Source organism: Streptomyces sp. T39, from assembly GCF_008042045.1.
Lineage (GTDB): Bacteria > Actinomycetota > Actinomycetes > Streptomycetales > Streptomycetaceae > Streptomyces.
On record NZ_RDBP01000012.1, the window covers coordinates 1,324,144 to 1,365,628 of the forward strand.

37 protein-coding genes and 1 tRNA gene are annotated in these 41,485 nt (G+C 73.6%); 23 read left to right on the forward strand and 15 right to left on the reverse strand.

Annotation, left to right across the window (positions count from 1 at the left end; genetic code table 11):
- Together EAO77_RS06890 and EAO77_RS38485 are read left to right on the forward strand one after the other, a co-directional pair.
- Nucleotides 1–273: primase alpha helix C-terminal domain-containing protein (locus tag EAO77_RS06890; RefSeq protein ID WP_222723647.1), on the forward strand; the 273-nt coding region annotated here is incomplete at its 5' end.
- 247 nt (nt 274–520) lie between these two features.
- On the forward strand, nt 521–1,783 hold the full coding sequence (locus EAO77_RS38485; RefSeq protein WP_261993828.1) for a hypothetical protein: 1,263 nt from the start codon (nt 521–523) through the stop codon (nt 1,781–1,783).
- 220 nt (nt 1,784–2,003) lie between these two features.
- On the opposite strand, the gene EAO77_RS06900 is transcribed toward EAO77_RS38485, so the two are convergent.
- The 3 genes from EAO77_RS06900 to EAO77_RS06910 form a co-directional block, all read right to left on the reverse strand.
- Nucleotides 2,004–2,255 (reverse strand): hypothetical protein, encoded by a 252-nt coding sequence (locus EAO77_RS06900; RefSeq protein WP_147987169.1) that lies wholly within the window; start codon nt 2,253–2,255, stop codon nt 2,004–2,006.
- Nucleotides 2,256–2,492: 237 nt separating this feature from the next.
- Nucleotides 2,493–2,577: transfer RNA gene (locus tag EAO77_RS06905), tRNA-Ser, on the reverse strand.
- Nucleotides 2,578–2,682: 105 nt separating this feature from the next.
- Complete coding sequence (locus EAO77_RS06910; protein WP_147987170.1) at nt 2,683–3,621, reverse strand: NADP-dependent oxidoreductase; 939 nt, start codon at nt 3,619–3,621, stop codon at nt 2,683–2,685.
- A 93-nt stretch (nt 3,622–3,714) separates the two neighbouring features.
- Between EAO77_RS06910 and EAO77_RS06915 the strand changes: the two genes are divergently transcribed.
- Entirely contained in the window at nt 3,715–4,128 is a 414-nt protein-coding gene (locus tag EAO77_RS06915) for a winged helix-turn-helix transcriptional regulator (protein ID WP_147987171.1), read from the forward strand.
- 142 nt (nt 4,129–4,270) lie between these two features.
- On the opposite strand, the gene EAO77_RS06920 is transcribed toward EAO77_RS06915, so the two are convergent.
- Nucleotides 4,271–5,635: a S1C family serine protease gene (locus tag EAO77_RS06920; RefSeq protein ID WP_261993829.1), complete on the reverse strand. Its 1,365-nt coding sequence runs from the start codon at nt 5,633–5,635 to the stop codon at nt 4,271–4,273.
- Between the two features lie 392 nt (nt 5,636–6,027).
- Here EAO77_RS06920 and EAO77_RS06925 point away from each other — a divergent pair, with 392 nt between their 5' ends.
- The 3 genes from EAO77_RS06925 to EAO77_RS06935 all read left to right on the forward strand — a co-directional run bounded on the left by EAO77_RS06925 (nt 6,028) and on the right by EAO77_RS06935 (nt 8,671).
- Nucleotides 6,028–6,837, forward strand: a complete 810-nt coding sequence (locus EAO77_RS06925; protein ID WP_187283140.1) for a glycerophosphodiester phosphodiesterase — start codon at nt 6,028–6,030, stop codon at nt 6,835–6,837.
- A gap of 53 nt (nt 6,838–6,890) precedes the next feature.
- Nucleotides 6,891–7,499, forward strand: a complete 609-nt coding sequence (locus EAO77_RS06930) for an ATP-binding protein (protein ID WP_147987173.1) — start codon at nt 6,891–6,893, stop codon at nt 7,497–7,499.
- A 161-nt stretch (nt 7,500–7,660) separates the two neighbouring features.
- Nucleotides 7,661–8,671 carry a DUF5926 family protein gene (locus EAO77_RS06935; protein WP_147987174.1) on the forward strand — a complete coding sequence of 337 codons (1,011 nt, stop codon included), beginning with the start codon at nt 7,661–7,663 and terminating at the stop codon, nt 8,669–8,671.
- A gap of 193 nt (nt 8,672–8,864) precedes the next feature.
- Here the strand turns inward: EAO77_RS06935 and EAO77_RS06940 are convergent, their stop codons facing one another.
- Both EAO77_RS06940 and EAO77_RS06945 read right to left on the reverse strand, forming a co-directional pair.
- Entirely contained in the window at nt 8,865–9,461 is a 597-nt protein-coding gene (locus tag EAO77_RS06940; protein ID WP_147987175.1) for a hypothetical protein, read from the reverse strand.
- Between the two features lie 175 nt (nt 9,462–9,636).
- The gene (locus tag EAO77_RS06945; RefSeq protein ID WP_147987176.1) at nt 9,637–10,368 is read right to left on the reverse strand and encodes a bifunctional DNA primase/polymerase; all 732 of its coding nucleotides are present in this window, start codon (nt 10,366–10,368) and stop codon (nt 9,637–9,639) included.
- A gap of 498 nt (nt 10,369–10,866) precedes the next feature.
- Here EAO77_RS06945 and EAO77_RS06950 point away from each other — a divergent pair, with 498 nt between their 5' ends.
- Both EAO77_RS06950 and EAO77_RS06955 read left to right on the forward strand, forming a co-directional pair.
- Complete coding sequence (locus tag EAO77_RS06950; protein WP_187283141.1) at nt 10,867–12,408, forward strand: PP2C family protein-serine/threonine phosphatase; 1,542 nt, start codon at nt 10,867–10,869, stop codon at nt 12,406–12,408.
- A 135-nt stretch (nt 12,409–12,543) separates the two neighbouring features.
- Entirely contained in the window at nt 12,544–13,998 is a 1,455-nt protein-coding gene (locus tag EAO77_RS06955) for an aminopeptidase P family protein (RefSeq protein ID WP_147987177.1), read from the forward strand.
- 81 nt (nt 13,999–14,079) lie between these two features.
- Here EAO77_RS06955 and EAO77_RS06960 read toward each other — a convergent pair whose 3' ends face one another.
- Complete coding sequence (locus EAO77_RS06960; RefSeq protein WP_147987178.1) at nt 14,080–14,547, reverse strand: ATP-binding protein; 468 nt, start codon at nt 14,545–14,547, stop codon at nt 14,080–14,082.
- A gap of 236 nt (nt 14,548–14,783) precedes the next feature.
- Between EAO77_RS06960 and EAO77_RS06965 the strand changes: the two genes are divergently transcribed.
- From EAO77_RS06965 to EAO77_RS07005, 9 genes are all read left to right on the forward strand, one after another.
- Nucleotides 14,784–15,560 (forward strand): hypothetical protein, encoded by a 777-nt coding sequence (locus tag EAO77_RS06965; RefSeq protein WP_147987179.1) that lies wholly within the window; start codon nt 14,784–14,786, stop codon nt 15,558–15,560.
- Nucleotides 15,561–15,655: 95 nt separating this feature from the next.
- Complete coding sequence (locus tag EAO77_RS06970) at nt 15,656–16,390, forward strand: YcnI family protein (RefSeq protein WP_147987180.1); 735 nt, start codon at nt 15,656–15,658, stop codon at nt 16,388–16,390.
- A 35-nt stretch (nt 16,391–16,425) separates the two neighbouring features.
- Nucleotides 16,426–17,082, forward strand: coding sequence for an SCO family protein (locus tag EAO77_RS06975; protein ID WP_147987181.1), 657 nt, complete (start codon nt 16,426–16,428; stop codon nt 17,080–17,082).
- Nucleotides 17,082–17,525 (forward strand): copper chaperone PCu(A)C, encoded by a 444-nt coding sequence (locus tag EAO77_RS06980; RefSeq protein WP_147989002.1) that lies wholly within the window; start codon nt 17,082–17,084, stop codon nt 17,523–17,525. Before EAO77_RS06975 ends, EAO77_RS06980 begins: the two co-directional genes overlap by 1 nt.
- Nucleotides 17,526–17,544: 19 nt before the next feature.
- Nucleotides 17,545–19,488 carry a copper resistance protein CopC gene (locus tag EAO77_RS06985; protein ID WP_147987182.1) on the forward strand — a complete coding sequence of 648 codons (1,944 nt, stop codon included), beginning with the start codon at nt 17,545–17,547 and terminating at the stop codon, nt 19,486–19,488.
- Between the two features lie 7 nt (nt 19,489–19,495).
- The gene (gene efeB / locus EAO77_RS06990) at nt 19,496–20,728 is read left to right on the forward strand and encodes an iron uptake transporter deferrochelatase/peroxidase subunit (protein WP_147987183.1); all 1,233 of its coding nucleotides are present in this window, start codon (nt 19,496–19,498) and stop codon (nt 20,726–20,728) included.
- Between the two features lie 49 nt (nt 20,729–20,777).
- Nucleotides 20,778–21,719 carry a prephenate dehydratase gene (gene pheA, locus EAO77_RS06995; protein WP_147987184.1) on the forward strand — a complete coding sequence of 314 codons (942 nt, stop codon included), beginning with the start codon at nt 20,778–20,780 and terminating at the stop codon, nt 21,717–21,719.
- Nucleotides 21,720–22,301: 582 nt separating this feature from the next.
- Complete coding sequence (serS, locus tag EAO77_RS07000) at nt 22,302–23,579, forward strand: serine--tRNA ligase (RefSeq protein WP_147987185.1); 1,278 nt, start codon at nt 22,302–22,304, stop codon at nt 23,577–23,579.
- Nucleotides 23,576–24,388 (forward strand): HAD family hydrolase, encoded by an 813-nt coding sequence (locus EAO77_RS07005; protein WP_147987186.1) that lies wholly within the window; start codon nt 23,576–23,578, stop codon nt 24,386–24,388. The genes serS and EAO77_RS07005 overlap by 4 nt, the downstream gene beginning before the upstream one ends.
- Nucleotides 24,389–24,771: 383 nt before the next feature.
- Here the strand turns inward: EAO77_RS07005 and EAO77_RS07010 are convergent, their stop codons facing one another.
- Complete coding sequence (locus EAO77_RS07010) at nt 24,772–25,383, reverse strand: NADPH-dependent F420 reductase (protein ID WP_147987187.1); 612 nt, start codon at nt 25,381–25,383, stop codon at nt 24,772–24,774.
- A 163-nt stretch (nt 25,384–25,546) separates the two neighbouring features.
- Between EAO77_RS07010 and EAO77_RS07015 the strand changes: the two genes are divergently transcribed.
- Together EAO77_RS07015 and EAO77_RS07020 are read left to right on the forward strand one after the other, a co-directional pair.
- Nucleotides 25,547–26,233 (forward strand): FadR/GntR family transcriptional regulator, encoded by a 687-nt coding sequence (locus EAO77_RS07015; RefSeq protein ID WP_147987188.1) that lies wholly within the window; start codon nt 25,547–25,549, stop codon nt 26,231–26,233.
- Between the two features lie 95 nt (nt 26,234–26,328).
- On the forward strand, nt 26,329–27,603 hold the full coding sequence (locus EAO77_RS07020; RefSeq protein WP_147987189.1) for a CynX/NimT family MFS transporter: 1,275 nt from the start codon (nt 26,329–26,331) through the stop codon (nt 27,601–27,603).
- Between the two features lie 105 nt (nt 27,604–27,708).
- On the opposite strand, the gene EAO77_RS07025 is transcribed toward EAO77_RS07020, so the two are convergent.
- From EAO77_RS07025 to EAO77_RS07040, 4 genes are read right to left on the reverse strand one after another with little or no spacing between them, the layout of a single operon-like run.
- Nucleotides 27,709–28,428, reverse strand: coding sequence for an ABC transporter permease (locus EAO77_RS07025; protein ID WP_147987190.1), 720 nt, complete (start codon nt 28,426–28,428; stop codon nt 27,709–27,711).
- A gap of 17 nt (nt 28,429–28,445) precedes the next feature.
- Nucleotides 28,446–29,357, reverse strand: coding sequence for an ABC transporter ATP-binding protein (locus tag EAO77_RS07030; protein WP_147987191.1), 912 nt, complete (start codon nt 29,355–29,357; stop codon nt 28,446–28,448).
- Entirely contained in the window at nt 29,354–30,256 is a 903-nt protein-coding gene (locus EAO77_RS07035) for an ABC transporter permease (protein WP_147987192.1), read from the reverse strand. The genes EAO77_RS07030 and EAO77_RS07035 overlap by 4 nt, the downstream gene beginning before the upstream one ends.
- Nucleotides 30,253–31,293, reverse strand: a complete 1,041-nt coding sequence (locus EAO77_RS07040; RefSeq protein ID WP_147989003.1) for an ABC transporter ATP-binding protein — start codon at nt 31,291–31,293, stop codon at nt 30,253–30,255. Before EAO77_RS07040 ends, EAO77_RS07035 begins: the two co-directional genes overlap by 4 nt.
- A 231-nt stretch (nt 31,294–31,524) precedes the next feature.
- On the opposite strand from EAO77_RS07040, the gene EAO77_RS07045 reads away from it, so the two are divergent.
- From EAO77_RS07045 to EAO77_RS07060, 4 genes are all read left to right on the forward strand, one after another.
- Entirely contained in the window at nt 31,525–33,303 is a 1,779-nt protein-coding gene (locus EAO77_RS07045; protein ID WP_147987193.1) for an SDR family oxidoreductase, read from the forward strand.
- Between the two features lie 298 nt (nt 33,304–33,601).
- Nucleotides 33,602–34,174, forward strand: a complete 573-nt coding sequence (locus EAO77_RS07050) for an RNA 2'-phosphotransferase (protein ID WP_147987194.1) — start codon at nt 33,602–33,604, stop codon at nt 34,172–34,174.
- Nucleotides 34,175–34,238: 64 nt separating this feature from the next.
- Nucleotides 34,239–35,141, forward strand: a complete 903-nt coding sequence (locus EAO77_RS07055; RefSeq protein ID WP_147987195.1) for an LLM class flavin-dependent oxidoreductase — start codon at nt 34,239–34,241, stop codon at nt 35,139–35,141.
- Between the two features lie 114 nt (nt 35,142–35,255).
- Nucleotides 35,256–36,119 carry an HAD hydrolase family protein gene (locus EAO77_RS07060; RefSeq protein WP_147987196.1) on the forward strand — a complete coding sequence of 288 codons (864 nt, stop codon included), beginning with the start codon at nt 35,256–35,258 and terminating at the stop codon, nt 36,117–36,119.
- A gap of 104 nt (nt 36,120–36,223) precedes the next feature.
- On the opposite strand, the gene EAO77_RS07065 is transcribed toward EAO77_RS07060, so the two are convergent.
- The 3 genes from EAO77_RS07065 to cydC all read right to left on the reverse strand — a co-directional run.
- A complete protein-coding gene (locus tag EAO77_RS07065) occupies nt 36,224–37,627 on the reverse strand; it encodes a M23 family metallopeptidase (protein ID WP_315986080.1) in 1,404 nt (467 codons plus the stop codon).
- A 310-nt stretch (nt 37,628–37,937) separates the two neighbouring features.
- Nucleotides 37,938–39,647, reverse strand: coding sequence for a GAF domain-containing sensor histidine kinase (locus EAO77_RS07070; protein WP_147987197.1), 1,710 nt, complete (start codon nt 39,645–39,647; stop codon nt 37,938–37,940).
- A 9-nt stretch (nt 39,648–39,656) separates the two neighbouring features.
- The coding region (gene cydC / locus EAO77_RS07075; protein ID WP_147989005.1) for a thiol reductant ABC exporter subunit CydC at nt 39,657–41,485 on the reverse strand (1,829 nt) is incomplete at its 5' end.

Consider the following 41,485-nt stretch of genomic DNA (forward strand, 5'->3'; position numbering starts at 1 on the left):
CACCCCCGCCACGCCGCCCCGCGACCGGGCGCCGGACACCCGCCGCAGACGGCCGCCCAGGGGCAGGGCCTCGTCCAGTTCGTCCTCGCCGCCCGGGCCGGGCAGCGCAACACCCGGCTTTTCTGGGCCGCTTGCCGCGCCTACGAGCACGGCTTCGGCGACGCGCTCGCCGACGCGCTGACCCGTGCCGCGGTGGGGGCCGGACTCCCCGAGCACGAGGCCCGGGCCACCATCGCGTCGGCCGCACGGCTCACCTCCCGCCCCCGGGCATGACATGGATCACAAAAGCGATCTCCCCGTCAGAGGCAACTGCCCCTGATCATCCGGTTCGTCCACCCCCCGTCCCCGGCCGTCGCCGCCGGGGGCGGGACAACCTCCTTCCTCCCCCCGCATAACCGGTCATACGATCACCCGGCAGCCATGCGTGAGTTGACGCCGCATCGACTGCTCTCCGGACGCCCGACCAGCTCCGGATCCGTACCGCGCTGCTGATCTGTGCCCGGACCCAGAAGGTGCCTTCGTGAAACTCCGCCGCATCCTCGCCACCGCCGTCGTCACCGCGGTGACCACCCCCGCCGTCCTGTTCGCCGCCGGCACGGCGCTCGCCGAGACCGGCCCCGGCGACCTCCGCACCACCGTCCGGGAGTCGGCGACGGCCGCGGACACCGACGACGACAGCCCCACCATCGACAAGCTGCGCAAGGCCGCCGAGGAGGCGCAGAAGGCGTACGACGCGGCCCTCGCGCGCAAGTCCGCCGCGGCCGCGCTCCTCGACGCACTCTCCGAGGACGACCACCCGCTCGTCGTGGCAGCCGCCACCGCGCGCACGGAGGCGGAGGCCGCCAAGGAGGCCGTGACGGCCGCCGGCACCGCGCTCGCCGACGCCGAGAAGGCACTGCGGGAGCTGCCCGGGACGGCCACCGAGGAGGAGAGGGCCGCCGCCCAGGCCAAGGTCACCGAGGCCGCGAAGACCTTGGCGGATGCCGGAACGGCCTCCAACACCGCCCAGGAGAAGGCGAAGGCCGCCTCCAAGGCCGTGGACGACGCCCGCGTCGCGGCCTCCACCGAACTCCACCTGGCCACCGTCGCGGTGAAGGACGCCCGGGAGGCCAAGGAGGCCGCCGACGAGGCGCTCGCCGACGCCCTCGCCGACCAGGAATGCGTCGTGGACAACGACCTGACCTCCGTCGCCAAGGGCCTCCCCGCCAAGATCACCGCGGGCACCACGGTCGACTTCACCGTCACCGTCACCAACGGCACCGCCGGCACCCTCGACGACGTCAACCCGTTCGTCTTCTTCCACGCCACCACGGGCGACGACTACGACATCGTCGACGAGCACTTCACGCTCGAGTGGGCCCCCGAGGGCTCCACCGAGTGGGAGGACGTCACCGAGGGCACCTACGCCGGTTCCGTCGGCCCGCTGAAGCCCGGCGCCACCGAGGACGTCAAGCTCCGCCTCACCGTCGACGCCAAGGCCCCGGCCGCCGACGGCATCGCCTACGTCGCCGCCGACTACGACAACGAGGACGGCTCCTGCGGCGGGAACGACATGACCGAGTACGACTTCGACCTGCTCGCCGCCGCCGGTCCCGCCCCGACGCCGTCGCCCACCGGCGGCACCACCCCGCAGACGAACACCGTCACCCCGCAGGGCACCACCAACGGCACGCTGGCGGCCACCGGTTCGTCCGCCACCCTCCAGCTGAGCGCCGCCGCGGCCACCGCCGTCGCACTCGGCGCCGGGGCCGTCCTCGTCGCCCGCCGCCGCAGGACGGTCTGACCTCCGCGGAACACCGGACACGGTGGCCACCCGCCTCTCGGCGGCCCCACCGTGCGGCGCCCGCCGACGCGGCCACCGGTCCTGATCCGGGCCCGCGGGCACCGGGTCGGCGCCATCCGCATGCAAGACGCCGAAGGGCGGGTCTCCGTATCGGAGACCCGCCCTTCGACGGTGTGCAAGGGCGGCCCCGACGGCCGCCTTCGAGACGCACACCGCGCCGTCAGGGTGACTCGGAGGCGGTCTCCTCGTGGTCGTTCGCCGCCGGAGGTGACGCCGCGGTCCGGCCTCGGATCGTCACCAGGCGGTACAGGAAGCGGACGGTCATGGCGAGCGCGAAGAGAGTGGACAGCCCGAAGAGGACCAGGACGATCATGTCGTCCATGTCCGCGTGGTATCGATGAGGGGCGGCCCTGACCCCCATCAGCAGCCGGCACCCCCACCCCAGGGCCAGTGCCTTTGCTTCGCCCTTCACGCCCTTCCCCCTCCTGCGGCTGAGCCGACACGTCGTGCCACACGTGACCGCATCCGTCGGCACAGCGCGCGGCTCCCGGCCGTGCGCCGATCCATTCTCCGAGAGGCTTCCGGCCCAGTCGACCACCTCGGCCGCCGGCCGGAGACCCTGTGCGAACAGGGAGCACCGGGCGATCACGGCGACCGGGCAAGCAGACGGCCCCTGACCGTCGATCGTGGTCAGAGGCCGCTTCACCTGCGGTGGGTGTGGGATTTGAACCCACGGTGACTCGCGCCACGACGGTTTTCAAGACCGTTCCCTTAGGCCGCTCGGGCAACCCACCCGGGCCCCGCCTCACCTGCTGCGGAGCGGCTACAGCCTACCGGCCCGCGGGAGGGCGCGGGGGCCGTGGACGGGACCGGGGGATGCCGGGCGGGGCCGGGGGTGGTCAGGGGGCGAGGACGATCTTGCCGGTGGTGCGCTTCCGTTCGATCGCGCGGTGGGCCTCGGCGGCCTCGGACAGGGGATAGGTGCGGCCGACCTCGATGTGCAGCCGGCCCGCCTCGATGCGGTCGGTGATCTTCTCCAGCACCTCGCCGGAGGGTTCGGCCGTGACCCAGACGTAGCGCAGTCCGCGGGCCGCCGCCTCGTCCTCGTCCGTGCCCGGGTCGATCGAGGCGCCGATGAGCAGGCCGCCGGGCCGGAGCACGTCGAGGGAGCGGCGGCCGTAGTCGCCGCCGACGAGGTCCAGCACGGCGTCGACCGGCTCGACGGCGGTGCGGAAGTCGGTGGTGGTGTGGTCGACGAGCTCGTCTGCGCCCAGACCGCGCAGGAAGTCGTGATGGGCCGGCCGCGCGGTGCCGATCACCAGTGCCCCCGCTTCCCTGGCCAGTTGCACGGCCACGTGCCCGACGCCGCCCGCCGCGGCGTGGATCAGCACCCGGTCGCCGGGCCCGACGCGGGCCAGCACGGCCAGCGCCTGCCAGGCCGTGGAGGCGACGAGGGGGACGGCCCCGGCGTGCACGAGGCCGAGGCCGACCGGCACCCGGGCCAGCGCGGCTGCCGGTGCCGCCGTGTACTCGGCGTACGCCCCGCGCCCGGACACCGGGAGCATGCCGTACACCGTGTCGCCCGGCGCGAAGCGGGTCACGCCCTCGCCGACCCGTTCGACGGTCCCGGAGACGTCGTTGCCCGGCGTCCACGGCAGGGAGACCAACTCCGGCACCCGGCCCGCCCGCAGCACGGCGTCACCGGGGTTGACCCCCGCGCCGGCGACCCGCAGCAGCACCTCGCCGGGGCCCGGCTCCGGCACGTCGGTCTCGGTGTGAACGAGCTTCTCCGGTCCGCCGAAGGCGGTCTGGACGATGGCGTGCATACGCGGGGGCATCGGGTCTCCTCGACGGCGGGCGGCGGTGCGTCCATGGTCGGACCCGCCGAAGGCCCGGCGGAAGAAGGCACTTGTCTGATATCGAGGTTCCTCATGGATACCGGCTTCGACCTGAGGAAACACGGTGGCGTGGACGTCTTCCTCCGCGACTGCCCGACCCGTGCCGTGCTGGAGCTGATCGCGGGCAAGTGGACCATGCTGGTGCTGGTGGCGCTGGAAGACGGCCGGCCCATGCGCTTCGCCGAACTGCGCAGACGCCTCGACGGCGTGACCGCGAAGGTCCTCACGCAGACCCTGCGGGCGCTGGAACGGGAGGGACTGCTGACGCGCACCGTCTATCCGACCGTGCCGCCCCGCGTGGAGTACCGGCTCACCGGGCTCGGGCAGGAGGCGGGCGGCCTGCTGCAGCGCATCACCGACTGGTCCCAGGCGAACGTCGCCGCCATCGAGGCCGCCAGAGCGGAGTTCGACGAGCGGGCCGCCCGTCCCCCCGCCGCCGCCGGATAGGGCCGCCGCGCCCTGCCGCGGTGGACAGGGCGGACGGCAGAGCCGAGGACAGGCGGAGGACAGCCGACGACAGGCGGAGGACCGGCGACCGTGTGCGCGGGCACATGGTCGCCGGTCCTCACGGGAGCGGGGAGAGCGGGGGTCAGCTGTCGCCCTTGCGTTCGCCGAGGGTCAGCTCCGCCGTCTGCTCCTTGCCGTCGCGCTCGTACGTCAGCTTGACCTTGTCGCCGGGCTCGTGGGTCCAGATCTCGCTGATGAGGGTCGGTCCGCTGTCGATCTCCTTGCCGTCGAAGCCGGTGATCACGTCACCGGACTTCAGGCCGGCCCGGCCCGCGGGGCTGTCCGGCGGGACGGCCTCGCTGCCGCCCGCACCCTCGGAGGCGATCTTCGCGCCGCCGCCCTGACCCGACATGTCGACGGTGGCGCCGATGACCGGGTAGACCGGGGTGCCGGTCCTGATCAGCTGTTCGGCGACGGTCTTCGCCTGGTTGATCGGGATCGCGAAGCCCAGGCCGATGGAGCCCGCCTGGGTCTGTCCCATGCCGCTTCCCGCGGACTGGATGGCGGAGTTGATGCCGATCACCGCGCCGCCCGAGTCGAGCAGCGGGCCGCCGGAGTTGCCCGGGTTGATGGAGGCGTCGGTCTGGAGCGCGCTCATGTAGGAGTTCTTGCCGCTGGAGCCGTCACCGGAGGCGACGGGACGGTTCTTGGCGCTGATGATGCCGGTGGTGACCGTGTTGGAGAGACCGAACGGGGCGCCGATGGCGATGGTGGAGTCGCCGACCGCGACCTTGTCCGAGTTGCCGAGCGGCAGCGGCGCGAGCCCGCCGGGGGCGTCCTTGAGCTTGAGGACGGCCACGTCGTAGCCCTGGGCGCGGCCGACGACCTCGGCGTCGTAGGTCTTGCCGTCGGAGAAGGTCGCCGACAGGGTGCCGCCCTCGGCGGCCGACTCCACCACGTGGTTGTTGGTGAGGATGTGGCCCTCGCGGTCGTACACGAAGCCGGTGCCCGTGCCGCCCTCGCCGCCTTCGCCGCCTTCGCCGCCGATGCCGCCGCCGCCCGACTTCGCCTCGATGGTGACGACGCCCGGCAGCGCCTTGCCGGCGACCGCCGCCACGGTGCCCGGCTCCCGCTTGAGGTCCTGCGGCGCGGCCGCGGAGACCGTCGTCGAGCCGGTGCCGTCGTCGTTGCGCTCGGCGGCCCAGTAGCCGATGCCGCCGCCGACCCCGCCGGCGACGAGTGCCGCCACCAGGACGGCGGCGACGAGCCCGCCGGAACGGCGCCGCCGCGGCTCGCCGGGGGGAGCGTGCTGCGAGCCGGGGTCGCCCCAGACGGGGCCGCCGCCGTGCGAGCCGCCGCCGTAGGCGGGGAGCGCGGGCGGGGCGGGCGGCCAGGCGGGGCCGGAGCCCTGCGGGGCGGGCGCCTGGTGGGCGGCCGTCGCGTGCCCGGCGAAGGGGTCCTGGGAGCGTGGAACCCGTGGAACCTGAGGAGACAGAGCTGTGAGCACCGAGAACGAGGGCAACGCGGTTCCTGCCGCCCCGTCCGTACCGCCTCGGCCGGGCCCTCGGGAGCGGTGTCCGGCCGAGGCGGTACGGACGGGGCGGCAGGAACCGCGTTGCCCTCGTTCTCGGTGCTCACAGCTCTGTCTCCTCAGGTTCCACGGGTTCCACAGGTCCACTTCGGGTTCGGGCACGAGTCGGCGTGACTCCGGGGCGTTCGCTGTGCGAGTGTCCGCGGTCAGCTTTTCCCACCGCACGTCAGGCCACTGTAAGCAGGACCTGTGTGTATTCCGGCAATCCTTTACTTACGACAAATGGGGCGCATCTTCAAAGCCCCCGGACGGCCGGACCACCAGCGCTCCGCCGCCCTCTCCCCCGTCTGCCCCGTCACGGTGACACCATGACGCGCGTGACTTCAGCACCAGCGCACAGCATCCAGGTCGTGGCCCACCGAGGCTCGTCGGAGGACGCCCCCGAACACACCCTGGCCGCGTACCGCAAGGCGATCGAGGACGGCGCCGACGCTCTCGAGTGCGACGTACGGCTCACCGCGGACGGCCATCTGGTCTGCGTCCACGACCGCCGGGTGAACCGCACGTCCAACGGCCGGGGCGCCGTCTCCGCGCTGGAGCTCGCGGATCTCGCGGCGCTCGACTTCGGGTCGTGGAAGGACGCGGCCGAGAGCCCCGACTGGAAGGACCCGTCGCTGACCTCGGTCCTGACGCTGGAGCGGCTGCTGGAGCTGGTCGCCGACGCCGGGCGCCGGGTGGAGCTCGCCGTCGAGACCAAGCACCCCACCCGGTGGGCCGGCCAGGTGGAGGAGCGGCTGCTCTCCCTGCTCGGACGGTTCGGCCTGGCCGCACCGGCCTCTCCCGAGGAGTCGCCGGTGCGCGTCATGAGCTTCTCCGCCAGGTCGCTGCACCGGATCGCGGACGCCGCCCCGACGATCCCGACGGTGTACCTGACGCAGTTCGCGACCCGGCGGGTGCGCGAGGGCAGGCTGCCGGCCGGCGCTCGTGCCGCCGGCCCCGGGATCCGGATCGTACGCAGCCACCCCGGGCTCGTGGAGCGGCTGCACGCGGCGGGCCACCAGGTGCACGTCTGGACCGTCGACGATCCCGGGGACGTGGAGCTGTGCATGCGGCTCGGCGTCGAGGCGATCATCACCAACCGCCCGGGTCAGGTCCTGTCCCAGCTGGGACGCCGGTAACTCCGTCACCCTGGGTCACAGGGTGTGCCCCGGCGCATTCACTGCGTAGCCACATGTGTCGAGTGCGTCACTGCCGCGTGGTTGGCCGGTTTCCGGTCCAGTCCAGAAGGGCATTCACACCGTGGCGTGGGGCGAAGGAGGTCTCGGGGGTGGCGTTTGTGGTGGCACAGGAGGTGCCCACGTCGTCGAGCATGGCCGTACCCCATGGCCCTGCGGGCGTGGGTGAGGCGCGGCACCGGATGCGTGCGCAGCTGAGGGACGGGGGCGTGTCCGAGACGGTCGTCGACGACGCGGTGCTGATCCTTTCCGAGCTGCTCAGCAACGCGTACCGCCACGGCAGGCCGCTGGGCCGTTCCGACGTGGGCGACGGCGACGTGCGGGCGGCCTGGCGGGTCGACGGCTCGGGGCGGCTGACGGTCGAGGTGACGGACGGCGGCGGGCCGACCCGCCCGGTTCCGGCCACGCCCTCGGTGACCGCGCGCGGCGGCCGGGGGCTGAACATCATCTCCGCGCTCGCCCAGGACTGGGGCGTGCGCGACGAGGTGGCCGGAGAGGTCACGGTGTGGGTGCTCGTCACCGAAGGACACCGGCGCGAGGACTTCGCCACCCGGGTCGGTGGCCCGTCCTTCGACTTCGCCGACGCCTTCGACGATCTGGACTGACCCCGGCGCCGGACCGGCGTGCGCCTGCCGGCCGGCCGTGCCGCGGGCCCCCGGGTGTCACCCGGTTCCGCGAGTGGGGGGCCGATGCTCCACGCGGGCCGCGGCATACGGCTAGGCTCGCGCCCGACACAGCACCGCCGCGATCGGGAGAAAGCCTCACCATGGCCAAGAAGCGCCCCCAGACGAAGGCGACGAAGCCTCAGACCAGGACCGGGGCAGGCGCCGCAGGCGCGAACGAGCCCGTGCCGGTGGTGGGTGCCCGCGAGCCCTGCCCCTGCGGTTCGGGCCGCCGGTACAAGGCGTGTCACGGCCGGGCGGCCGCGCACGCCGTGACCGAGCTGGTCCAGCGCCCGTTCGAGGGCCTCGCGGGCGAGCCCGACTGGGTCGCCCTGCGCGAGCTGGTGCCCGCGGCGACGGTCGCGCTGACGCTGAAGGACGGTCTCCCCGAGGGCGTTCCGTCGGTGACGCTGGCGACCGTGCTGCCGATGGCGTGGCCCGCGCTGCGCCGCGACGACGGCTCCGTCCTGCTGGGCCTCCAGAACGACACCCCCTCCGGCGACCTCAGCCGCGACCTGGCCACCACCCTGCGCAAGGCGCTCGTCGCCGAGCCGGGCACGCCGGTGACGGCGGGCGGTGCGGACGCGGCCGACGCGGCGGACGCCGGGCCCGTGCGTCTCCAGGACCTGCTCGACCCCGACGCCGCCTTCGAGCCGGCCGTCCACCCGGGCTTCGAGTTCTGGGTGCCGGACTCGAAGGAGCAGGCCTCGCCGGACGTCGCGGCCTCCCTGGAGCGCGCCAACGCCGCCGCCATCCCGACCGTGAAGCTCGCGGGTGTGGACGCCGCCTACTGGTGCGAGACGCCGGAGAAGAACCACCTGCGCTGGGTCATGCCGCACGCCGAGGAGCGCCTGCTGGACGCCCTGGCCCGGCTGCACGTGGCCGGTTCGTCCTCGCTCGGCGAGGGGACCCGCCTCGTCGGCTCGTTCCGTGCCCACGGCCTGATGGTCCCGGTGTGGGACCTGCCCACCGGCATGGGCGCCGAGGAGTGCGAGAAGCCCGCCGCCGAATTCGCCGAGCGGCTCGCAGGCGCCCTCGCCGACGACGCCCCGCTGACGCCGGAGGAGCGCCGGGCGCGGGGCGGCCTCACCAACCGCCAAGTCACCCTCAGCTGAGAGTGACGAATGCCGTGCGGTATCGGGTGACTCCAGTCACAACTCGCTCTACCGGCCGGTAAATCGCTGTCCGAATAACAGAGATCGAATTTGCGAACCGCAGATCTCTTGTTACCGTTCTAGAAGCCCGGTCGCTGGTGCATCCCCCGTCGCCAGCGATCGGGCGTTTCCATTTCCCGGCGGCCCCGCCGCCTCAACGCCCCTCGGCCGCAACGGAGTTGCTCCCGGCCCGGAGCAGCAGCGGCCCGTCGCCGCCGGCCGCTCGTGCGGCGAACTCGGCAACGGCCATGTAGGCGGACGGCGCTCCCAGGGAATGCGCCCGAGGTGTTTCACAGGTACCCGGCTCATCGCCCTCATGTGGCAAGCAGTTTGCCTGCCAGGCACGTCCGCCCGGTGCCATGAGAGACAGTACGGCCGTCAATTCCTCACCGGTGGCATTGCGGTAATAGGCACGCGCCCAGGTTTCGCCGCCTTCGGCCATGACACAGGTCTGCGCCTCCACGCCATCGGGGGAGGCGAGTTCCGGCCCACATCGCTCGATCGGACGTGGTGGGAAGGGAGAGCCGCCTCCGGTACCATCCGCGGCCGCCCGGGCCTCGTCGCGCTCCACAAGCCCGCCGGGCGGCTCCGGGGCCCCGTCGGCGGGCCGTGCGGAGAGGAACGGCAGGGCCCCGGCGGGAGTCCTGCCGTCACCGGCACCCGGGGTGCCGGCCGTCCCCGCGAAGGCGGCGAGCGGCAGCAGTACGGCGGCGGCCGTGGCGGCCGCCAGCCCGATCACACGGAGATTCATGGGCAACCTGACGACTGCGGGGAAGTGCGCGGTGGTCGCCCGAAGATAGCCGCTGCCCCCGGGGGCGCCGTGGCCCGCGCGCCCGTTTCCCCGCAACTCGCCCCGCCTCCAACCCGTACGAGTGACCGGGCGGTCCCGGCGGGCGCCGCCCCGCTCGCACGGGGCGGCCGCGCCGTCAGTAGGTGAGCCGGGTGCCGTCGCCGGACTCGGGGGGGTGCAGCCCGGTGCGGGGCGCGGCTGCCGCGCTCGCCTCGACCAGCGCGTCGACGACCGCCTCCACGTCCGGCAGCCAGGGCGTGGCGGAGCCGGCCAGCGGGGCCCGCTCCCAGCGCACCTGCCCGCCGCCGGTGTCCGACGGGGGCAGGACGAGATAGCCGCCGTCGCCGTGGAAGCGCAGCGAACTGGGCACGCTGTCCTTGACGAACAGCAGCTCGCCGAGTTGCTCCAGTCCGTACGGCGCGACCAGCAGCGACCACCGGGTGGGGGTCGCGACGACGGGGCCGAGGCGCATGCCCCGCTCGTCCAGCACCGCCAGGGCGCGGGCGGCGGCCACCGCGGGCAGGCTCACGGCGCAGGGCGCGCGGCCGCCGGTGGCCAGCACCACCGGCGCGGTGGGCCGGTTGCCCCACCACCAGCGGAGCATCCGCTCGTCGGTGGTGGCCGCGAGCAGGCCGGGGTCGAAGGGGTGGGCGCCGGGGACGACGCACTCCGGGTCCGGGCAGGCGCATTCCTGCCCGTCGCTCCTGCCGGATCTGCCCGGGGAGTTGCCCCCCGCGGTCCTGCGCCCCACACCGGGCAGTACGGGCCAGCCCCAGGCGACGGCCGCGGTGAGCGCGGCGTCGAGCTGGTCAGGGCCTTTTCGCCGCCGGTACCGAAGCCTGCGTCGCCTTCCGAGGATCTCGCGCATGAGCGCTCGTTCCTTTCCGTTGAACGCCGGGGTCCACATCACAACACGTGCAGACAACTTCACTGTGCGTAAAAATGCGTACGGGTCGGCGCGTCACCGCCCCTGCCAGTGGCATGGGCGTCCCCCCACGGTGCCGGCGGCCGAATTCGCCGCCCGGGGGCCGATCGTCGGCTGTGGTCCATTAAACGTGTGGCGCGGGGTGGCGCGGGTCTGGCGCTTGCTGTCCCGCGATACTTTCCCCGCCACTTCGAGGATGGGGGGCGCGGCCTTCGAGCGTAGGACGCCCGGACCCGCCGCCAGGTTCCGGGGCACTGCAACTGCCCCTGACCATCACCGTCTACGTACACGTACCCAGCACGCCTGCAATGACGCTATCCCCGGAGCGTGAACCCCTGGGTCCCCCTGCCGAACGCCCTCAGTCGACCGCAGACCTCCCCCATCGGGTGCTTTTTCCAGCCAAGTTCACGAGCAGCTGACACCACTCATCCCACCGGGACAATGCTGGACATCACCTCACGTCTGCGTGTAGATGTGGATGCATGGGTAGCGGCGCAGATGGACATGGGGGTTTGCGATGCTATTGAGCGAAACGCGCCTGCCGGAAAGCCGGTGACCATGAGCGCCCCACACCTGCCGAAAGTGGCCGGAATCGATCCCACATTTCCGACCCCCGCACAAACTTCCGCCGCCGCGCACCCGATGCCGGCCCTCTCTCCCCCCCCCGGGGCGGTCATCCAGGACAGGCTGGCCGGCTGGGTCTCCGACCTCACCACGCTCCATGAACTCACCGAACGGCTCGCCAGGACCGGCACGCTCGACGACGCCCTCGACGAACTGCTGAACGCGGGCGCGGCCCTGGTCGGCGCACGGCGCGGAATGGTCGTCCTGGAGCCCCCGCACGATCCGGCGCACGACGCGGTGTTCGCGGGCGCACCGGCGGGCGCGCTCCCCTCGCGCACCAGGGGCCTCGGCCTCAGCCGCGCCGACCTCGGACACATCGAGACCGTGCCGCGCGAGGTCACCGCCTTCGGCTCGATGCTGCGCGACCGCCGCCCCGGCGGCGCCGCGCCCCCGCCCGTCGCCCGTCCCGACCTCCTCGCCGAGGACCTCCACCCGCTCCACCGCGAGGTCGTCGTCCGGCTCGGCTGCGCCGCGACCTACACCTGCCCGTTGGCCGCCGGCGGATCGGGCGCGCTCGGCGCCGCCGTCTGGATGTACGACGAGCCGGCCGAACCCGTCGAACGCCAGACCCACCTCGTCGGGCTCTACATGCGCTACGCCACCGAGCATCTGACGCGGCTGCTGGAACTGGAACGCGCCCGCGCCGTGGTGGCCACCGTCGCCGAGGAACTGCTCCCCCACCGGCTGCCCCGCGTCCCCGGCGTCACCCTCGCCGTCCGCCACCGCACCGGCGAGCGGGGCGGCGGGGACTTCTACGACGCGCTGCCGCTGCCGGACGGCGCGCTGGGCCTCGCCGTCGGTTCGGTCGGCGGATCGGGGCCGGGCGCGCTCGCCGCGATGGGCCGGCTCCGCGCTTCCCTGCGCGCGTACGCGGTGATGGAGGGCGAGGACCCGGTCGCGGTGCTCTCCGATCTGGAGCTGCTGCTGCGGCTGACCGAGCCCGCACGCACCGCGACGGCGCTCTTCGCGTACGCCGAACCGGCCGCCCGCAGGATCGTTCTCGCGGGGGCGGGGCACACCCCGCCGCTGGTGATCGGCGAGCGGCGGACCGAGTTCGCCGAGACGTCGCTGTCGGCCCCGCTGGGCATGCTCGCCTGCTGGGAGGCGCCCAGCGTGGAACTGACCCCGGCGCCGGGAGAAACGGTGCTGCTGTACACCGACGGGCTGCTCAGGCGCACCGGCGACGCCATGGACCGGGCGTTCGCACGACTGCACTCGGCGGCGGCCACCGTGCCGAGGTCCGCGCGCAGCGACCCGTCCGCCGTCGCCGGCCATGTGCTGCGCACGATGCTGCCCGACGGCCTGGACCGGACGGACGGCGCCGAGGACGTGGTCCTGCTCGCCGCCCGCTTTGACTGATTCCTCACAATCTCCCGGTCCGTCCGGGGCCGCCTTCCCCTCGCACATACGATGGAGTCGCCCCTCCTGTGAGCAGACACGCACCCAGGAGGGTCCCGAGTCGTATCGAGTGGCCGAAAGGCCCAGGAGGCAGACGTGGCGGAGGAGCTCACCCCGGAGACCCCGGAAGAGGAGCAGCCGATCAAGCAGCGCAAGAACGGCCTGTACCCGGGCGTGTCCGACGAGCTGGCCGAGAACATGACCACGGGGTGGGCCGACACCGAGCTGCACGGTCTCGAGGCGCTCCCCCAGGCCGCGCACACGGCGGCCCGCCGTGCCGCGCTGTCGGCGCGCTTCCCCGGCGAGCGCCTGGTGATCCCGGCGGGCAACCTGAAGACCCGCTCCAACGACACCGAGTACAGCTTCCGCGCCGCCACCGAGTACGCGTACCTGACCGGCGACCAGACCGAGGACGGCGTGCTCGTCCTGGAGCCGAAGGGCGACGGGCACGTGGCCACCGTGCACCTGCTGCCGCGCTCCGACCGCGCGAACGGCGAGTTCTGGCTCTCCGGCCAGGGCGAGCTCTGGGTCGGCCGGCGCCACTCGCTGGCCGAGGCCGAGCAGATCCTCGGCATCCCGGCCCGCGACGTGCGCGAGCTGGCCGACACGCTGCGCGAGGCGACGGGCCCGGTCCGCGTGGTGCGCGGCCACGACGCCGGCATCGAGGCCGCCCTGACGGACAAGGTCACCGCCGAGCGCGACGACGAGCTGCGGGTGTACCTCTCCGAGGCGCGTGCCGTGAAGGACGAGTTCGAGATCGGCGAGCTCCAGAAGGCGTGCGACTCGACCGCCCGCGGCTTCGAGGACGTCGTCAAGGTCCTCGACAAGGCGCAGGCCACCAGCGAGCGCTACATCGAGGGCACCTTCTTCCTGCGCGCCCGCGTCGAGGGCAACGACGTCGGCTACGGCTCCATCTGCGCCGCCGGCCCGCACGCCACCACCCTCCACTGGGTGCGCAACGACGGACCGGTCCGCTCCGGCGACCTGCTGCTGCTCGACGCCGGTGTGGAGACCACCACCCTCTACACCGCCGACGTCACCCGCACCCTGCCGATCAGCGGCCGCTACACGGAGATCCAGCGCAAGATCTACGACGCGGTGTACGACGCCCAGGAGGCGGGCATCGCCGCCGTGAAGCCCGGCGCCAAGTACCGCGACTTCCACGACGCCTCGCAGCGCGTCCTCGCCGAGCGGCTGGTCGAGTGGGGCCTCGTCGAGGGCCCGGTGGAGCGGGTGCTGGAGCTGGGCCTCCAGCGCCGCTGGACGCTGCACGGCACCGGCCACATGCTCGGCATGGACGTCCACGACTGCGCCGCCGCCCGCACCGAGGCGTACGTCGACGGGACGCTGGAGCCCGGGATGTGCCTGACCGTCGAGCCCGGTCTGTACTTCCAGGCCGACGACCTCACCGTGCCCGAGGAGTACCGCGGCATCGGCGTCCGGATCGAGGACGACATCCTCGTCACCGAGGACGGCAACCGGAACCTCAGCGCCTCGCTGCCGCGTCAGGCGGACGAGGTCGAGGCGTGGATGGCCGCGCTGACGGACTGAGCCTCGGGACGGACGGGGCAAGGGCCCCTCGTGCGGGGCGGACCGGCCCGGTCCGCGCGAGGGGCCCCGGGGGCGTGCCGCTCAGGAGACACCGAGCAGCGCGCCCTCGCGCCATTTGAGGATCTTGTCGAAGCTGACCACCGCGCCCAGCCCCGGCCTGCTGCGCACATGGACATGGTCGGCGAGCTGCTCGATGAGACAGAGCCCCCGGCCGCTCTCCGCCGTCGCCGGCACGTCGAGGGGTCCGTCGCGGTGCGGGGCGGGGCCGCGGTCGAATCCGGGCCCCGAGTCGGAGACCTCGATACGGCACTTCTCGCCGTCCAGATACGCCGTCACCCGGTACTCGGCCGCCGGATCGCCCGCCGTTCCGGCGGCCGGGCCCCCGCCGTGCTCCACGGCGTTGGCGCACGCCTCGGTGAGCGCCACCGACAGGTCGTAGGAGATGTCCGGATCGACGCCGGCGGTCTCCATGGTGCCGAGCAGCAGCCGGCGGGCCAGGGGGACGCTGGCGGCATCGCGCCGCAGACGGAGTGACCACCAGATGCTCATGCTCCAGCCTCCTGGCCCCGGCTTGACATACCGATACGTATTGCCCGTCACCCCCATCGGTAAGCCCCCGCCGGCGGTGACGGCCTCATTCGGCGGATGCGCGGCCGCGATCCGCGGTGTATGCCGGGGCGTTCGCGGCACCCCCGTGACCCCGGCGGGAGCCCGCCGGTCGGCAAACGGGATCTTCCGGACCTGCCGTACGGAGGCCGCGGGGGCAGTGGGATGATGACCCGGCCATGTCGTCCCCACGCCACGCACACGCCGGAGCCGGTCTGCGGCTGCTGAGGGCCGCGGTGTTCACCGCGGTCTGCGTCGTGCTGTCCGGGACCGGACATGTGCTGGCCGCATGCGAGGCCGTGCCGCTGTGGTCGCTGGGCCTCGGGTGCGCCGTGGTGTTCGCGCTGGTCGTGCCGTTCACGGGGCGGCAGCGCTCGCTGCCCGCCATCGCGGCGGTGCTCGCCGGCGGACAGCTCGCGCTGCACGCCCTGTTCGGTCTCGCCCAGACCAGGCTGCAGCTCGCCCGGAGCGCGGACGACGCGCTGATCCGGGTGGCCGCGAAGCTGGTGTGCGGGGCGGGCCCCGCGTCCATCGGCCCCGCCGACGCCCGGCGCATCGTGACGACCGCCGGCATCGACCCGGCCGCCGCGGTGCACGGCGCCCACGCGCACCCGGCCGCGGGCGCGGACCTCCCCTCGCTCGCCATGGTGCTCGGGCATCTCGCCGCGGCCGCCGTGACCGGACTGCTGATGCGGCGCGGCGACATGGCGCTGCTGCGGCTGACGCAGCTCTCGGCCGGATCCGCCCACGAGGTCGCCGACGGCGCCCTGCTGCGCGCCCTGCGCGCGGCCCTCGCCCTGGTGCGGGCGCTGCGGGCCGGACTGCCCGGCACACCCGCGGGCGTCCTCGGCCGCCCGGCCGCACAGGCCGGGCCTCCTCCGCCGGTCGCCGGTGAGGCACTTCAGCACACGGTGATCAGGCGCGGGCCGCCGCCCGTATACGTCATCGCTGCCTGACGCGGCTCGCTCGACGGGAGCGGAGCCGCTGTGCCCCCGCGCGTCCGTGCCCGGGCACATCCCTCGCCTCTCCTCACCGTGGAGTGTGTTTCCGCATGAACGTCTCCCGCGTCGCCGCCGCTGCCGCCGTCGCCGCCGCCTCCGTCGTGGCCCTCTCCGGCACCGCCTTCGCCCACGTCAGCGTCCAGCCGCAGGGCGAGGCCGCCAAGGGCGGCTACGCCACCGTCAACTTCAAGGTCCCGAACGAGCGCGACGACGCCTCCACCGTCAAGCTCGAGGTCTCCATGCCCGCCGATCACCCGCTGGCGTCCGTGATGCCGCAGGACGTGCCCGGCTGGAAGGCCGAGGTCACCCGCTCGAAGCTCGACAAGCCGCTCGAGGTCCACGGCAAGCAGATCACCGAGGCCGTCACCAAGGTGACCTGGACCGCGGACGGTTCGAAGATCGCGCCCGGCCGCTTCCAGCAGTTCCCCGTCTCCCTGGGCCAGCTGCCCGAGGACGCGGACCAGCTGGTCTTCAAGGCCCTCCAGACGTACGACAACGACGAGGTCGTGCGCTGGATCGAGGAGCCGCAGGAGGGTGGCGAGGAGCCCGAGTCCCCGGCCCCCGTGCTGAAGCTCTCCGCCGCGTCGGCCGACCACCACGGCGGGGCCGCCGACACCGCCGCCGACGACAAGAACGCCGGCCACGACGACGAAGCCGCGCACACCGGGACCGCCGCCTCCTCCGGCGGCAGCGACACCACCGCCCGGGTCCTCGGCGGCGTCGGCATCGCCGTCGGCGCCGCGGGCGTGGCCTTCGGCGTCCTGGCCGGCCGCCGCCGCGCCTGATCACCACCCGACAGACACGTCTGGACATCAGCTCTATGCGCAAGAAGACCGGGCTCGCGGCCGCCCTCGTGGTGGCCGCCGGGCTCTCCCTCTCCGCCTGTTCCTCCGGCGACGACACCTCCGCCTCGTCCGGCTTCGAGGTCTCGGCCCAGCCGAGGACCGAGGCCGCGACCGTCCTCGACCGGCCCTTCGCCAAGCCGGACCTGGTCCTGACCGACACCCGCGGCGAGACGTTCGACCTCCGGGAGCGGACCAAGGGCAGGCCGACGCTGATCTACTTCGGCTACACGCACTGCCCCGACGTCTGCCCCCTGACGATGAGCAACCTCGCCATCGCGAAGAAGCAGCTCCCGAAGGCCGACCAGGACAAGCTCCAGGTCGTCTTCGTCACCACCGACCCGGAGCGCGACACCTCCGCCGAGCTGGCCTCCTGGCTGCCGAGCGCGGGCGATCCGTCGTTCATCGGCCTGACCGGCGACTTCACGGCCATCCAGGCCGGCGCCAAGTCGATCGGCATCGGCATCGACCCGCCGAAGAAGGAGAAGGACGGCACCGTCGTGTCCATGCACGGCGCCCAGGTCGTCGCCTTCTCGCCGAGGACCGACGAGGGCTACGTCCTGTACGGCGAGGACACCACCGCCGACGACTGGGCGAAGGACCTGCCGAAGCTGATCGCGGGGGAGAAGCCGTGATCCGCGGGCGCACCCCCGTCCTGCTGGCGGCGGCCCTGGCGTCCTCGCTGGCGCTCGCCGGCTGCTCGTCCGCCGGGGAGCCCGAACTGCGGGTCGACGGTGCCTTCATGCCCCAGCCGGTGAGCGACATGGCCGCCGGCTTCCTGACCGTCGTCAACGACGGCGGACAGGCGGACAGGCTCACCTCGGTCACCAGCGACATCTCGGACGACGTCACGATCCACGAGACGAAGGACCAGAAGATGCGCGAGGTGGCGTCGTTCGACATCCCCGCCGACGGCGCCCTCGATCTCGAACGCGGCGGCAACCACATCATGTTCATGTCGCTCAAGCAGCGTCCCCGGCAGGGCGACACGGTCTCCCTGGAGCTGCACTTCGAGAAGTCGGAACCGATCACCGTGGACGTCCCCGTCAAGGAGACGACCTACAACCCGCAGCACTGAGCAGTGAGGGACTGATCGCATGACGACCACCACCGCCCCGCGCCTCGGTGCGTCCCCCGTACGGCTGCTGTCGGCCCTCGGCGTGCTGCTCGGCACGCTCCTCGGCCTGCTGCTGGCCGCCGCGGGCCCGGCGTCGGCACACGCCGCGCTCATCGCGAGCAACCCGAAGGACGGGGCGGTGGTGGCCACCGCGCCCCAGGAGGTCACCCTCACCTTCTCCGAGCAGATCGCCATGGGCGACGACTCCATCCGCGTCCTCGAACCGAGCGGCAAGCGCGCCGACACCGCGCAGATACGCGACCTCGGCAGCGGCGGCACGGTGAGGTACGGCGTCACCCTGCACAGCGGGCTGCCGGACGGCACCTACACCGTGGCCTGGCAGGCCGTGTCCGCGGACAGCCACCCGGTCTCGGGCGCCTTCACCTTCTCGATCGGCGCACCGTCCGCCTCGGCGGTCACCCTGCCCGACCAGCAGGCCGGCGGCGGTGCCGTCGGGGTGCTCTACGGGATCGCGCGGTACGCCGCGTACGCGGGCTTCGTCCTGCTCGCCGGCGGCGCCGCGTTCGTGCTGCTGTGCTGGCGGCGGGGCGCCACGGTCCGGCCGGTGCAGCGCCTCGTCGTCCAGGGCTGGCTCACGCTCACCGCGGCCACCCTGGCGATGCTGCTGCTGCGGGCCCCGTACACCGCGTCCGGCGGGCTGGCCGACGTCGCCGATCTCGGGGCGCTCGGCGACGTGCTGGAGACGAAGACCGGTGCGGCGCTCGTCTCCCGGCTGCTGCTGCTCGGCGCGGCGGCGCTGTTCGTCGCCGTGCTGTTCGGGGCGTACGCCCGCAGGGACGACTCCGCGCAGGAGAAGCGGGACCTCGCTTTCGGGCTCGGTCTGGGCGGCTCCGTGGTCGCGGCGGGCATCGCCGCCACCTGGGCGCTGTCCGAGCACGCCTCCACGGGCGTCCAGCCCGGCATCGCGATGCCGGTCGACGTGCTCCATCTGCTGGCCGTGGCCCTCTGGCTGGGCGGCCTCGCCGCCCTGCTGGTCGCGCTGTACCGGGTGCCGGACGTGGAGCGGGCGGCGGTGCAGCGGTTCTCGCGGGTCGCGTTCGCGTCCGTCGTCGTGCTCGCCGCGACCGGGATCTACCAGTCCTGGCGGCAGGTCGGCTCCTGGTCGGCGCTCACCGGCACCCGGTACGGGCAGCTGCTGCTGGTCAAGGTCGGTCTCGTCGTGGTGCTGGTGGCGGTGGCCTGGCTGTCCCGCCGGTGGACGCGGCGCCTGACCGAGGTGACCGCCGCCGCCCCGCAGGAGCAGGACGCGCGGGACGCGCAGGAGGAGGCCGCCGGCGCCCCGCAGGAGACGGAGAGCGGCACGTCCGGCGACGCCGCGCCCGCCGACCCCGAGCGGGCGGCGCAGCTCGCCCGCCAGCGGGCCGCGGTGGCGACCGCCGAGCGCCGGCGGACCAGGGACGCGGACGGCGAACGGGCCGGTCTGCGGCGCTCGGTGCTCGTCGAGGCCGCCGTCGCGGTGGTCCTGCTCGCGGTGACGACCGTGCTCACCTCGACCGAGCCGGGGCGCACCGAGGAGGAGGCGCGCGATGCCGGCGAGCGGGCCGCGGCGACCGCGCCGGCCGGGCCGAGCGAGATCTCGCTGCCCTTCGACACCGGCGGCGAGAACGGCAGGGGCACGGTCAGGCTGAGCCTCGACCCGGCGCAGCCCGGCGGCAACGAGATGCACATCTGGGCCGAGACGCCCGGCGGCACCCCGCTGGACGCCCCCGAGCTGAAGGTGTCCTTCACCCTCACCGCCAAGGAGATCGGGCCGCTGCCGATCACCCCCGACCGGGTGGCCCCGGGACACTGGAGCGCGAGCGCCGTCCAGATCCCGATGCCGGGCGAATGGCAGGTCAAGGTGACCGTGCGGACCTCCGACTTCGACCAGACGACCGTCGACGAGACCATCAGGATCGGCTGAACCACCCGTGAGCGACAACCACATCTCCAGGCGGCGGCTGCTCGGCACCGCGGGCGCGGCCGGTGCGACCGGGCTCGTCCTCGGCGCGGCGGGCGGGGCCGCCGGGTACGCGGCGGCGGCCGACGCCCCGCCGACGCCGCTGACGGCGGTCGGCGCCACCTCCGCCGCCTTCCACGGCACCCACCAGGCGGGCATCACCGACCCCCAGCAGTCCCACGGCCATCTCGTCGCGTTCGACCTGCGTCCGGGCGCGGGCCGCCGGGAGGCGGCGGCGCTGATGCGGCGCTGGTCGGAGCTGGCGTCGCGGCTGATGGCCGGCGAGCCCACGGGCGAGGACGACACGGGTGTCGCCCTCGACGCCGGACCGTCGTCCCTGACCGTCACCTTCGGCTTCGGCCGGACCTTCTTCGACCGCACGTCCCTGACCGCGGCGCGGCCCGTGCAGCTCGATCCGCTGCCCGCCTTCTCGGCCGACCGTCTCGACGCCGGGCGGTCGGAGGGCGATCTGTGGGTGCAGATCGGCGCCGACGACGCCCTGGTCGCCTTCCACGCCCTGCGCACGCTGCAGAAGGCGGCGGGCGACGCCGCGCGGGTGCGCTGGCAGATGAACGGCTTCAACCGCTCCCCGGGCGCCACGGCGAAGCCGATGACGGCCCGCAACTTGATGGGCCAGGTCGACGGCACGGGCAATCCCCAGCCCTCCGAACCCGACTTCCGGCAGCGGGTGTTCGTGCCGGCCGACACGGAACACGCCTGGATGGCCCAGGGTTCGTACGCGGTCGTGCGGCGCATCCGGATGCTGCTCGACGACTGGGAGAAGCTCCCCCTCGACCGGCAGGAGCGGGTCATCGGCCGGCGCAAGTCCGACGGGGCGCCGCTCACCGGCGGCACGGAGACGACGGAGCCCGACCTCGACGCGGCCGGTCCGGACGGCAGGCCGGTGATCGCCGCCGACGCCCACGCCCGGATCTCGGCACCCGAGCAGAACGGCGGTGCGGCGATGCTGCGGCGGCCGTTCTCCTTCCATGACGGGATGCGGGCGGACGGGACGCCGGACGCGGGGCTCCTCTTCGTCTGCTGGCAGGCGGACCCCCTGCGCGGATTCGTGCCGGTGCAGCGCAAGCTCGACCGGGGCGACGCGCTGTCGCCGTTCATCCGGCACGAGGCGAGCGGACTCTTCGCGGTGCCCGGCGGGCCGGGGAAGGGCGAGTACGTGGGTCAGGCGCTGCTGGAGGGGTGAGGGCCCGATCCGCGCCGCCCGCGGGCCGCGGGCCATTAGGGTGACGAGTATGTCCGCCACGCGCTTCACGTATCTCGGCCCCGAGGGCACCTTCACCGAGGCCGCCCTGCGCACGCTCCCGGAGGCAGCGACCCGCGAACTCGTCCCGATGGTCTCCGTCCCCGCGGCGCTGGACGCCGTGCGGGCCGGGGAGGCCGCCGCGGCCCTGGTGCCGATCGAGAACTCCGTGGAGGGCGGTGTCACCGCCACGCTCGACGAACTGGCCGCGGGCGAACCGCTGATGATCTACCGCGAGGTGCTGCTGCCGATCGCGTTCGCGCTGCTGGTGCGGCCCGGCACGACGCTCGCCGGCATCAAGACGGTGACGGGCCACCCGGTCGCCCAGCCCCAGGTGCGCAACTGGCTGCGGGCGAATCTGCCGGACGCGCTGTGGGAATCGGCCGCCTCCAACGCGGACGGCGCGCGGCTGGTGCAGGAGGGGCGGTACGACGCGGCCTTCGCCGGCGAGTTCGCGGCGGCGACCTACGGGCTGGAGCCGCTGGTCACCGACATCCACGACGCGCAGAACGCGGAGACCCGCTTCGTCCTCGTGGGCCGCCCGGCGCGTCCGTCGGCGCCGACCGGTGCGGACAAGACGTCGGTGGTCATCTGGATGGGGGAGGACCAGCCGGGCGCCCTGCTGGAGCTGCTCCAGGAGTTCGCGGTGCGCGGCGTCAACCTGATGCTGATCCAGTCCCGTCCGACAGGTGCCGGCATCGGGAACTACTGCTTCGCGGTCGACGCGGAGGGTCATATCGCCGACCGCCGGGTGGGCGAGGCGCTGATGGGGCTGAAGCGGATCTGCCCCAAGGTGCGGTTCCTCGGCTCGTACCCGCGGGCGGGGATGGCCCGGCAGGATGTGCGGCCGCTGCGCGCGGGGACCTCGGACGCGGAGTTCACCGCCGCGTCGGACTGGCTGGTTCGCTGCCAGGACGGCCGTACGGACCTCTGAGCCGTACGGACCGCTGAGCCGCCGTCTCACGTGGCCGGGTCTCCGGTCCTACCTGCAGATTTTCGTTGTCCACAAAAGTTATCCACAGGCTCGCTTCTCGACCTGGGGACAAGTCGACAACGCATCACCGCACAGTCGACAAATCCCCCAGTCTCCCCAGTTCCATCCACAGAGGCACAGGTCAGACCGTGTCACCCGAATTCCGCCGATCAACTCGTCAGAGCGATGAATTCCCACCCGAATGAGTGTGTGGGTGGGGTTTAAAGCAGGAATCCCGGGACGTCGAGATGCCATTCGGAATGATCAATTCCGAAATCCACAGAGAACTCGCACAACCTGTGGATAACTCTTCGGGAGGGCGGCTCCCTGTGGACAGAGGTCCCACGATCCGGACGGAACCGCACGGCCCGGAGACCCGCCCGGCGCCGGTGCCGCAAAGGATCTTGCCGAACCGGCCGCCGCATCCCCATTCGCACGCCCAGACGGGCACTGCAGTTTTTATCAATTCTCGCAATTCGGGCAAAGCGACACGCATGGTTTATCCGGTGGGGTGGCCGGAGTCGGCACCGGTAGCCTGGTGGGGTGATTGACCTTCGTCTGCTCCGTGAGGACCCCGACCGAGTCCGCGCCTCCCAGCGCGCCCGTGGAGAGGACGTCGACCTCGTCGACGCCCTGCTCTTGGCCGACGAGCGGCGACGGTCCTCCGGCCTCCGCTTCGACGAGCTGCGCTCCGAGCAGAGGTCGCTCGGCAAGCTCATCCCCCGGGCCACCCCGGAGGAGCGCGCCGAGCTCCTCCGGAAGGCCGAGCAGCTCAAGACCGACGTCAAGTCCGCCGAGGCCGCGCAGAACGAGGCCGACGACGAGGCCCGGCAGCTGCTGCTGAAGATGGGCAACCTCGTCCACGAGGACGTCCCGGTCGGCGGCGAGGAGGACTTCGTCGTCCTGGAGACGCACGGGACCATCCGCGACTTCGGGGCCGAGGGCTTCGAGCCCAGGGACCACCTGGAGCTCGGCGAGGCCCTGGGCGCCATCGACGTCGAGCGCGGTGCCAAGGTCTCCGGCTCGCGCTTCTACTACCTGACGGGTGTCGGCGCGCTGCTGGAGCTGGCCCTGGTCAACGCGGCCATCGCCCAGGCCACCGAGGCGGGCTTCGTGCCGATGCTCACCCCGGCGCTGGTCCGCCCCCGGGCCATGGAGGGCACCGGCTTCCTCGGCCAGGCCGCGGAGAACGTCTACCACCTGGAGCGGGACGACTACTACCTGGTCGGCACCTCCGAGGTCCCGCTCGCCGCGTACCACATGGACGAGATCATCGAGGCGGACAAGCTGCCGCTGCGCTACGCCGGATTCTCGCCCTGCTTCCGCCGTGAGGCCGGCACGTACGGCAAGGACACCCGGGGCATCTTCCGGGTCCACCAGTTCGACAAGGTGGAGATGTTCTCGTACGTGGCCCCGGAGGACGCCGAGGCGGAGCACAAGCGCCTCCTGGAGTGGGAGAAGCAGTGGCTCACCGGCCTGGAGCTGCCCTTCCAGGTGATCGACGTGGCCTCCGGCGACCTCGGCGCCTCGGCGTCGCGCAAGTACGACTGCGAGGCGTGGATCCCGACCCAGGGCAAGTACCGCGAGCTGACCTCCGCGTCGAACTGCGACTCCTTCCAGGCCCGCCGGCTGTCGGTGCGCATGCGTGACGGCAAGAAGGTCCAGCCGCTGGCGACGCTGAACGGCACCCTGTGCGCCGTCCCGCGCACGATCGTGGCGATCCTGGAGAACCACCAGCTGGCCGACGGTTCGGTCCGGGTCCCCGAGGTGCTCCGTCCCTACCTGGGCGGCCGCGAGGTGCTGGAGCCGATCGCCACGTGAGCACCGCCCCGTTCCCGTACAAGCTCGTCGCCACGGATCTCGACGGCACGCTGCTGCAGAGCGACGGCACCGTCGCGCAGCGCACCCGGGACGCTCTCGCCGCGGTCACCGCGGCGGGAGCGGCGCACATCGTCGTGACGGGACGCGCCGTCCCGTGGACGCGGCACATCCTCGACGACCTCGGCTACGACGGTCTCGCGGTGTGCGGCCAGGGCGCGCAGGTCTACCACGCCGGTGAGCACCGGCTGCTGACCTCCCTCACGCTGGACCGGCAGCTGGCGGGCCTGGCCCTGTCCAAGATCGAGGCGGAGGTCGGGCCGCTGGCCCTCGCCGCGAGCCGGGACGGCCTGGACGGCGAGGTGCTGATCGCGCCCGGCTACCGGGCGCAGGGCGGGCCGCTGCCGTACACGCCGATGAAGGACCCGTCCGAGCTGTGGGCGGCGCCGCTGAACAAGCTCTACATCCAGCACCCCGAGCTGGGCGACGACGAGCTGACCCGGGCCGCCAGGGCGACGGTCGGCAGCCTGGTGGACGTGGTGATGGCGGGCCCGGGGATAGTCGAGATCCTGCCGCTCGGGCTGAGCAAGGCGACCGGGCTCTCGCTGGCCGCCCGCCGGCTGGGCGTCCGCGGCGCGGACACCATCGCGTTCGGCGACATGCCCAACGACATCCCGATGTTCGGCTGGGCCGCGCACGGCGTGGCGATGGCGAACGCGCACGACGAGCTCAAGGCCGTGGCCCACGAGATCACCGCGTCCAACGACGCGGACGGCATCGCGGTGGTGCTGGAGCAGCTGCTCGCGGCCTGAGCGGTCCTCCCTCCGGGCACCGCGGGGTTCGCCCGATCCGGGCGGAGACCTCGCACGAGGGGCCGGGAGGGGGCGGCCCGCGCGGATGCGCGCTCGAAGCGGCCGCCCCCTGGGCAGTGACACCGGACGGCGCGCGGCGGCGGCTCCACCCCGCTGCTGCCTGCCCGGTCCTGCCCGGAAGAGAGCCCTGCGGACGGGGACTCGAACTCCGCGTCGTCGCCGTGCTCTTTTCCCGGTCCGTGCCGCCGGTCTCGCACGTGTGTGCGGTGCCGGCAGGACAACTCTGCCGCGCCCGCCGTCCCGGTGCCACCGGATTTCCGCCCGGCCGCGGGCGTACGCCGACGCACGGGGGACGGCACGGCCCACTCGGCGGTGACGCGGCCTCAGCGCACCACGCGGATCCCGAAGGTGTACGTTCCGATCGACTCGGCGATGCCCATGAACAGCAGCGCGAAGTGCTCCTGCCCACGGGCGGTCCGCAGCTCCCCCAGGTCCATCACGGAGTCCGCCGGCCAGCCGAGGTCGTGCAGCAGCGACTCGACGCTGCGCTTCGCCGCCTCGTCGTCACCGGAGACGAACACCGTGCCGGGACCGGACAGTTCGCCGGGCGCGGTCATCGCCGTGGAGTCCATGGTGGACAGGCTCTTGACCACCCGGGTGTCCGGGAGGGCCCGCTGGATCTCCTCCGAGACGCTGGAGTTGGGGTGGGCGAGCCCCGACTCGGCGGTGAGGCCCACCGCGATGTCCAGCAGCACCTTGCCCGCCAGCGGCCCGGCCAGTGGGGCGAGCAGCGCCACGGAGTCGGTCCCCGGTGTGGCGTTGACGACGATCTCCCCCTGCGCGGCCGCCTCGGCGACCGTCACCACCGGGTGGTCGAGGTCCGTTCTGGCGTCCGGCTCACGGGAGCCGAACAGCACCTCGTGGCCGGCCTTCGCGAAGGCCGGGGCGAGGGCCCGACCCACATGTCCTGTGCCGATGAGCGCGATTTTCGTCATGATCCGACGCTAGGCCGCACCGGCCGGGCGCCGTATCGGGCCGTGGGCCCGGCCGCGCTCCGGCGCGAGCCCTAGGACGCACGGACCCACCGCGCAATGGTTTCATCATGCATCCATCCGGTTGTAGGATGACCGGGCAACCACCCCGGGCAGGAGGATCCCCGTGACCGCTCTGCGGACCGCCGGACGCACGTCCCTCGTCGACACCGTCGTCGAGGCGCTCCGTGCCGAGCTGGCCCGAGGCGAATGGTCCGTCGGCGACCGCATCCCCACCGAACACGAACTCGCGGACCAGCTCGGCGTCGGGCGCAACACCGTGCGCGAGGCCGTGCGGGTCCTCGTCCACGCCGGACTGCTGGAGTCCCGTCAGGGCAACGGCACCTTCGTGCGGTCCACCGCCGACCCGGCCGCCGTCCTGCGCCACATGCGCCGTGCCGACGCCCTGGAGGTGCTCGAACTGCGCGTCGCCCTGGAGGCCGAGGCCGCGCGGCTGGCCGCCGAGCGGCACACCGCGACGGACCTGCAGCGGCTGCGGGACGCCCTGGCGACCGTGGTGGCCGAGGGGGACCGGGACGCGGACGCCGACGTGGCGTTCCACCTCGCGGTCGTCGAGGCCACCCACAACTCCGCCTTCGTCGAGGTGTACCGCTTCTTCTCCGCCCAGGTGCACGAGGTGCTGGTCCACGCACTCGGCGACCACGAGATGCCGCCGGTCGACATCGCCGCGCACACCGCCCTCGTCGACGCCGTCGAGAGCGGCGACCCGGCCGCCGCCGAGCGGGCCGCCCGCGACCTCCTCGGGGTCCCCATCGACACCGTGCGCGCGCTGACCGCCCGCCGGGCGACCTGACCGGCCTCCGCGCCCCTCCCTCCCCTCCATCGCCGGAAGGCCCTCGCCCCGCCCGAGGCCCGCACCCGACGGTCACCACCAGAAAGGTGTTCGCCTTGGCACGCCCGGAATCCGGACCGCACCCCCTCCTCCTGCCCCCCGACGCCGAGGCCGACGTCCGGCCGTCGGCCGAGGGCAGGGCCGCCCGGCGGGCCCTGCTCGCCCGGCCCGCTGTGCTGCTCACCGGTGTCGTCCTCGCCTCGCTCAACATGCGCGCGGCCCTGGCGAGCGTGTCACCGCTGGCCGGCGAGATCGGCGGGGCCTTCGGGCTGTCGTCGGCCGCGACCAGCCTGGTGACCTCGGTTCCGGTGCTCTTCCTCGGCGCCGGCGCCCTGGTCGCCCCCCGGCTCGGCCGCCGCTTCGGCACCGAACGGGTGCTGTTCGCCGCGCTGCTGCTCCTGGCGGCCGGCATCTCCGTGCGCGTCCTGCCCTCGGTCGTCGCGCTGTACGGCGGCGGTGTGCTGGTCGGGACGGCGATCGCCCTGCTCAACGTCCTGATGCCGGGCCTGATCAAGCGCGACTTCCCGGACCGGGCGGCGTCGATGACCTCCCTCTACACGGGCGCGATGATCGCCGGGGCGACCCTGGCCGCGGCCGCGTCCGTGCCGCTGGAGCGGGCGTTCGGCGGCAGCTGGCAGGCGTCACTGGCGTCCTGGTCGCTGCTCGCGGCGGTCGCGGCGCTGGCCTGGCTGCCCCAGGTGCTCGTCGCCCGGGGCCGTACCGGACACGGGGTCCGCGCTGCGCCCGTCCCCGGCCCGGCGCGGAGCGTGTGGCGGTCCGCCCTCGCGTGGCAGGTCACCCTCTTCATGGGGCTGCAGTCGCTGTGGTCCTACGTGCTGATCGCCTGGATGCCCACGATCCTCACCGACCACGGGACGGAGGCCTCCACCGCCGGCCTGGTCTTCGCCTTCAACAACCTCGTCCAGGTGGCGAGCGCGTTCGTGGTGCCGCTCCTGGCCGGACGGATGCGCGACCAGCGGCCCCTGGTCGTGGCCGTCACCTCGCTGGTGGCGGCGGGCTTCGCCGGACTGATGGCCGATCCGGCGGGCGGTGCGTGGCTGTGGTCGGCGGTCCTCGGCATCGGGCAGGGCGGTGCGCTCGCCCTCGCCCTGACGCTCATCGTGCTGCGCACCGGCACGGCGGCCACGGCCGCCCGGCTGTCCGGGATGACACAGGCGGTCGGCTATCTGCTCGCCGCCCTGGGGCCGGCGGCCGCCGGCACGGTGCACGAGGCGACCGGCGGCTGGACCGTGCCGCTGGCGATGATGCTGGGGGTCTGTGCGGTGGCCGCGGCGGTGGGGCTGGCGGCCGCCCGCGACCGCACGGTCTGACGCCCCGCCCGCCCGGCACACAGGCCCGCGGGGCGGGAGCGCACCGGCTCCCGCCCCGCGGCGACCTCTCGCCCCGGCCACCGGGGCGCGTGCTCCCGGTAGGTCCTACTCCTCGCCGGCGAGAGTGAGGGTGCGCAGCTTCTGCCCCGCGTACCAGGTCGCGGCCACGGTCACCCCGGCGAGCAGCGCCACCGCCGCCGGCAGGCCGACGTCCGAGCCGACCAGGCCGTCACCGGCGATGCGTTCGGCGAGCGACAGCGCCCACTGCTGGACGCTGAGCGTCCGCGCGCCGGGCACCAGGCTGCCGAAGAGCGTCTCCCACACCAGGGCGTAGACGAGGCCGATGACGACCGCGTGCCGGCTGACCGTGCCGAGCAGCAGGAACAGCGCGCTGTAGGCGATCGAGGAGACCAGCGCGGCGACCGTGTAGGCGACGGCGACCTGCTGGCCGTTGCCGTTCAGGATCAGGCCCGCGACGAAGGTGGGCACCGCCGAGAAGGCCATGGTCACGGCGATCGCGACGATCAGCTTGGTGAAGACGATCGTCGGCCGCTTCACCGGCTTGGAGAGCAGATAGACGATCGATCCGTCGTCGATCTCGGGACTGATCGCCCCGGTGCCGGCGATCACGCCGATCAGCGGGACCATCGTGGCCAGCGCGAAGCCGCCGAGGACGTCGGCGGCCACCTGGTCGTCGACACCGTTCAGCATCCGCACCGCGACCGCGATCAGCAGCAGCAGGGCGGGCAGTACGAAGAGGATCGCGGCGCGCCGCCGTCCGAGGACGGCCTTGTAGGTGAGCCGGGCGACTGTGGGGTGGTACATGTGCGTCACAGCTCCTTTCAGGCCGCTACGAGGTAGGAGAAGACCGATTCGAGGGACTCGTCGGACGGCGAGACCGTCAGCAGCCGGATCGAGTGCTCACGGGCGACCCTCGGCAGCAGTTCGGTGAACCGGCCGAAGTCGACGGCCTGGATGCGCAGCGCCCCCTCGGTGACGTCGACCTCGATGCCGGCCGTCGACGGGTCCGCGATCAGCGCGGCCGCGAGCGCCCGGTCGTCGCTGGAGCGCACCAGATAGCGGTGCGGGCGGTCGGTCATCAGCCGCCGGATCCGGCGGAAGTCGCCGCTGGCCGCATGGCGGCCGGCGACGATCACCTCGATGTGGGAGGCGAGCTGCTCGACCTCCTCCAGGATGTGGGAGGAGAAGAGCACGGTCCGGCCCTCTGCTCCCATGCGGCGCAGCAGGTCCATCAGCTGCATCCGCTGACGCGGATCCATACCGTTGAACGGCTCGTCGAGCAGCAGCACCGCCGGGTCGTGGACCAGCGCGGACGCCATCTTCACGCGCTGGCGCATGCCCTTGCTGTACGTCGAGATCTTGCGGTCCTGGGCGTACTCCATCTCGACCGTGGCGAGCGCCCGCTGCGCCGCGCGGGCGTCGAGCCCGTGCAGTTCGGCGTTGGCGACGACGAAGTCGCGGCCGGTGAGGAAGTCGTACATCGCCTCCCGCTCGGGGACGACGCCGATCTGCCGGTACACCGACTCGTTGCGCCAGATCGGCTGCCCGTCGAGGGTGACCGTGCCGGTGGAGGGGGCGAGGAAGCCGCCCATCATGTTGATGAGCGTGGACTTGCCCGCGCCGTTCGGGCCGAGCAGGCCGGTCACACCGGGGCCGATGTCCATGGTCACGTCGTTGACGGCGACCACGTTGCCGAACCAGCGCGAGGCGTGCTCGATGCTGACTGAGGTCACAGCCCCACCTTCCGATAGCGGCGCATCAGCACGGCGTAGCAGCCGGCGATCAGCGCGAGGACGACGAGCAGATAGACCGCGCCGGCGCCGGCGCCCGGCCCGGAACCGCCGGGGAAGGCCGATTCGGCGCCCAGGAAGGCGGTCTGCACCCCGTCGACGAGCGTGACCGGCGAGAACAGGCCGAGCCACTGGATCGCGCCGGACGACCCGGTCTCCCAGGCGATCGCCTGCACGGTGGAGACCGCTCCGTACGTGATGGTCAGCGTCGCGATCACGGCGGCGACACCGAAGCCGCGCCGGGGGGTGAGGGCGGCGAGCACCAGGCCGATCCCGCCGAAGAGGACGGACAGGAGTGCCACGGAGACCATGCCCTGCGCGAAGCCCTTCGTCTGGTCGGTGAAGTCGAACTTCGCCAGCATCGCGCCCAGGTAGAGGATCACCAGCGGCGTGCCCGTGAGGACGAACAGCGCCGAGGCCATGGCGGCGAACTTGGCGACCACGTAGTCCACCCGCTCGATCGGGCGGGAGAAGTACAGCGGGACGGACTTGAACCGCAGGTCCCGGGAGACCGACTGCGGGGCCTGCGCCGCGAGGAACAGGCCGATGAGCGCCTGCATCACGATCGCGTAGCGGGTGTACTCCACCGGCAGCTCGGTCGTGTTGGGCACCGCGACGGCGACCGCGACCATGATGGCCGCGACCAGGCACATGATGCCCATGAGGATCATCGGCAGGACCTTCGACTTGGCCGACCGGCCGAGTCCGAAGGAGCCGCGCAGGGACTGCGAGTAGAGCGAGCGGCGCGCGTAGGCGCGGCCGAGGCGGGGGCCGTCGTAGTTGCGGTATCCGATGTTGTGGATCCGCGTGGCATCGGGCGCCCCGGGGGTGTGGGTGCTCACCGGGCCTGCACCTCCCTGCCGGCCGGCGTCGCCGTGCCGGTCTCGTCGTCCCTGCCGTCGCCGGCCCGTGTGCCGTCGTGTCCGCCGTCGTCCGCGGCGCCGGCCGCGGCGGGACGGAAGACCTCGGCGATGTGGTGGCGGCGCTGTTCCATCCGTACGAGCCCGAGGCCGAGGTCGGCGACGGTGTCCCGGACGGTGTCGTACGTCTCCTCGCCGGCCGCCTCCAGCAGCAGGATGTGGCCCGCGCCCGGCAGGCCCTCCTCCGTGCCCTCGTGGATCCGGACCCCGGCGGCGCTGAGCGCCGTCCGCAGGGCCGCGGTGCCGTCCGGGTGGGTGTCGGAGTCGGTGACCTCGACCGCGAGGGTCGCGGTGGCCTGGGTGAAGTCCTTGGTGGAGCTGGAGCGCAGCAGGCTGCCGCCGTCGATGACGACGACGTGGTCGCAGGTGCGCTCCAGCTCGCCCAGCAGGTGGGAGGTGACGAGGACCGAGATGCCGAAGTCCGTGTGGATCCGGCGGATCAGGCCCAGCATCTCGTCGCGGCCGACCGGGTCGAGGCCGTTCGTCGGCTCGTCCAGCAGCACCAGCTGCGGGTCGTGGACGAGGGCCTGCGCGAGCTTCACGCGCTGCTTCATACCGGTCGAGTAGCCGCCGATGGGCCGGTAGCGCTCCTCGTACAGGCCCACATGGCGAAGCGTGTCGGCGGTGCGCTCGCGGGCCGCGGTCGGCGGCAGGCCCGACATGCGCGCCATGTGGACGACGAACTCGGTGGCCGAGACGTCGGGCGGCAGGCAGTCGTGCTCGGGCATGTAGCCGACGCGCTCACGGATCTCGGCGCCGCTCGTGGCCACGTCGAGGCCGAGCACGGCGGCGCGGCCCTCGGAGGCGGGGGACAGACCCAGCAGGATCTTGATCAACGTGGACTTGCCGGCTCCGTTGGCGCCCACCAGGCCGGTCACACCGGGGCCGATGTCCAACGAGAGCCGGTCAAGCGCGGTCACCCTGGGGAACCGCTTGCTCAGGCTTTCGGTCACGATCACAGTCACACCTCGACCGTAGTGGCGCGCACCACATCCGACGTCACTCTCGCGGCCCGACCTTCTCCGACTCCAGAGGTACGGCACCCCGAGGGGGCATGCGACCTGAGTGGGGGTTTCCCCCGTCGGGGCCGCCCGGCACCGCCGGGGGGCGGGCGCCCTTGACGCGGCCGCGGGCCATGGTCAGATTCGTCGGGTGGCATCGTGCGGGACCGGACAGGGAGGGGCGCACCGGTGGGCGTCGAAGGTCTGCAGGGGGCGCGCGAGCGCCGGGTCCGGACGGGCGGGGTCGACCTGTGCGTCGCCGAGCTCGGCGACGCCGGCCGCCCGACGGTGGTGCTGGTCCACGGCTATCCGGACAGCAAGGAGGTCTGGGCCGAGGTCGCGTCGCGTCTGGCGGACCGCTTCCACGTGGTGCTGTACGACGTCCGGGGCCATGGCCGCTCCTCCGCGCCGAAGCCGCTGCGGGGCGGGTTCACGCTGGAGAAGCTGACGGACGACTTCCTGGCCGTCGCCGACGCCGTGAGCCCGGACCGGCCGGTCCACCTCGTCGGGCACGACTGGGGTTCGGTGCAGGGGTGGGAGTTCGTCACCGTCGCCCGGACCGAGGGGCGCATCGCCTCCTTCACCTCCATGTCGGGCCCGTCGCTGGACCATTTCGGGCACTGGATCAAGCGGCGGACGAGCCGCCCGACCCCGCGCCGCGTCGGCCAACTGCTGGGCCAGGGAGCCAAGTCCTGGTACGTCTACCTCCTCCACACCCCTGTGCTCCCCGAACTGGCCTGGCGGGGACCGCTGGGCAGGCAGTGGCCGAGGATGCTGGAGCGGGCCGAGGGCGTGCCGTCCGGGGACTACCCGACGGCCTCGCTGCCCCGGGACGCCGCCCACGGCGCCTGGCTCTACCGCGACAACATCCGTGCCCGGCTGCGGCGTCCGCGCCCCGACGCGCACGCGCACACCCCGGTCCAGCTGATCACGCCGACCGGTGACGCCTTCCTCTCCGAGCGGCTCTACGACGACCTGGACGCCTGGGTGCCCCGGCTCACCCGGCGCACCCTGCCGGCGAAGCACTGGATCCCCCGCACCCGGCCCGACCATCTCGCGTCCTGGATCGCCGAGTTCGTCACCCTGAACGAAGGCGGGGCACCGGACGCCACGGCGTCCGCGGCACCCCGCCAGGACGCGTACGGGCAGCGGTTCGGAGGGCAGCTCGTCCTGGTCACGGGTGCGGCGAGCGGTATCGGGCGGGCCACGGCGCTCGCCTTCGCCGGTGCCGGGGCCCGGGTGGTCGTGGTGGACCGGGACGCCGAAGGGGCCGCCCGCACAGCCGAGTCGGCACGGGCGGCGGGGGCGGCCGGGGCGTGGGCGGAGGCGGTGGACGTCGCCGACGAGCAGGCGATGGAGAAGCTGGCGGAGAGGGTCACGGCCGAGCACGGTGTGGTGGACGTGCTGGTCAACAACGCCGGTGTCGGGCTTGCCGGTTCGTTCCTCGACACCGGGACGGAGGACTGGAGGCAGGTCCTGGACGTGAACCTCTGGGGAGTCATCCACGGCTGCCGTCTCTTCGGCCGCCGGATGGCCGAGCGCGGCCAGGGCGGGCACATCGTCAACACCGCCTCCGCCGCGGCGTTCCTGCCCTCTCGGACCCTGCCCGCCTACAGCACCTCGAAGGCCTCGGTGCTCATGCTCAGCGAGTGCCTGCGCGCCGAACTGGCGGGCCGGGGCATCGGCGTGTCGGCGATCTGCCCGGGCATCGTCGACACGGGCATCACGTCCACCGCGCGCTTCACCGGCGTCGACGCGGCGGAACAGCAGCGTCTGAGGAAGCGGTCCGCGCGGCTGTACGGGATGCGCAACTACCCTGCGGAGAAGGTGGCGGACGCGATTCTGCGCGCCGTGCTGACGAACCGCGCCGTGGTCCCCGTGACCCCCGAGGCGCGCCTCGCCCATCTGCTGTCCCGCCTCGCGCCGAAGCTGCTGCGGGCGACGGCGAGGATCAAGCCTCCGCTGTGAAGTCGGCGCGAACCTCGGTGGAGGGACGCGGTGTTGTACGGAGACTTGGCGTCCGGCGTTGCTGCTGCGGGGTGTTGACGTGGGGATGCCGAACAGCGTGGAACCGTGAGGGTTTTGAGTCGATTTGTCACAATTGCCGCACAAGGCAGGCTTGTTGCTCACAACGGTTGCCACGCACGGGTGTTGTCCACAGAATCGTCAAATTACCTGTGGATAAGTCGAGTTGGCTGTGGATCAAACATCCGGTTCCCAGAAATTCGAGTGGCGTCCACGACATCCCGAGAGGCACCCTGCCGATATGACCACAGGACCAGCCGATGAGCCACCGGACGACCGGCGCACCGTGAAGGTGTCGAAGTACCTCTCGAAACACCTGCGCCACCAGCCGGAACGCATCGGCCTCACCCTCGACGCCAACGGCTGGGTGCCCGTGGACGAGCTGATCCGCGCGGCGGAGGCCCACGGCTTCCCGTTCACCCGGGCCGAGCTCGACCACGTGGTGGCGGCCAACGACAAGCAGCGCTTCACGATCGACGGCGGGCGGATCCGCGCCAACCAGGGGCACACCGTCGAGGTCGACCTCGGGCTCGCGCCGTCCGAGCCGCCGGAGTACCTGTACCACGGCACCGTCGCCCGCAATCTGGACGCGATCCGCTCGGAGGGCCTGCGGCCCATGGACCGCCACGACGTCCACCTCTCGCCCGACCGGGAGACCGCCACCCGGGTCGGGGCCCGCCGCGGCCGCCCGGTCGTCCTGCCGGTGCACGCCGGCGCCCTCCACCGCGCCGGCCATGTCTTCCGCGTCAGCGCCAACGGGGTGTGGCTCACCTCGTCCGTCCCGGCGCGGTACATCCGCTTCCCCGGCGGCTGACACCCCGGCCCGGCGACACCCGGCGGCATCACGGGCGGCGCCGGGGCGCACGTAGGCTCGGGGCATGACTCTGCGCCTGAGCACCGTGATCCTCCCCGTCGACCGCTGGCACGAGGGGGGCCGCGCGACGTGGCAGCGCGCCGAGGAGCTCGGCTTCCACGCCGCGTACACCTACGACCACCTGTCCTGGCGCTCCTTCCGTGACAGCCCCTGGTTCGGCGCCCTGCCCACGCTCACCGCCGCCGCCACCGCCACCGGGCGGATCCGCCTGGGCACCCTCGTCACCTCGCCGAACTTCCGGCACCCCGTGACCCTCGCCAAGGAGCTGATCTCGCTCGACGACGTCTCCGGCGGCCGCGTCACCCTCGGCATCGGCGCGGGCGGCAACGGCTTCGACGCCACCGCCCTGGGTCAGGAGCCGTGGACCCCGCGCGAACGCGCCGACCGGTTCGCCGAGTTCGTGGCGCTGCTGGACGGGCTGCTGACCCAGGACGCCCTCTCGCAGCGCGGCGACTTCTACTCCGCCGAGGAGGCCAGGAACGTCCCCGGCTGCCTCCAGCGGCCCCGCCTTCCCTTCGCCGTGGCGGCGACCGGGCCCCGGGGGCTGCGGCTGGCCGCGGCGTACGGTCGGGCGTGGGTGACCACGGGCGACCCGAAGCTGTACGAGGCGGGCACGCCCGAGCAGTCCGTCGAGGCGCTGCGCGGCCAGATCGCCAGGCTCGGCGCGGCCTGTGCCGAGACGGGCCGGGACGTGGCGGACCTGGACAAGATCCTGCTGACCGGCTTCACCCCGGACCGCACCCGCCCGCTGGACTCGGTCGACGCCTTCGTGGACTTCGCCGGCCGCCATCGCGACCTCGGCTTCACCGATATCGTGGTCCACTGGCCGATCGCCGGCTCGGACTTCGCCGCCGACCAGGGCGTCTTCGAGAAGATCGCCACCGAGGCGCCCGCCCAGCTGGCCTGAGCGCGGCACGGACGTGTGCGGAGGGGATCCGGCCGGACACCCCCCGCACATGATCGATCACTCAGATGTGCGACCTCTCGCACGCCCGTGCACCTCGTGAGCGAGAATGACCCGGTGACGACTGATATCGATCCCCGGCCCCTGCCCGCTGTCCCCCGGCTGATCGCCACCGACCTGGACGGCACGCTCCTGCGTGACGACAAGTCCGTGTCGGATCGGACGATCGCCGCCCTCGCGGCCGCCGAGGAGGCCGGCATCGAGGTCTTCTTCGTCACCGGCCGTCCCGCCCGCTGGATGGACGTCGTCAGCGACCATGTGCACGGGCACGGGCTCGCCATCTGCGGCAACGGCGCCGCCGTGGTGGACCTGCACTCCGGCGGCACGCTGGTCCGCGTCCGGGATCTGCCGCGGCCGACCGCGCTCGATGTCGTGCGCACCCTGCGGGAGGCCGCGCCCGGCACCTCCTTCGCGGTCGAACTGGCCACCGGCATCCACTACGAGCCCGCGTACCCGCCGTTCCACCTGGATCCGGGCGCGACCGTCGCCTCCGCCGAGAAGCTGCTCCACGAGGCGCGGCCGGGCGAGGGCGCCCCCGTGCTGAAGCTGCTGGCGCACCACACGGAGCTGACCCCCGACGGCTTCCTCGCCCTCGCCCGCACGGTGGCCGGCGACCGGGCGTCGATCACCCGCTCCAGTCCCACCGCCCTCCTGGAGATCAGCGGCCACGGCGTGAGCAAGGCCAGCACCCTCGCGCTGTGCTGCGCCGAGCGGGGCATCTCGTCGGACGAGGTCGTCGCCTTCGGCGACATGCCGAACGACGTGGAGATGCTGACCTGGGCGGGCACCTCGTACGCCATGGGCAACGCCCACCCGGAGGTGATCGCGGCGGCTTCCGGACGGACGGTCGCCAACAACGAGGACGGCGTCGCGGTGATCATCGAGGAACTGCTGGCCCGGCGCGCGGCCTCTCGGCGGTAGGCCCTCCTCCGTGACGGGACGCGCGGCGCGCCCCGTCACGGACCGCCGGGGTCACCGGAGCACGGCGGGCCCCGGCGGCGTGGCGGTGCCCGGGCCGCCGGGGCTCACAGGCGCACGCCGTGCTCCCGCAGCCAGACGGCCGGGTCGACACCCGATCCGAGGTGCGGCGTGAGCCGCACCTCGAAGTGCAGGTGGGGTCCCGTCGAGTTGCCCGTCGTACCGGCCTGACCGATCCACTGTCCGGTGCGCACCCGCTCGCCCTGGTCGACACCCACCCCGGCCAGGTGCGCGTACTGCGTGTAGTAGCCGTTGTCGTGCCGGACGACGATCTCGATGCCGAACGCGCCGCCGCAGGCGACGGACTCCACCACCCCCGGGCCCGCCGACCGCACCGGGGTCCCGATGTCGACCGCGAAGTCCTGGCCGGTGTGCCCGCGCGCCCAGCGGTCGCCGGTGCTCGCGAAGCCGGCGGACAGCGCGTAGCGCTCGACCGGCGCCACCCATCCCCTGCCTCGCGGCAGGGCCGGCTGGTCCAGCCGCACGGCTCCCGCGCAGGATCCCGCCGCCACGCTGGAGTCGGCCTCGCCCTGCAGCTTCCACCGCGCGGTCTCCAGCTTCGCCTCGATGCCGCGCTTGACGGACGCCAGCCGCGCCGTGCGGGCGGCGAGGTCCTGCCAGGCCGCCCGGGCCTTCTTCTCGGCCTCGGCGTAGCGCCGTTCCGCCGTCCTGGAGTGGTCCAGCAGCCGGTTGACCGCGCGTTCGGACTGGGCGGCGAGCTCGAACCCGCGCAGCAGCGCATCGGGATCGTCGGCGAGCAGCAGACGAGCGGTGCGGGTGAGCGCCCCACCCGTGCGGTACTGCTCCCGCGCGACGCCCCCGATGACGTCGTGCAGGCGGGCCAGCCGGGACCTGCGGTCCGCGAGGGCTCTCTGGAGCCGGCCGGCCACGACCCGCTGCGTGTCGGCGGCACGGCGGCCCCGCTCGTACTGCCGCGTGGCGCGGGCGGCCTCCGCGTACAGCCGGGCCACCTGGACGGCCGTGGGCTGCGGCCCGTCCGGTGCCGGCGCCCGCCGTGCCGCGCCCTCCGCCCCGGGGCCGGGGGCGGGCGGAGGGGTGGGAGCGGCCCATGGGAGCGGGAAGGCGCCCGGGGCCGGTCCGTGCGGCGGTGGTACGTCGCCGGGGAGCGGACCGTGCAGCGGCAGTCCGCCCGGTACCGGACCGCTCCCCGGAAGCATCCCGGGCGCCTGTGGGCCCGCGTCCCTCGGCGCCGGATCGTCGTGACCGGGCACGGCGAGGAGCGCGGCGGGGCGGAGCCGGCCGGTGACGGGCAGGAGGGGGCGCTCCCGCGCCCCGTCGCCGGTGCCGGCCGGCCGGCGCTCCCCGTGGTCGCCGGCCGTTGCGGGGCGCGCCTCGGGCCGGGACGACGCCGCGGCGGGCGCCGCCGTCCCGAGGAGGACGACCAGCACCACCGGCAGGATGGTCATCCGCTTGCGGCTGCTCGCACACATCCAGGGATCGTGACCCGTCCCGTACGCCGAGCCCGGGAGCCCGGAGTGTCATAGGGCCACCTGGCCCAGCGGTCACCACGTCCCGAGCGACGGCCCGCCGCTCCACGGGCCTTCGGGGTCCACCCCGTGACGGGAGCGGGACGGCGGACGGGGCATTCTCCCGGGCGGCCGGCGCCGCTCGCGGCACGCGTGCGGCCCGCCTCGCGGGCGTGCGGCCCGGGGCGCGCGTACAGCCCGGGGCACGCGTGCAGCCCGCCTCGCGGGCGTGCGGCCCGGGGCGCCGAGCCGGGGAGGTCACCCGGGAGGCCCCTCAGAGAGGGGCCTCCCAGTAGACGGTGGTGCCCGCGCCGTCCGGTCCGATGCCGGGTCCGTTTCCGCTCGAACCGCCGAGGGACTCCGCTCTGCGGGCCAGGTTCCGCAGGCCGCTGCGCCGGCCGCCCTCCGGGAGGCCGACACCGTCGTCGCCGACGCTCATGCGGACGCCGGCCGATCCGTCGGGGAGCGTCACCGTCGCGTCCACGACGACCTCGATGGACGAGGCCTCCGCGTGCCGGAAGACGTTCGACAGGGCCTCGCGCAGCGCCGCGATCAGGTTCTTGCCGGTCAGCTCCCCCACGCCCGGTTCGACGGGCCCGACGAACCGGTGGGTGGGCCGGAAGCCGAGCGGCACCGCCGCCATGTTGATCTCGCGCAGGATGCGGGCGCACAGCCCGGCCTGCTCCTCCGCGGGCCCCTGGCGGAGCGCGAAGACGGCACTGCGGATCTCCTGGATGGTGATGTCCAGTTCGCCGACGGCCTTCCCCACGCCCTCCCGCACGGCGGGCGCCGCCGTGGTGCGCTGCGCGCTCTCCAGGAGCATTCCGGCGGTGAACAGCCGCTGGATGACCAGGTCGTGCAGATCCCGGGCGATCCGGTCGCGGTCCTCCAGCACGGCCAGGCGCTCCCGGTCACGCTGGGTCTGCGACATCATCAGCGCGAGGGCGGCCTGCGAGGCGAACTGCGCGGCCAGCGCGCGCTCGGCCGCCGTGAACGGCGGGGCGCCCACGGCCCTCGGCACGACGAGCGCCCCGAGCACCCGGCCGCCGCTGCGCAACGGCAGCAGCAGCGCCGGACCGTACGGGGCGCCCAGCCGGGTGACCGTCCGCGGGTCGGTCGCGGCGTCCGTCGTCACCAGCGACTCGCCGGCGAGCAGTGTGGCCACCACGGCGCTGTCCGCCGGGACAACCGTTCCGAGGGAGGGCGCTGAGGCGTCCGAGGAGGCCGCCACGATCTCCAGACCCCCGCCGTCGGCAGGCAGCAGCACCAGTCCCGCCGCCGCGTCGGCCAGCCGCCGGGCCTGCTCGGCGACGACGGTCAGCGCCTCGTCCGCGTCCCCGCCGGCCAGCAGCGCGGTGGTGACGGCCACGGCCCCGTCGATCCACCGCTCCCGGCGCCGGGCGGCCTCGTAGAGCCGGGCGTTGCCGACGGCGATGCCCGCCTCGGTCGCGAGCACCTTCACCAGCTGGAGATCGTCGTCGTCGAACTCCGCCCCGCCCGCCTTCTCGGTCAGATACAGATTCCCGTAGATCTCGTCCTGCACCAGGACCGGGACGCCGAGGAAGGTCCGCATCGGCGGGTGCCCCTCCGGGAACCCGGCCGCCCGCGGGTCGGTCGTGAGATCGGCCAGCCGCAGGGCGACCGGTTCGTGGATCAGCGCTCCCAGCAGCCCGCGCCGGCCGTCCGGTCTGCGGCCGATCGCCTCCGCGACGCCGTCGCCCACTCCGTGGGTCACGAAGTCCGAGAGCCCGTCGCCCTCGGTGTCGACGACGCCGAGGGCCGCGTACCGGGCACCGGTGAGCTCGGCGGCGGTGCGGCAGATCCGGGTCAGCGTCGTGTGCAGCTCCAGACCGGTGCCGATGCAGCGCATCGCCTCCAGCAGCCGCGGCACCCGGGAGGCCGCCCCGGCCGTCGTGCCCGGGGCGGCAGAGGCGGATCGTGCGGTCTCGGCGCCGGACGGCTCGTGGGACGGGGGCGGCTTCATGCTGGGAGCCTAATGAGGAGCGTTTGTCACAGAAAGTCGGAAACGCTCCGCCTCGGTCTCCCTCTCGCGTTCCAGCATCGTGCGCAGCGGCCCGTCGACGAGTGCCAGGTCCTCGTAGGTCCCGCGCTGGACGACGTGTCCGCCGTCGAGCACCACCACCTCGTCGACGCCCTGAAGTCCCTTGAGCCGATGGGTGATCAGCACGGTCGCCCGGCCCTCGCCCGTGCGGCTGCGGGTCGCCGCGAGCAGGTCCGCCGTGAGCGCGTCGGCCGTGGCGAGGTCGAGATGCTCCGCGGGCTCGTCCAGGACCAGGACCGGAAAGCGGGCGAGGAGGGCCCTGGCGAGCGCGAGGCGCTGCCGCTGACCGCCGGAGAGCCGGGCGCCCTGCTCCCCGACGAGGGTGTCGAGGCCGTCCGGCAGCGCTTCGGCCCACTCCAGCAGGCGTGCTCCGGCCAGCGCGTGCCGCAGTTCGCCGTCCGTGGCGTCCGGCCGCGCGAGCCGCAGGTTCTCCCGCAGGGAGCTGTCGAAGATGTGGGCGTCCTGGGCGCAGAGCCCCACGAGCCGCCGTACGGCGTCGCCTTCCAGGCCGCGGGCGTCGCTCCCGCCGATCGTGTACGTCCCCCGGTCCGTGTCCAGGAACCGGAGCAGGATCTGGGCCAGCGTGGTCTTGCCCGACCCGGAGGCGCCGACGACGGCGATCCTGCTGCCCGGCGTGAGCGTCAGGTCGACACCGCTCAGCGCGGCCCGCCCCCGGCCCTCGTACGTGGCACCCGCGCCCCGCAGGACCAGCGGGAAGGCGGTCGCGGGAGGGGCGCCCGGGGTTCGGGGCTCGGCGACCGGCTCGGGGGCGTCCAGCACGTCGTGGACACGCTCGGCACTGCGTTCCACCCGCTTGCGGTACTGCACGGCGAGGGGCAGTCCGGCGACCGTCTCGAACGCGGCGAGCGGGGTCAGGACCACCACCGCGAGCGCCACCCCGCCGAGTCGTCCGTCGTGGACGGCCTGCACCCCGACGACGGCGGTCGCGGCCACGGTGAGGCCGCAGACCAGCGCGGACAGACCGCCGCCGAGCGCCGTCACGGCCGCACCCTGCGCGCTGATCCGGGTCAGCCGGGCGTCGGCCGCCCGCGCCTCGGCCAGCCGGGTCCGCAGCGCACCCGCGACGGTCAACTCCGCCGTGCCCCGCAGCAGATCGGCCACCACGGTGGCCAGGTCGCCGCGCGCCGGGGCCAGGTGCCGCTCCGTCCGGCGGGCGATCCGGCCACTGAGCACCGGCACCCCCACGCCCGCGACCAGCAGGCCCGCGGCGAGCACGGCGCCCGCCTGAGGCAGCAGCACGGCGGTGAAGGTCACCGCGCCCGCGCCGACGACCGCGGCGGCCCCGGCCGGCAGCAGCCACCGCAGCCAGTAGTCCTGGAGGGCGTCCACATCGGCGACGAGACGCGACAGCAGGTCGCCCCGGCGCCTGGGGGCCAGCCCCGCGGGCGAGATCCGCTCCAGCCGGCGGAAGACGGCGACGCGCATCTCGGCGAGCATCCGCAGCACCGCGTCGTGCGACACCAGACGCTCGGCGTAGCGGAAGACGGACCGGCCGATGCCGAAGGCCCGGGTGGCCGTCACCGCCACCATCAGGTACATCACCGGCGGCTGTTCGGATGCCCGTGAGACGAGCCACCCGGACACGGCCATCAGCCCGACGGCCGACCCGAGGGCGAGGGCGCCGAGCAGCAGCGCGAGGGCCAGCCTGCCGCGCAGCCCGTCCGCCGCGGCACGCACCCGCGCCAGCGGCGACCGCGCCCCGCCCGGGCCCTGCCCCCCGGCCTCCGGCGCGGCAGGCT

Bases quoted from the DNA above. Each gene is read 5' to 3' on its own strand.
- EAO77_RS06970 (WP_147987180.1), top strand. From the start codon at position 15,656: ATGAACGTCTCCCGCGTCGCCGCCGCTGCCGCCGTCGCCGCCGCCTCC.
- EAO77_RS06950 (WP_187283141.1), top strand. From the start codon at position 10,867: ATGCTGGACATCACCTCACGTCTGCGTGTAGATGTGGATGCATGGGTA.
- EAO77_RS06930 (WP_147987173.1), top strand. From the start codon at position 6,891: ATGTGTCGAGTGCGTCACTGCCGCGTGGTTGGCCGGTTTCCGGTCCAG.
- EAO77_RS06965 (WP_147987179.1), top strand. From the start codon at position 14,784: ATGTCGTCCCCACGCCACGCACACGCCGGAGCCGGTCTGCGGCTGCTG.
- EAO77_RS06945 (WP_147987176.1), bottom strand. From the start codon at position 10,368: ATGCGCGAGATCCTCGGAAGGCGACGCAGGCTTCGGTACCGGCGGCGA.
- EAO77_RS06925 (WP_187283140.1), top strand. From the start codon at position 6,028: ATGACGCGCGTGACTTCAGCACCAGCGCACAGCATCCAGGTCGTGGCC.
- EAO77_RS07010 (WP_147987187.1), bottom strand. From the start codon at position 25,383: ATGACGAAAATCGCGCTCATCGGCACAGGACATGTGGGTCGGGCCCTC.
- EAO77_RS07070 (WP_147987197.1), bottom strand. From the start codon at position 39,647: ATGAAGCCGCCCCCGTCCCACGAGCCGTCCGGCGCCGAGACCGCACGA.
- EAO77_RS07055 (WP_147987195.1), top strand. From the start codon at position 34,239: ATGACTCTGCGCCTGAGCACCGTGATCCTCCCCGTCGACCGCTGGCAC.
- EAO77_RS07065 (WP_315986080.1), bottom strand. From the start codon at position 37,627: ATGTGTGCGAGCAGCCGCAAGCGGATGACCATCCTGCCGGTGGTGCTG.
- EAO77_RS06960 (WP_147987178.1), bottom strand. From the start codon at position 14,547: ATGAGCATCTGGTGGTCACTCCGTCTGCGGCGCGATGCCGCCAGCGTC.
- EAO77_RS06985 (WP_147987182.1), top strand. From the start codon at position 17,545: ATGACGACCACCACCGCCCCGCGCCTCGGTGCGTCCCCCGTACGGCTG.
- pheA (WP_147987184.1), top strand. From the start codon at position 20,778: ATGTCCGCCACGCGCTTCACGTATCTCGGCCCCGAGGGCACCTTCACC.
- EAO77_RS06975 (WP_147987181.1), top strand. From the start codon at position 16,426: ATGCGCAAGAAGACCGGGCTCGCGGCCGCCCTCGTGGTGGCCGCCGGG.
- EAO77_RS07050 (WP_147987194.1), top strand. From the start codon at position 33,602: ATGACCACAGGACCAGCCGATGAGCCACCGGACGACCGGCGCACCGTG.
- EAO77_RS06940 (WP_147987175.1), bottom strand. From the start codon at position 9,461: ATGAATCTCCGTGTGATCGGGCTGGCGGCCGCCACGGCCGCCGCCGTA.
- EAO77_RS07025 (WP_147987190.1), bottom strand. From the start codon at position 28,428: ATGTACCACCCCACAGTCGCCCGGCTCACCTACAAGGCCGTCCTCGGA.
- EAO77_RS06935 (WP_147987174.1), top strand. From the start codon at position 7,661: ATGGCCAAGAAGCGCCCCCAGACGAAGGCGACGAAGCCTCAGACCAGG.
- EAO77_RS06910 (WP_147987170.1), bottom strand. From the start codon at position 3,621: ATGCCCCCGCGTATGCACGCCATCGTCCAGACCGCCTTCGGCGGACCG.
- EAO77_RS06915 (WP_147987171.1), top strand. From the start codon at position 3,715: ATGGATACCGGCTTCGACCTGAGGAAACACGGTGGCGTGGACGTCTTC.